Source organism: Ruegeria sp. CE8 (assembly GCF_056537465.1).
The window spans coordinates 111384-165192 of record NZ_JBQFRP010000006.1; the positions used below are offsets into that span (position 1 = coordinate 111384).

The 53809-nt window shown below is 58.7% G+C and carries 61 protein-coding genes (2 of these 61 only partly in view); 36 read left to right on the forward strand and 25 right to left on the reverse strand.

The genetic code is table 11. The features are described from left to right. On the forward strand, positions 1–114 hold the end of the coding sequence (locus tag ACR0AA_RS11985) for an ion channel (RefSeq protein WP_480756132.1). 390 nt of this gene lie to the left of the window's left edge; 114 of the gene's 504 nt are visible here — the last part of the coding sequence; the start codon falls outside the window, past its left edge; the stop codon is at positions 112–114. Between the two features lie 4 nt (positions 115–118). On the opposite strand, the gene ACR0AA_RS11990 is transcribed toward ACR0AA_RS11985, so the two are convergent. Continuing rightward, positions 119–448 (reverse strand): hypothetical protein, encoded by a 330-nt coding sequence (locus ACR0AA_RS11990; protein ID WP_480756133.1) that lies wholly within the window; start codon positions 446–448, stop codon positions 119–121. 192 nt (positions 449–640) lie between these two features. Here ACR0AA_RS11990 and betB point away from each other — a divergent pair, with 192 nt between their 5' ends. The 3 genes from betB (at position 641) to ACR0AA_RS12005 (ending at position 6009) form a co-directional block, all read left to right on the forward strand. Next, on the forward strand, positions 641–2095 hold the full coding sequence (betB, locus tag ACR0AA_RS11995) for a betaine-aldehyde dehydrogenase (RefSeq protein WP_480756134.1): 1455 nt from the start codon (positions 641–643) through the stop codon (positions 2093–2095). Between the two features lie 129 nt (positions 2096–2224). Next, a complete protein-coding gene (locus ACR0AA_RS12000) occupies positions 2225–4669 on the forward strand; it encodes a GcvT family protein (RefSeq protein WP_480756135.1) in 2445 nt (814 codons plus the stop codon). After that, complete coding sequence (locus tag ACR0AA_RS12005) at positions 4666–6009, forward strand: MmgE/PrpD family protein (RefSeq protein WP_480756136.1); 1344 nt, start codon at positions 4666–4668, stop codon at positions 6007–6009. Before ACR0AA_RS12000 ends, ACR0AA_RS12005 begins: the two co-directional genes overlap by 4 nt. Positions 6010–6114: 105 nt before the next feature. Here the strand turns inward: ACR0AA_RS12005 and ACR0AA_RS12010 are convergent, their stop codons facing one another. From ACR0AA_RS12010 to ACR0AA_RS12030, 5 genes are read right to left on the reverse strand one after another with little or no spacing between them, the layout of a single operon-like run. Then, on the reverse strand, positions 6115–8250 hold the full coding sequence (locus ACR0AA_RS12010; RefSeq protein ID WP_480664954.1) for a hypothetical protein: 2136 nt from the start codon (positions 8248–8250) through the stop codon (positions 6115–6117). Continuing rightward, the gene (motA, locus tag ACR0AA_RS12015; RefSeq protein ID WP_480664955.1) at positions 8247–9116 is read right to left on the reverse strand and encodes a flagellar motor stator protein MotA; all 870 of its coding nucleotides are present in this window, start codon (positions 9114–9116) and stop codon (positions 8247–8249) included. Before motA ends, ACR0AA_RS12010 begins: the two co-directional genes overlap by 4 nt. Positions 9117–9162: 46 nt before the next feature. Beyond that, entirely contained in the window at positions 9163–9738 is a 576-nt protein-coding gene (locus ACR0AA_RS12020; RefSeq protein WP_480664956.1) for a MotE family protein, read from the reverse strand. Then, the gene (locus tag ACR0AA_RS12025) at positions 9735–10202 is read right to left on the reverse strand and encodes a hypothetical protein (protein WP_480664957.1); all 468 of its coding nucleotides are present in this window, start codon (positions 10200–10202) and stop codon (positions 9735–9737) included. The genes ACR0AA_RS12020 and ACR0AA_RS12025 overlap by 4 nt, the downstream gene beginning before the upstream one ends. A gap of 9 nt (positions 10203–10211) precedes the next feature. Further along, complete coding sequence (locus ACR0AA_RS12030; RefSeq protein WP_480756137.1) at positions 10212–10709, reverse strand: flagellar basal body-associated FliL family protein; 498 nt, start codon at positions 10707–10709, stop codon at positions 10212–10214. Between the two features lie 119 nt (positions 10710–10828). On the opposite strand from ACR0AA_RS12030, the gene fliF reads away from it, so the two are divergent. Genes fliF through fliP form a run of 4 tightly spaced genes read left to right on the forward strand, consistent with a single transcriptional unit; the run spans position 10829 to position 14025 of the window. Continuing rightward, positions 10829–12418, forward strand: coding sequence for a flagellar basal-body MS-ring/collar protein FliF (gene fliF, locus ACR0AA_RS12035; protein ID WP_480756138.1), 1590 nt, complete (start codon positions 10829–10831; stop codon positions 12416–12418). Next, a complete protein-coding gene (locus tag ACR0AA_RS12040; RefSeq protein ID WP_480756139.1) occupies positions 12418–13014 on the forward strand; it encodes a FliH/SctL family protein in 597 nt (198 codons plus the stop codon). The genes fliF and ACR0AA_RS12040 overlap by 1 nt, the downstream gene beginning before the upstream one ends. Further along, the gene (locus ACR0AA_RS12045; RefSeq protein ID WP_480756140.1) at positions 13007–13294 is read left to right on the forward strand and encodes a FliM/FliN family flagellar motor switch protein; all 288 of its coding nucleotides are present in this window, start codon (positions 13007–13009) and stop codon (positions 13292–13294) included. The genes ACR0AA_RS12040 and ACR0AA_RS12045 overlap by 8 nt, the downstream gene beginning before the upstream one ends. Beyond that, a complete protein-coding gene (gene fliP / locus ACR0AA_RS12050) occupies positions 13294–14025 on the forward strand; it encodes a flagellar type III secretion system pore protein FliP (protein WP_480756141.1) in 732 nt (243 codons plus the stop codon). Before ACR0AA_RS12045 ends, fliP begins: the two co-directional genes overlap by 1 nt. 4 nt (positions 14026–14029) lie before the next feature. Here fliP and ACR0AA_RS12055 read toward each other — a convergent pair whose 3' ends face one another. Both ACR0AA_RS12055 and ACR0AA_RS12060 read right to left on the reverse strand, forming a co-directional pair. After that, entirely contained in the window at positions 14030–15472 is a 1443-nt protein-coding gene (locus ACR0AA_RS12055) for a sensor histidine kinase (RefSeq protein WP_480664963.1), read from the reverse strand. After that, positions 15469–16200: a response regulator transcription factor gene (locus ACR0AA_RS12060; RefSeq protein WP_480664964.1), complete on the reverse strand. Its 732-nt coding sequence runs from the start codon at positions 16198–16200 to the stop codon at positions 15469–15471. The genes ACR0AA_RS12055 and ACR0AA_RS12060 overlap by 4 nt, the downstream gene beginning before the upstream one ends. A 217-nt stretch (positions 16201–16417) precedes the next feature. Here ACR0AA_RS12060 and ACR0AA_RS12065 point away from each other — a divergent pair, with 217 nt between their 5' ends. From ACR0AA_RS12065 to ACR0AA_RS12080, 4 genes are read left to right on the forward strand one after another with little or no spacing between them, the layout of a single operon-like run. Further along, positions 16418–17662 (forward strand): ABC transporter substrate-binding protein, encoded by a 1245-nt coding sequence (locus ACR0AA_RS12065; RefSeq protein ID WP_480664965.1) that lies wholly within the window; start codon positions 16418–16420, stop codon positions 17660–17662. A gap of 57 nt (positions 17663–17719) precedes the next feature. After that, positions 17720–18592 (forward strand): carbohydrate ABC transporter permease, encoded by an 873-nt coding sequence (locus tag ACR0AA_RS12070; RefSeq protein ID WP_170807033.1) that lies wholly within the window; start codon positions 17720–17722, stop codon positions 18590–18592. After that, positions 18585–19484, forward strand: a complete 900-nt coding sequence (locus ACR0AA_RS12075) for a carbohydrate ABC transporter permease (protein WP_480664966.1) — start codon at positions 18585–18587, stop codon at positions 19482–19484. The genes ACR0AA_RS12070 and ACR0AA_RS12075 overlap by 8 nt, the downstream gene beginning before the upstream one ends. A gap of 3 nt (positions 19485–19487) precedes the next feature. Beyond that, a complete protein-coding gene (locus tag ACR0AA_RS12080; protein WP_480664967.1) occupies positions 19488–20585 on the forward strand; it encodes an ABC transporter ATP-binding protein in 1098 nt (365 codons plus the stop codon). A gap of 57 nt (positions 20586–20642) precedes the next feature. Here ACR0AA_RS12080 and ACR0AA_RS12085 read toward each other — a convergent pair whose 3' ends face one another. After that, entirely contained in the window at positions 20643–21257 is a 615-nt protein-coding gene (locus tag ACR0AA_RS12085) for an MlaC/ttg2D family ABC transporter substrate-binding protein (protein ID WP_480756142.1), read from the reverse strand. Further along, positions 21247–22029 (reverse strand): MlaA family lipoprotein, encoded by a 783-nt coding sequence (locus tag ACR0AA_RS12090; RefSeq protein WP_480665056.1) that lies wholly within the window; start codon positions 22027–22029, stop codon positions 21247–21249. The genes ACR0AA_RS12085 and ACR0AA_RS12090 overlap by 11 nt, the downstream gene beginning before the upstream one ends. A 337-nt stretch (positions 22030–22366) precedes the next feature. Between ACR0AA_RS12090 and ACR0AA_RS12095 the strand changes: the two genes are divergently transcribed. Genes ACR0AA_RS12095 through ACR0AA_RS12110 form a run of 4 tightly spaced genes read left to right on the forward strand, consistent with a single transcriptional unit; the run spans position 22367 to position 25109 of the window. Beyond that, entirely contained in the window at positions 22367–22822 is a 456-nt protein-coding gene (locus ACR0AA_RS12095; protein ID WP_480664969.1) for a RidA family protein, read from the forward strand. Further along, entirely contained in the window at positions 22819–23586 is a 768-nt protein-coding gene (locus ACR0AA_RS12100; RefSeq protein WP_480664970.1) for a glycerophosphodiester phosphodiesterase family protein, read from the forward strand. Before ACR0AA_RS12095 ends, ACR0AA_RS12100 begins: the two co-directional genes overlap by 4 nt. A 45-nt stretch (positions 23587–23631) precedes the next feature. Then, on the forward strand, positions 23632–24819 hold the full coding sequence (locus ACR0AA_RS12105; protein WP_480664971.1) for a GNAT family N-acetyltransferase: 1188 nt from the start codon (positions 23632–23634) through the stop codon (positions 24817–24819). Continuing rightward, positions 24816–25109 carry a 4a-hydroxytetrahydrobiopterin dehydratase gene (locus ACR0AA_RS12110; RefSeq protein WP_239343345.1) on the forward strand — a complete coding sequence of 98 codons (294 nt, stop codon included), beginning with the start codon at positions 24816–24818 and terminating at the stop codon, positions 25107–25109. The genes ACR0AA_RS12105 and ACR0AA_RS12110 overlap by 4 nt, the downstream gene beginning before the upstream one ends. Here ACR0AA_RS12110 and ACR0AA_RS12115 read toward each other — a convergent pair. From ACR0AA_RS12115 to ACR0AA_RS12130, 4 genes are all read right to left on the reverse strand, one after another. Continuing rightward, positions 25106–25414, reverse strand: coding sequence for a hypothetical protein (locus tag ACR0AA_RS12115; protein WP_480664972.1), 309 nt, complete (start codon positions 25412–25414; stop codon positions 25106–25108). The two genes, ACR0AA_RS12110 and ACR0AA_RS12115, sit on opposite strands and share 4 nt — an antisense overlap. 34 nt (positions 25415–25448) lie before the next feature. Beyond that, positions 25449–25796 carry an EF-hand domain-containing protein gene (locus tag ACR0AA_RS12120; RefSeq protein WP_480664973.1) on the reverse strand — a complete coding sequence of 116 codons (348 nt, stop codon included), beginning with the start codon at positions 25794–25796 and terminating at the stop codon, positions 25449–25451. Positions 25797–25807: 11 nt separating this feature from the next. Beyond that, entirely contained in the window at positions 25808–26053 is a 246-nt protein-coding gene (locus ACR0AA_RS12125) for a glycine zipper 2TM domain-containing protein (RefSeq protein WP_239343339.1), read from the reverse strand. A gap of 102 nt (positions 26054–26155) precedes the next feature. After that, positions 26156–26641 (reverse strand): redoxin family protein, encoded by a 486-nt coding sequence (locus ACR0AA_RS12130; RefSeq protein WP_480756143.1) that lies wholly within the window; start codon positions 26639–26641, stop codon positions 26156–26158. A 99-nt stretch (positions 26642–26740) separates the two neighbouring features. Between ACR0AA_RS12130 and ACR0AA_RS12135 the strand changes: the two genes are divergently transcribed. The 4 genes from ACR0AA_RS12135 (at position 26741) to ACR0AA_RS12150 (ending at position 29434) form a co-directional block, all read left to right on the forward strand. After that, positions 26741–27952 (forward strand): NAD(P)/FAD-dependent oxidoreductase, encoded by a 1212-nt coding sequence (locus ACR0AA_RS12135; protein WP_480664975.1) that lies wholly within the window; start codon positions 26741–26743, stop codon positions 27950–27952. Then, positions 27949–28509, forward strand: a complete 561-nt coding sequence (gene rsmD / locus ACR0AA_RS12140) for a 16S rRNA (guanine(966)-N(2))-methyltransferase RsmD (RefSeq protein WP_480664976.1) — start codon at positions 27949–27951, stop codon at positions 28507–28509. Before ACR0AA_RS12135 ends, rsmD begins: the two co-directional genes overlap by 4 nt. 86 nt (positions 28510–28595) lie before the next feature. Continuing rightward, positions 28596–29231 carry an HAD family hydrolase gene (locus ACR0AA_RS12145; protein ID WP_480664977.1) on the forward strand — a complete coding sequence of 212 codons (636 nt, stop codon included), beginning with the start codon at positions 28596–28598 and terminating at the stop codon, positions 29229–29231. A 23-nt stretch (positions 29232–29254) separates the two neighbouring features. Next, on the forward strand, positions 29255–29434 hold the full coding sequence (locus ACR0AA_RS12150) for a hypothetical protein (RefSeq protein WP_480664978.1): 180 nt from the start codon (positions 29255–29257) through the stop codon (positions 29432–29434). Here the strand turns inward: ACR0AA_RS12150 and map are convergent. Then, complete coding sequence (gene map / locus ACR0AA_RS12155; protein WP_475200367.1) at positions 29422–30234, reverse strand: type I methionyl aminopeptidase; 813 nt, start codon at positions 30232–30234, stop codon at positions 29422–29424. The two genes, ACR0AA_RS12150 and map, sit on opposite strands and share 13 nt — an antisense overlap. A 191-nt stretch (positions 30235–30425) precedes the next feature. Between map and ACR0AA_RS12160 the strand changes: the two genes are divergently transcribed. Next, positions 30426–32081: a tetratricopeptide repeat-containing sulfotransferase family protein gene (locus ACR0AA_RS12160; RefSeq protein ID WP_480756144.1), complete on the forward strand. Its 1656-nt coding sequence runs from the start codon at positions 30426–30428 to the stop codon at positions 32079–32081. Positions 32082–32193: 112 nt separating this feature from the next. Here the strand turns inward: ACR0AA_RS12160 and sfsA are convergent, their stop codons facing one another. Both sfsA and ACR0AA_RS12170 read right to left on the reverse strand, forming a co-directional pair. Beyond that, entirely contained in the window at positions 32194–32889 is a 696-nt protein-coding gene (gene sfsA, locus ACR0AA_RS12165) for a DNA/RNA nuclease SfsA (RefSeq protein ID WP_480664981.1), read from the reverse strand. Between the two features lie 39 nt (positions 32890–32928). Further along, positions 32929–33684: an SDR family NAD(P)-dependent oxidoreductase gene (locus ACR0AA_RS12170; RefSeq protein ID WP_480664982.1), complete on the reverse strand. Its 756-nt coding sequence runs from the start codon at positions 33682–33684 to the stop codon at positions 32929–32931. 101 nt (positions 33685–33785) lie between these two features. On the opposite strand from ACR0AA_RS12170, the gene ACR0AA_RS12175 reads away from it, so the two are divergent. The 6 genes from ACR0AA_RS12175 (at position 33786) to ACR0AA_RS12200 (ending at position 38106) form a co-directional block, all read left to right on the forward strand. Further along, positions 33786–34349: a TetR/AcrR family transcriptional regulator gene (locus ACR0AA_RS12175; protein ID WP_480756145.1), complete on the forward strand. Its 564-nt coding sequence runs from the start codon at positions 33786–33788 to the stop codon at positions 34347–34349. A gap of 69 nt (positions 34350–34418) precedes the next feature. Beyond that, on the forward strand, positions 34419–35141 hold the full coding sequence (locus tag ACR0AA_RS12180; RefSeq protein ID WP_480756146.1) for a competence/damage-inducible protein A: 723 nt from the start codon (positions 34419–34421) through the stop codon (positions 35139–35141). Further along, on the forward strand, positions 35138–35866 hold the full coding sequence (locus tag ACR0AA_RS12185) for a GNAT family N-acetyltransferase (RefSeq protein ID WP_480664985.1): 729 nt from the start codon (positions 35138–35140) through the stop codon (positions 35864–35866). The genes ACR0AA_RS12180 and ACR0AA_RS12185 overlap by 4 nt, the downstream gene beginning before the upstream one ends. After that, positions 35863–36435: a peroxidase-related enzyme gene (locus ACR0AA_RS12190; RefSeq protein WP_480664986.1), complete on the forward strand. Its 573-nt coding sequence runs from the start codon at positions 35863–35865 to the stop codon at positions 36433–36435. The genes ACR0AA_RS12185 and ACR0AA_RS12190 overlap by 4 nt, the downstream gene beginning before the upstream one ends. Beyond that, a complete protein-coding gene (locus ACR0AA_RS12195) occupies positions 36432–37334 on the forward strand; it encodes an OmpA family protein (RefSeq protein ID WP_480664987.1) in 903 nt (300 codons plus the stop codon). The genes ACR0AA_RS12190 and ACR0AA_RS12195 overlap by 4 nt, the downstream gene beginning before the upstream one ends. Positions 37335–37386: 52 nt before the next feature. Beyond that, positions 37387–38106: an SDR family NAD(P)-dependent oxidoreductase gene (locus tag ACR0AA_RS12200; protein WP_480664988.1), complete on the forward strand. Its 720-nt coding sequence runs from the start codon at positions 37387–37389 to the stop codon at positions 38104–38106. Between the two features lie 75 nt (positions 38107–38181). Here ACR0AA_RS12200 and ACR0AA_RS12205 read toward each other — a convergent pair whose 3' ends face one another. Next, positions 38182–39087 carry a LysR family transcriptional regulator gene (locus tag ACR0AA_RS12205; RefSeq protein ID WP_480664989.1) on the reverse strand — a complete coding sequence of 302 codons (906 nt, stop codon included), beginning with the start codon at positions 39085–39087 and terminating at the stop codon, positions 38182–38184. A gap of 229 nt (positions 39088–39316) precedes the next feature. Between ACR0AA_RS12205 and ACR0AA_RS12210 the strand changes: the two genes are divergently transcribed. Continuing rightward, entirely contained in the window at positions 39317–39757 is a 441-nt protein-coding gene (locus ACR0AA_RS12210) for a DUF4399 domain-containing protein (RefSeq protein ID WP_480756147.1), read from the forward strand. A gap of 7 nt (positions 39758–39764) precedes the next feature. Here ACR0AA_RS12210 and ACR0AA_RS12215 read toward each other — a convergent pair whose 3' ends face one another. Further along, a complete protein-coding gene (locus ACR0AA_RS12215; protein ID WP_480664991.1) occupies positions 39765–41048 on the reverse strand; it encodes an MFS transporter in 1284 nt (427 codons plus the stop codon). 86 nt (positions 41049–41134) lie between these two features. Then, entirely contained in the window at positions 41135–43162 is a 2028-nt protein-coding gene (locus ACR0AA_RS12220; protein ID WP_480664992.1) for an FAD-dependent oxidoreductase, read from the reverse strand. A 138-nt stretch (positions 43163–43300) separates the two neighbouring features. Here ACR0AA_RS12220 and ACR0AA_RS12225 point away from each other — a divergent pair, with 138 nt between their 5' ends. The 5 genes from ACR0AA_RS12225 to ACR0AA_RS12245 all read left to right on the forward strand — a co-directional run bounded on the left by ACR0AA_RS12225 (position 43301) and on the right by ACR0AA_RS12245 (position 47389). Further along, positions 43301–43786: an RNA pyrophosphohydrolase gene (locus ACR0AA_RS12225; RefSeq protein ID WP_480664993.1), complete on the forward strand. Its 486-nt coding sequence runs from the start codon at positions 43301–43303 to the stop codon at positions 43784–43786. Positions 43787–43792: 6 nt separating this feature from the next. After that, positions 43793–44332: an RNA polymerase sigma factor SigZ gene (gene sigZ, locus ACR0AA_RS12230; RefSeq protein WP_480664994.1), complete on the forward strand. Its 540-nt coding sequence runs from the start codon at positions 43793–43795 to the stop codon at positions 44330–44332. A gap of 64 nt (positions 44333–44396) precedes the next feature. Then, on the forward strand, positions 44397–45107 hold the full coding sequence (locus tag ACR0AA_RS12235; protein WP_480664995.1) for a glutathione S-transferase family protein: 711 nt from the start codon (positions 44397–44399) through the stop codon (positions 45105–45107). 72 nt (positions 45108–45179) lie between these two features. Beyond that, a complete protein-coding gene (locus ACR0AA_RS12240; protein WP_480664996.1) occupies positions 45180–46553 on the forward strand; it encodes a radical SAM protein in 1374 nt (457 codons plus the stop codon). Then, positions 46550–47389: a DUF547 domain-containing protein gene (locus ACR0AA_RS12245; protein ID WP_480664997.1), complete on the forward strand. Its 840-nt coding sequence runs from the start codon at positions 46550–46552 to the stop codon at positions 47387–47389. Before ACR0AA_RS12240 ends, ACR0AA_RS12245 begins: the two co-directional genes overlap by 4 nt. Positions 47390–47396: 7 nt before the next feature. On the opposite strand, the gene ACR0AA_RS12250 is transcribed toward ACR0AA_RS12245, so the two are convergent. Together ACR0AA_RS12250 and nth are read right to left on the reverse strand one after the other, a co-directional pair. After that, entirely contained in the window at positions 47397–48386 is a 990-nt protein-coding gene (locus tag ACR0AA_RS12250) for an adenosine kinase (protein ID WP_480664998.1), read from the reverse strand. Continuing rightward, entirely contained in the window at positions 48383–49027 is a 645-nt protein-coding gene (gene nth, locus ACR0AA_RS12255; RefSeq protein ID WP_480664999.1) for an endonuclease III, read from the reverse strand. The genes ACR0AA_RS12250 and nth overlap by 4 nt, the downstream gene beginning before the upstream one ends. A gap of 118 nt (positions 49028–49145) precedes the next feature. On the opposite strand from nth, the gene ACR0AA_RS12260 reads away from it, so the two are divergent. Together ACR0AA_RS12260 and ACR0AA_RS12265 are read left to right on the forward strand one after the other, a co-directional pair. Next, the gene (locus ACR0AA_RS12260; RefSeq protein WP_480665000.1) at positions 49146–49997 is read left to right on the forward strand and encodes a methylated-DNA--[protein]-cysteine S-methyltransferase; all 852 of its coding nucleotides are present in this window, start codon (positions 49146–49148) and stop codon (positions 49995–49997) included. Between the two features lie 53 nt (positions 49998–50050). After that, positions 50051–50959 (forward strand): cation diffusion facilitator family transporter, encoded by a 909-nt coding sequence (locus ACR0AA_RS12265; protein WP_480665001.1) that lies wholly within the window; start codon positions 50051–50053, stop codon positions 50957–50959. 32 nt (positions 50960–50991) lie between these two features. On the opposite strand, the gene ACR0AA_RS12270 is transcribed toward ACR0AA_RS12265, so the two are convergent. Together ACR0AA_RS12270 and ACR0AA_RS12275 are read right to left on the reverse strand one after the other, a co-directional pair. Next, entirely contained in the window at positions 50992–51303 is a 312-nt protein-coding gene (locus ACR0AA_RS12270; protein WP_480665002.1) for a hypothetical protein, read from the reverse strand. Positions 51304–51315: 12 nt separating this feature from the next. Beyond that, entirely contained in the window at positions 51316–52755 is a 1440-nt protein-coding gene (locus ACR0AA_RS12275; RefSeq protein WP_480665003.1) for an aldehyde dehydrogenase family protein, read from the reverse strand. A gap of 205 nt (positions 52756–52960) precedes the next feature. Here ACR0AA_RS12275 and ACR0AA_RS12280 point away from each other — a divergent pair, with 205 nt between their 5' ends. After that, a complete protein-coding gene (locus ACR0AA_RS12280; protein ID WP_170408508.1) occupies positions 52961–53611 on the forward strand; it encodes a peroxiredoxin in 651 nt (216 codons plus the stop codon). Between the two features lie 56 nt (positions 53612–53667). On the opposite strand, the gene ACR0AA_RS12285 is transcribed toward ACR0AA_RS12280, so the two are convergent. Next, positions 53668–53809: the final stretch of a glycosyltransferase family 25 protein gene (locus ACR0AA_RS12285; RefSeq protein WP_480665004.1), read on the reverse strand. Its footprint extends 581 nt past the window's final position; the window shows 142 of its 723 coding nt (coding positions 582–723); its start codon lies off the right edge, out of view — the gene reads right to left on this strand; its stop codon occupies positions 53668–53670.

The window sequence follows — 53809 nt, forward strand, 5'->3', positions numbered from 1 at the left end:
GCGGGTCTGTGCCGGGGGCTGGCCGTGGCCGAGGCGATCACCGGATATATTCTGCTTGGGTTGTTCGTTGCGGCCGCAGTCGGAATCTATGCCCGCAGCCACACCCGAACGTGACAGGCTATTTGTTGTGGTCGATCCACAGGGACATCGCGTGCTTGTCCCGAAAACACTCTGACGGAATCGGTCGACGTTTGGTGCAGGAAATCCGCTCGGCAAAGGCAACCTGCTTACCGGTCGGGTAATTCGCAAAGGGGGACGTGTCGACGGATTTATGGGCGGAAATCCAGGCGGACATCGACCTGCGATCCCGTTGCGCTTCGACCGGGATTTCCAAAGCTGACTGCTGCGCGATGGCGCGGGCATAGCGCATTTGCCGGTCCGTAACAGGCAGCAGGTGGTAGTCGTTTGTCGGTCCGCCAAGGACGGATTCTCGGGTCGTATGGGCCATCGGGTGATCCTCTGACTATGTAGAACATAAATGGAACATTAACCTTTTGTTTCAAGAGGGGGCCGTTATGACTCGGCAGGAATTTGCCAGCTAATGGTTTTATTGACTGGTCAATCAATAAAAGATAAACGCGATTTGAACCGTATCAGCGCCCGGCTCAGACGGCGCTTTCGAAACAAAAAAGGACCCGTCATGAAATTCCAGCCCAAGGCGAGCCATTTCATCAACGGCGAGTATGTCGAAGATACCAGCGGCGCACCAATCGACGTGATTTACCCCGCCACGGGTGAAGTCATTGCGCGCCTGCACTCGGCAACGCCTGATATCGTGAATCAGGCTTTAAGCAGCGCAAAAAACGCGCAAGCAGAATGGGCCGCCATGTCCGGAACCGAACGCGGACGGGTTTTGCGTCGCGCTGCGGACATCATGCGCGACCGCAATTGCGAGCTTTCGATCCTTGAGACCCACGACACCGGCAAACCGTTGCAGGAAACTCTGGTGGCGGATGCAACCTCGGGCGCGGACGCGCTGGAGTATTTCGGTGGCCTGGCCGCGTCGCTGACAGGTGAGCATATCCCGCTGGGGGGTGGCGACTTTGTCTACACCATTCGTGAAGCGCTGGGCGTTTGTGTTGGTATCGGCGCATGGAACTATCCGACCCAGATCGCCTGCTGGAAAGGCGCCCCGGCGCTGGCCTGCGGTAATACGATGGTTTTCAAACCCTCCGAGACTACGCCTTTGTCGGCCCTGCAAGTGGCAGAGATTCTGATCGAGGCCGGTGCGCCCAAAGGTGTTTACAATGTCGTGCAGGGCTATGGCGACGTCGGTGCATCGCTTGTGACTGACCCGCGCGTGGCCAAGGTGTCGCTGACCGGCTCGGTGCCGACGGGCCGCAAGGTCTATGCTGCTGCCGCCGACGGCATGAAACATGTGACGATGGAGCTGGGTGGTAAATCCCCGATGATCGTGTTCGATGACGCAGATATCGAAAACGCTGTGTCGGGCGCGATTCTCGGCAACTTCTATTCTTCGGGACAGGTGTGTTCGAACGGTACCCGAGTCTTTGTACAAAAAGGTATCAAGGAAGCCTTCCTCAAGCGCCTCTCGGAACGTCTCGCAACGGCGAAAATTGGCGATCCGCTGGATGAGGACGTCAATTTTGGTCCAATGGTCAGCGAAAACCAGATGAACATCGCGCTGAGCTATGTCGAAAAGGGCAAGGCCGAGGGCGCGCGTCTGGTCTTTGGCGGCGAGCGAATTGATGGCGACGGTTTCTACATGCAGCCAACCGTGTTCGCGGATGTGGCGGACGACATGACCATCGCGCGGGAAGAAATCTTTGGCCCGGTCATGTCCGTGCTGGATTTCGAAACCGAAGAAGAGGTGATGGCCCGTGCGAATGACACCGAATTCGGTCTGGCCGCCGGTGTATTCACCAACGACCTGACCCGTGCGCACCGCATCGTGGCCGGGTTCGAGGCAGGCACCTGCTATATCAACACCTATAACCTTGCACCGGTGGAGGCTCCGTTCGGTGGTTCTAAAATGTCAGGTGTCGGGCGCGAGAACTCGAAACTGGCGATCAATCACTTCAGCGAAATGAAGACAGTCTACGTTTCGATGAACGACGTCGAAGCGCCGTACTGACCAAAACCGGCTATCAGGGTTCTGTTCCCGACATTTGACGTCGGGAACAGAGCATAAGCTGCTTTCGACCTGTGGCTGACTTCTGCCCAGGGGCGCTGATTTCGGCGCCGGCGGCAGGAGATCAAGTTCATGAAAACGCACGCACAGGCCGTAGTGATCGGTGGAGGCTTGGCTGGTTGTTCGATTCTGTACCATCTGGCCAAGCTCGGCTGGCGGGACGTTGTCCTGCTTGAGCGGGACGAACTGACGTCAGGTTCGACCTGGCACGCGGCGGCCAACATTCACGGGCTGCACGACAACAACAACATCACCCGGATCCAGCATTATACGATGAACCTGTATAAGGAGCTGGAGCAGGAAACCGGTCAAAGCTGCGGTGTGTTTCAGCCGGGCTCGCTGTATCTGGCGCAGACCGAAGATCGAGAGCACCAACTGCGCCTGCAAGAGGCGAAGGCTCGGTTCTACGGCCTGAATTTCTATGAGGTCAGCCGCGAACAGGCGATGGAGTTGCACCCTCTGGCGCAGTTCGACGATATCCGCTGCATCATGTACGAACCCGACGGCGGCAATGTGGATCCGTCGGGCGTGCCACATGCCTATGCGGCCGGTGCACGTGCCATGGGTGCCACGATCGAGCGTTTTTGCCCTGTGTTAGGCACTGAACAACAGCCCGACGGATCTTGGATCGTGCGCACCGAAAAAGGTGACATTCATACGCAGTGGGTGGTGAACGCCGCCGGTCTCTGGGGTCGCGAAGTGGCGGCCTTGGCCGGTTTGACCTTGCCGCTGCAGCCGACAGAACACCAGTATTTCGTGACCGAATCCATCGACGAGGTCGCCAATCTGGGTCGCCGTTTACCCTCGATCGCGGATCGGGATGGCGAGTACTATTTCCGACAGGAAGGCAACGGGCTGCTGATTGGCGCCTATGAGAAGGACATGAAGTTCTGGGCCGAAGATGGCACGCCGCTGGATTTTGCCCACGATCTGTTCCCCGACGATCTGGACCGGATCATGGAAAACGTGATCCGCGCTACCGAACGTGTGCCGGTTGCTGCCACCGCCGGGGTCAAACGGGTAATCAACGGTCCGATGATCTGGTCGCCCGATTCCAGCGCGCTTTGGGGTCCGGTACCCGAGCTGAAGAACTATTTCCTTTGCGGTGGCCTGATCCCCGGCTTCTCGCAATCGGGTGGTCTTGGTCTGCTGGCGGCGCAATGGATGATTGAGGGCGAGCCGCAATACGACATGTTCGCCTGGGATCTGGCCCGGTTTGGCGACTGGGCGGACAAGAAGTTCACCAAGGCGCGGGTCGAGGATCAGTATACCCACCGTTTCGCCATCCATTTCCCGAACGAAGAACGCAGCGCAGGCCGTCCGGCCCGCGTGCGCCCCGCGTACCAGATGCAAAAGGACATGGGCTGCGTCTTTGGTCTGAACTGCGGCTGGGAACATCCGCTGTGGTTTGCCGATCAGCCGGGTACGGAAGAGACAATCGGCTTTACCCGCCAAAACTGGTGGGACCCGGTGGGTCGCGAGGTAAAGATGCTGCGCGAGAGCGTCGGCGTGATCGACATCTCGAACTTTGCCAACTACGTGATCAAGGGACCGGGTGCGCATGAATGGCTGGACCAGTTGGTTGCCAACCGGGTTCCGACCGTGGTTGGACGTTCTTGCCTGACACCGCTGATCTCGGTGCGCGGTGGCGTAGCTGGCGACTTTACAATCACCAAGGTGGCAGAGGACGAGTACATGATGATCGGCTCCGGCATGGCCGAGCGTTATCATCAGCGGTTTTTCAACATGATCGACCTGCCCGAGGGCACCACGTTCGAGGTGGCAACGGATCGGATCGCGGGCTTCAACATCGCAGGACCCAGATCGCGCGACCTGCTCCAGCGGCTGACCAATGCGGATCTGTCGAACGAAACCTTCCGCTTCATGCGCTCGGCCACGATTGAGGTCGCGGGCGTGACCTGTCTGGCAATCCGCGTCAGCTTTACCGGCGACCTGGGGTGGGAGCTGCACTGCGCCGAAGAAGACCAGATCAGGCTCTATTTTGCGCTTCTTGAGGCGGCGAAGGCGTGCGACGGTGGTCCGGTTGGCGGTCGCGCGCTGGGATCGCTGCGGATCGAGAAGGGCTATGGCTCGTGGGGCCGCGAGTATTCTCAGGAATACTGGCCGCAGGAGGTCGGGCTGGCGGGGCTGATCAAGTTGGACAAGGATTTCCTTCACAAGGAAGCTTATCTGGCTATCAAGGACAACGCCGCGCGCGAGGTCCTGTCGATCTTCGAAGTCGACGTGACGGATGCTGATGCAACGGGGGGCGAGCCGGTCTTCACGCCAGGCGGCACTCCGGTGGGTCGCGTGACCTCGGGTGCCTACGGTTATTCGGTCGGCAAGTCCCTCGCCATCGGTTACGCCAATCCTGCTGTCGCCAAGCCGGGTGATACGGTGGAAATCTTCATCCTCGGTAGGCCTCATAAAGCCAAAATCCTCGCCGAACCGCCCTTTGATCCATTGGGACATCGGTTGCGCGACGTGGAACCCAAAGTCATGGAAACAGCCAAATGACCGGGACATTCGAGCGCGTCGCAGAGTTTGCCCTGAAAAGACCGGCGCATGAGATACCTGAAAGCGCCAAGGAATCCGCCGCCCTGATGATGCTGGACACAATGGGCATCCTGATTGCGTCCGGTCCGATGGAGGCTGGCGTAATCGCCCGGGATACGGCCGCGCTGCTCTATGGCAGCACCGAAGCGGCCTTTAGCACGCCGATGATGTTTGACGGCCGGTCAGTCAGCATGGCGGGCGCAGCTTATGCGGCGGCGACGCAGACCGACAATCTGGATGGGCATGACGGATACAACCCGACCAAAGGACATATCGGTGTTGTTGTGCTGCCCGCGTTGGTTTCACTTGGGGCGCATTGTCCTGAATTGTCCGGGCCCGAAGCTCTGGCTGCGGTTGTAACCGGATACGAAGTTGCGGGGCGCGCGGGTCTTTCGCTGCACGCTTCGGTCAGTGACTATCACACATCCGGCGCATGGAACGCGCTTGGGGTGGCGGCCATGGCGTCCCGGCTGCGCAAACACACAACCGAACAGTTTCGACAAGCTCTGGGGATTGCCGAATATCACGGCCCGCGCAGCCAGATGATGCGTGAAATCGCAAACCCAACGATGCTGCACGACGGATCGGGCTGGGGGGCAATGGTCGGCATCTCCTCTGCGATCCTGGCCGAGCGCGGTTTTACCGGCGCGCCAGCCATCACAATTGAGGCCGACGAGGTTGCGCCGCATTGGGCAGATCTGGGTCAGTTCTGGCAGGTCGAGCACCAGTATGTGAAACCCTATCCGATATGTCGTTGGGCCCATGCGGCTATTGACGGCGTTCGGGCGGTGATGATGGAGCATGACCTAACTCACGACCGGATCCAATCGATGCAGATCAACAGCTTTCACGAGGCTGCTTGCCTGTATGATGGGATGCCGGACACTACATCGCAGGCCCAGTATTCGCTGCCTTTTGCGGTGGCCGTTCAGGCGATCTATGGCCGGATCGGGGTCGAGCATATCTCGGGCGAAGGTCTAGCTGATCCGGTTGTGGCTGATTTGGTGCCGCGCATTAACGTCTCAGAGAGTGATCGGCACAGCATGAGATTTCCGAAAGGACGATGGGCGGATTCCAGTCTGAAATTGACCGATGGGCGTGTGTTAGAGTCTGGTGACATTCACGCGCGCGGTGGGCCCGAGGCGCCAATCAGCAGGGATGAGGTGATTGCCAAGTACACCGAGTTCGCGGCACCAGTCGTTGGCTCGGAACGTGCCGACGCGATCCGAACAGCAATTCTAGGTTGGACAGATCCCGCCTCCAGATTGTCAGACCTGATGCCCTTGGTCTTTGATCCATAGACCCCGAGGGCGACGGCTGTCAGGGTGTTTATATGACCAAGTTAACGCGCAACCAGCAGTTATGGGGCGGGAATCTGAGCGCTCCGGATTGGCGGGTCGGCTTTCCTATTGGCTTACCGCCGCCAGCAACTCAGAAATCCGTCGCCGCGTTTCTGAACTGTCCGCTAGCAAATTGTGCGCATCGGCCAAGGGTTTGTCCGGCACTCGGCCGGGTGCATCGGACAGGTACATCGTCGTTCGGTTTACCGCAGAATATTTTGTGCCCCGATCATCGTCGATCTCTTCGATGCGATCTGCCAGCCAGAAGAACCGATCGGCATCTTCGTCCTCTCCCGCAGCGCGCCAAAGCTCACCCGCGGACGCATAGTCGCCTATAGCCTGCATCGCCTGCCCTCTTAACAGTTGGGCGGTGTCCGACGGATCGTCGGCCAACTCCAGCATCGCTTGATGCGGCCTGGTTTGCAGCAAGGCAGCGCGGGCGCGCAACCGGGCCCTTTCGGCGCGCCGCGTTTTGTCTTGCGGCCGACCGGCAAGGTCCAGTGCAGCCTCTGCAAAGCCAAGCGTGACAAACCTCTCGGCCAATTTCACTGCGGTTTCGGTCGTCAGGTCCTGCCTTTGGCTGGTCGAAAAGGTCAAAGCCCGGCGCAGGAATGTCTCGTCGTCGGCACGTTCGGTCAGGATCTGAGCGACCCGGTTCAATGTTTCAATGCTCTCAACCTCTGACGGGTGGGGCACCAATAGATCCACCGCTTCGTCGAACTCATGGCTCAGGCTTAAGGCGACGATTTGCGTGCGCCACATGAGCGGCCCAAGGTCTGACCGGCGAAACTCCACTACGTACGCCGCCGCAAGATCAAGCTCCTGTGGGGATATCGACCCACGCTCTGACCATCGCTTGTCTACAAGACGCGCAAGAGCAAGTGGTGCCTCCATATCAGCATCAGAGGAGTTGATGACTTCGTTCAGCAGAGATTCGACCCTGGGACCATCGCCTTCAGCCGCCGCGACCTTGGCCTTGGCCTGCGACGTGTCGGTACTGACCACAGATTCGATCCGGTCGACTGCGCGCAAAACGCGTCGCGCGGCTTCCAGTTTGCCTGCATCCGTCAGAATTTCGGCCAGTGTTGGTCCGACGTGACGCCGTAGATGGTCTGGCAAACGTGCGAAGGACTGCTCGATCGACCGCAACTGAGCATTTTTTTGCAAAACCCCTTCGATCAAAAGTGCCCATAGCGCCGCGTCACTTTCGCAACGTTGAAGGCTGGTGAAGGGGTTTGACACCGTGAGCTTACGGCCATCCAGAAAGCGTGCGATTGCTGCAACCCGATCTGCCTCCGGTGGTTTCTGCCCAAGTAGGTCCAGCGCCTGAAGGGCTTCGGCACCGAATCCGGAATGGGCATAAAGACGAGCCAGTTCCAGCGCCTTTTCTTTGTCTATGCGGTCGAACTCTTGAAACAAATCGCCCCGAAGTGAGGCCACTTGTTCCGGAAAAGAGCCACCTCCGGACCATCGGTCAAATCCAAGCTCAGCGTTGGAAATGCAAGGAGGGCGTTTTTCAAGTTGCGGCAGCGACGGCCCGAGAAGGTCGTTCAACCCGTCCAGCACTGATGTTACATGGATGTTTGTGTTCAAGCCTGGCGGGATGGATGGCCCGTCTTCCGGAACCGACATTCTTGGCCCTACGGGTGCGAGGTTCAGATCAACAAGTTCCCGGTCGGCCCCGCGCAGCAGCAGAGTCGAAAGTTGATCTTCGAAGCGCTGCGCGGTGAGGCTCAGCAACGGCAACTCCAGCCCCTGCAGCTCCTGCACCTCTGCCAGCGGGCTTTTCTCTTTAGGCGCTTTAGGCAAAACAGGCGGAGCGATTTCGGCGCGGATTGGGGGGAGTGCTTTTCCCGGTGCAATATCCACGACGATCATCGTGTTCTTAAACAGAAAAGCCGACGCAACACAGTCGCAGCCGAACTGCATCTCAAGGGCGCCACCCGGCTCTGACTGCGAAACTGCGGCAAGGCGGTTTTGTGTGAGGCGACGAAAAACAGAACCCGTATTGAATGTCACTTTGTCCAGTTCGACATTCAAGTGCGCGCCGTTTTCGGACTGTACCAGAACCCAGCCGGTACCGGGCGGAACCTGAGCGACCAGGCGCGTGTAACCGTCATGTTCACCCGACCGCACTGGAATATCCTGGGCCTGTGCCGCGGCCGCGCTCAGCACGAACGCAATGAAAATGGTTCGGATCATGCCGCTGCCTGCTTGAGTTCCTTCAACGCGTCTTCAAGCTCGGAAAATCCCGGTCGGTTGTGTGTCGGTGTGTTCTGACGGCCGACTTCAATACACATGGCCGCGTTGTGATTGTGCAGGTTGGCAACCAGAACCTCTTTGATCAGCTGGTAAAAATGGTTGTCCTCTTCCACCACGGCTTTCAGCTTGCCAGCGAAGGGGCCAACCAGACCATAGGCCAGAAACACGCCCAGAAAGGTGCCGACCAGAGCGCCACCGATCAGTTTGCCCAAAACTTCGGGCGGTTGATCAATAGATCCCATCGTTTTGATAACACCCAGAACTGCGGCCACGATCCCCAGCGCGGGCAGACCATCGGCCACCGTTTGCAAAGCGTGGCTGGAATGCATGGCGTGATGAAAGTTCGCCTCCATCCGCTTTTCCAGCACCTCTTCTACCTGATGTGGATCGTCGTAGTTCATGGTTGCCGATCGCATCGTGTCGCAGATCAGGTCGACGGCTTCCTTATCCGCCTGAATTTTCGGATAAGCAGAGAACAGAGACGAATTTTCCGGGTCTTCGATATGCTGTTCCACCTCGACCGGGCTTGCCTTGGCAATGCGGATCAGCGAAAACAGAAGACATAGCAGATCGCGGTAATCCTCGGGCTTCCATTTGGGGCCCTTGAACACTTTGCCCATATCTTTGATCGTGTGTTTGACGGCGCTCATGTCGTTGCTGATCATAAATGCGCCGACGGCGGCGCCGCCAATCATCATCATTTCGAACGGGAGCGATTTCAAAATGATCGCCATCTTTCCGCCCGCAGCAAGATAGCCGCCGAACACCATTGCAAAAATCACGACGATTCCAATTATTCCGATCATGGGCGATCTCCGGCAAAGTCCGATGCGAGGGTGAAAATCATGAGCGTTATTCCTGTGGGGCTGCGGCGTTGCGGCCGGCCATGATCACGCTGATCGTATAGGCTGCTTCAGGGCTGAGACCGGCCAGAACGCCTGCGGCGGCATCAGGCGGCATTCGCGACAGAAATCCAGCTGCAAAACCGGGATCCATCGTTTCGAACAAGGCTGCTGCGTCTTTGGGTTTCATGCTTTGGTACACATCCGTCAGACGCGTCAGGTCGGTCTCGGCTGCCTTTTCTGCAAACGCCAGTGTTTCGCGTAGCGAGTCCTCGGCCTCCTGCAAGGCGGCCAGGCGGGTCCCGATCGCCTGATCCGCGATACTCAACGCTTTTTCCTTGTCCACCACGGCGGCTTCCCGCTGCTTCAGAGCCTCTTCTCGGCGCAGCAATTCTGTCAACAGCACTTGCGCGCCGGGTCGTTGCGGTTGGCTTTGTCCGGATTCCGGAGGGAGGGGGTCGCCGCTCTTGGCCAGTGCGGGCCCGGCCTCAAACCCCAATCTGATCGCGGCAGAACCGATCATCAGCATGGATATCACCGCAAGAACGCCGCCCTTGGGTCGCTTGTCTGCGCGCTTCCTGGTCATGTCGGGGCCTCGCTGCGATTGTGGCGCAGGAACATCAGACCACCGGGTCGTTTTGGCTGAGCCTTCACCGAGGGTTCTTCATCCGCCTTGGGCTCGGCGTGTGCTTCAACTTCATCTTCAGAAACCTCTTCGACGGATTCTGGTTCCGAAACAGAAGATTCGGCAGGTGCATCTTCGTCCGGCACAACGTCATGCATTGAGGCCATCATCAGTTCCAACCGCTGGGCAACCGTTTCGGCGCGTGCGGTCAGTTCTTTCAGGGCCACTCCTGATTGATCCGAGGCGTCCCGAGCGGAATCCAGCGATCTTTTCAGCTCATCGGCCTGCGATGACAAAACAGCCACTGCGCCACCGACGCCTTTTTCAAGGTCGGTAAAACGTTTCAACCGCCGGGACAGAACGAAACAATAAAGACCCGCACCCAGCGCGCCGGCTACCAGCAAAATATCTGCAATCAGCTCCAACTTCGCCTCCTAGTTCAGTACGAATTCCATGACCAGAACGTCGCGCACGCGACCTTCACCGACGACGATTTCAATGCGCCGCAAAAGGTGACCGCGGATGCGCATAAGCGCGAGCGAATCCTCAAGATCCGCCACCTCGATCGCGCGCAGATATCCATTCATCACGTCCATGATTCGCGGTTTCATCTTTTCCACGTCCGCGATGTACGGGGCGTTCACCTCGAGCTGGGCGTGAAATTTCAGATGCCGCGAATCGCTGGTGTTTACCGCGACAATGACCGGGGCAAGATCTACAAAACCCACCTTTGGCAACGCCTTGGCGGGCTTGTCTTCGCCCGTTTCCTGTGACTCTTGCGCCGCGGGTGTTCCGCCAATTGGCAACAGCCCTGACACTGTCAGGAAATACCCGCCCACGGCCCCGGCAGCCGCCAGAATCATCCCGATTATCAATCCCTTTTTCCCAGATTTTTCTGAGACTTCTGCCTGTTCTGCAGTCGCGTCGGTCATGACGTCCTCATTCATGCATTTCGCAGCCGTCATAACCCGGCAGGGACTAACCGATTGTTAAGGGCAATCGTTCAAACAGGGGCTGCGCCGGGCAGAATGTCGGCGAGTCGGAGGTGAGCGTGCAGCAGATCGGAACTGTCTGGGCAAGTTTGGACAGGCGTAAACAAATCATCGTCGCCGGTGCAGTTGTGCTGGTGTTTTTGGGAGTCCTTGCGATGTCGCGGCTGGTGACGGCGCCGTCGATGACCCTGCTCTATGCCGGGCTCGAGAGCGGTGCTGCAGGAGATATCGTCCGCTCATTGGACCAGCGCGGTGTGCAGTATGAGATTCGCGGCGGATCTATCTATGTTCCTGGTGCGCAGCGGGATGAGCTGCGCATGACGCTGGCCAGCGAAGGTCTGCCTGCGAACGGAAACCGAGGGTATGAGTTGCTGGATTCGCTCAGCGGATTTGGCACCACATCCCAGATGTTTGAAGCTGCTTATTGGCGCGCCAAAGAAGGTGAGTTGGCCCGAACCATTGTTGGCAGCCCGCATATCAGCCAGGCGCGCGTTCATATCGCCAACGGATCATCGAATCCATTTCAGCGCAGCGTCGCACCAACAGCTTCTGTTTACTTGGTCGCTTCGGGCGCTGACATCACCTCGGATCAGGCAAAGGCAATTCGGTTCCTGGTGTCTTCGGCAGTCAGTGGTCTGGCCCCTGAGAATGTCGCGGTCATCGATTCCAACGGTGCGGTGATCGGCAAGCAGGATAACCCTGTGGCAGCCGATACAGCAGATGATAAATCTCGTCAGTTGAGGGAGCGGGTTCTGCGCCTCGTCGAGGCCCGAGTCGGAGCCGGAAACGCAGTGGTCGAAGTCAGCGTCGACACTGTGACCAAGACCGAATCCATCCGCGAGCGGCGATTTGACCCCAATGGCCGTGTCGCCATCAGTACCGACGTCGAGGAGCGGTCAGACAGCGCCCGTAACCAGTCTGCGGACGTCACCGTGGCGTCAAACCTGCCGGACGGAGATGGTGCAGGCGGGGACGAATCCAATTCAAACGCCACCCAAACACGCGAGCGTATCAACTACGAGGTCTCGGAAACCGAGCTGGAGGTCCATAACGGCCCCGGCGCAATCAAGCGCTTGACCGTGGCAGTGCTGGTGAACGGAACCCGGTCTGTGACCACAGAGGGCGCTGAAACATTCACACCGATGCCGCAGGCGGAGCTTGATGCCTTGCAGGAGCTTGTGGCCTCGGCCGTGGGGTTCAATGCGGAACGCGGCGATGTGATAACGCTGAAGTCGCTGGACATGCCAGTTGTCGAACCGCAGGGCACATTGGCGACCGCTTCGCTGTGGCAAAAGATACATTTCGACGCGATGTCAATGATCCAGATGGCTGTACTGGCGCTTGTGTCCCTGGTGCTCGGCCTGTTTGTCATTCGCCCGATCCTAACCCAGCCCGCCACGGCACAGGCCTTGTTGCCCGCGGGTGGGTCGCCTGAGCCCGAATCTTACCTGACCGGGGAAATTGCAACCGAAGAAGGCGGGCAGTTCACGACACTACCGGGGCAAGTACCCTCCGGGAATGTTCCGGCGCTGGCTTCCCAAGCCGGTGCAGATCCAGTCGATCGGCTGAGGGCGATGATTGGCGACAAGCAGGAAGAAACGGTCGAAATCCTTCGCAGCTGGCTGGAAGAAGGTGAGGAGCGTGCGTGATGTCGATAGCCCATCTTCTTGAGGATTTCACCTTGCAGGCTGGCGGCACCAAACTGCACGTTCTGGACGAAGACGCGCTGGAGGAACAGAGGTTGGCCGCCTTTGAACAAGGCTATAGCGCAGGTTGGGAGGATGCCGTGCAGGCGCAGGCGCAAAGCCGGAGTCAGATAGCGGCGGAACTGGCCAAATCTCTTGAAGACATGTCTTTCACATATCATGAGGCGGTCAGCAGTATGGCCCAGTCGCTGGAGCCTATGTTTCAGAGCCTAACAAAGGCAGTTTTGCCCGAAACGTTGGATCGAGGGTTTGCGGTTCGTCTGGTCGAACAGCTCACCGACATGGCTCGCACGCAGATCGGTCAGCCCATGCAGATTTTTGTGCCCATCGGTCGCGTGGATGAGGTGGAAAACCTGATCCCGAATGAATTGTCATCCCCTGCGCAAGTGATTGAAGATTCGACGCTGGAGCCGGGGCAGGCGCGGTTGAAAGTCGGAATTTCCCAGCGAGAGGTCGATTGCGAAGCTTTGCTTGCTGCGATCGACGGTGCCTTTCAGGCGTATGTTTTTCAGGCAAAAGAGGCAGTGAACAATGAATGACCCGCGGACACCAAAACCGGAAAAACCCAACCCGTTCGAGTCCGTTCCAATCGAAGTCACCGTATCGGTCGGTCGGGCGCGCCCTCTGATCCGGGATTTGCTGAACATGGGCGAAAACGCGGTGTTGACCCTGGACAAACGCATCGAGGATCCGGTCGACCTGTATGTCGGAGACCAACTGGTCGCCCGGGGTCTGCTGGAAGAGATGGAAGGAGATCAGGCCGGGCAGTTGGCCGTGCGACTGACGGAAATCGCGGATTTGCAAAACGGAATCGGTTGATGCTCCGACTTCTATTGTTGGCTGTCGCGCTGGCTACCCTGACTCCGTCTCTGGCAGCGGCACAGGAGCTGTCCGTATCGCTTGGCGAGGGTGAGTCTATTTCGGCCCGGACGATCCAGCTGATCCTGTTGATCACGGTGCTCAGCCTCGCGCCCGGTTTGGCGATCATGATCACCTGTTTCCCGTTCCTGATTACCGTTCTGGCGATTTTACGGCAGGGTATCGGGTTGCAGCAATCTCCACCCAACATGCTGATTGTCAGCCTGGCCCTGTTCCTGACGTACTTCATCATGGAGCCGGTTTTCATCGAGGCCTGGACGACCGGTATCCGGCCGATGGTTGACGAAACGATGGATGTTGAACCGGCGCTGGAACGCGCTGTGCATCCGTTCCGCGCCTTCATGGCCGCGCGGCTGGACCCCGATACCTTTCATGCCATGGCCGCCCTGCGACCCGGCGGCGACGCTATCGCGTTGTCCTCCGAGGCACCGCTGTCTGTTCTGATGCCGTCCTTCATGCTGTCTGAAATAGCGCGTGCTTTTCAGATCGGGTTTCTGGTCTTTCTACCGTTCCTGATCATCGACCTTGTGGTGGCGGCCGTGCTGATGTCGATGGGAATGATGATGGTGCCGCCTGCCACGGTGTCGTTACCGTTCAAGTTGGCATTTTTTGTCATTGCTGACGGTTGGTCCCTGATCGCCAGCGCCTTGGTGCGAAGCTATGCGACATAGGCCGTTATTGACGGGCGATTTGCAGGCGGGCGCGCAGTCCGCGATCCCCGGCCTCGAAGCTCATGGCGCCGCCATGTTGTTCAGCGACCGTGGCGGCAATTGTCAAACCCAAACCATACCCGTCGGATGAACCGGTATTTGATCCGCGCCGAAACGGAGCCATCAGGTTTTCGATATCCGATACGGACAGATCGGTGCCCTTGTCCTCGACCGTGATCGTGGCGGTCGTCGCATCGGTTTCCAACTGTACGTCAGCGTGTCGTCCGTATTTCAACGCGTTGTCAATCAGGTTGGTCAACGCGCGTTTCAGTGAGATCGGCCGCGCCATGACCAGAATGCGCCGCGTTTCCGGCAACTGACCGTGGCCGCGCCGTGACATGAAAACGGATGTTGCCCCCTCAACTGCAACCGGCTCGATCTTTTTCAGCGTCACTGGCAGGTCCATGTCCTGATAATCGGCCACCAGAGCTTCTACCAATGACGTCAGGGAAATCTGGCGAGGCTCCTCAACATCAAGTTCGGACCGCGTATAGGTCAGCACGCTTTCGATCATGCCTGTCATTTGATCCACATCAGCTTCAAGCTTTTCGCGAAGCTCATCGTCGGCGATCAGGGCGGCACGCAGGCGTACTCGGGTGGCGGGAGTGCCCAAATCGTGGCTGACGCCGGACAGAACTGTCGCACGCTTTTCCAGCTGAGCGCGTTCGGCCTCAAGATGCGCATTCACTGCGGATACGATGTCGCGTAGCTCATCCGGGCCGTCTGCTTCGTAGCTTTCCGGCCCGCCGAGGCGCTGGCGTTCGCGCAGGGCGTGGGCAAAGCGGGTAAACGTATCCGACACATTGCTAACCGAAGACAGGATGATCGCAAGCGCGACGATCCCAAATAGAATGCCGGGCAGGCGCAAATCCATGGGGGCCGCTTGGCAGCCCCAGATTTGGGTTCCGTCAACCTGATACCAGGACTCGCGCCCAAACTTCGCAATCAGGATCGGTTCGCTGCAGTATGTTGCCAGCAACCGGGTCAGGTTGCCCATCTTCTCGGGCCCGGTCTGATCGATACCCGATACGATGTCCGACACCGGGTAAACCAGCCGGTCAGACAGGATTGCAACGGTCAGTTCACGCCCGCTGAGCGGCGCGGAACTGTCCGTCAGGATCGAAAGGTTGGTGACAAATCGACGGCCCGAGAATCCGGGCAATCGCTGGAACTCGCCATTTTCGGCCAGCGCAGCATCTAGCGGCGACAAGGGAGTGATCGACAGCCCTTCGGAGGGGGCCATGCCTGTCCGCAACTCTTCATAGACCGTGAAACCGGAAACAAAGGACTGCAGCAGATACTCGTTCCAGGCGCGGGCAGACGCAAACCACAACCCGGCGGACGTGAGGCCTGTGGCAAAAGCCGAGAGGGTCCACAGCCACCCCAGATTGCGCAGGCGCAGCGTCATTCTTCGACCGAGATATCGGCGGCAAAAATGTAGCCGACCCCGCGTTCCGTGCGCAGCATCTGCGGATCTTTAGGGTTGGTTTCGATTTTGGAGCGCAGGCGGCCCACCAGCATATCGATGGCACGGCCCTGGGCCTCGGGTTTGTCGCTGTCTCCTGTGACATCCAGTGCCGCAACGATTTCATCGCGTGTCAGGGGGATATGCGGGTTGGCCAGCAGAACCTTGAGCAGCGCGGTTTCCCTTTGCGACAGGGACACCAGATACCCTTCGGGCGAATGCAGATCATCCCGTTTGCCATCAAAAACCCAGCCGTTGAACCGGAAGGTGCGTGTGCGGCGCCGATAGGCCAGCGAGGACGACCGACGGGCGCGTTGCATTACCGCGCGGATGCGGGCCAGCATTAGTTGGGGGTTGAATGGCTTGGCAATGTAGTCGTCCGCGCCTACCTCATAGCCTGCCATGCGCTGATGGTCGGCAGACAGGGCCGAGACCAGAATGATCGGCACATCCTGTTCGCGCCGCAGCCGGGCACAGATATCGATGCCGTTTTCATCCCCAAGCATGACATCCAGCAGGATCAGGTCGATCCGGCCATTGGACAGATGTGCGCGGATTTCCTTTTCAGAACTGGCGGGCAGAGCGATAAAGCCGTTCTTTTGTAATAACTGTGTCATCATCGACCGCATGTCCGGGTCGTCATCCACCACCAGAAGCCGCGGAATGCTCACTCTGTCTGTCCTCCCAATTCTCTCGTCCCGTTACTGTCCATTGTAACGAACGGAAACAGATTCAATGTCAACGTAACACGCTGTAACAGAAGTGGTGAAAATTTGGGCGGTATCCGCGTCTTAACGCGATTTCTACGTTGTCAGAAGGGCATTTGATCTCGGTAATAGCGCCATCGCTGCTTTGGCAGTCACTGAGTTCTCAGGGAGGAGACAAGAAATGAAGCGTTTTGCATTTGCCACCGTTTCGACTCTGGCCGTTGTGGCCGGGTCGTCCGTTGTGGCGGAACCGCAGGCTGAGGTTCTGCATTGGTGGACATCGGGCGGTGAGGCCAAGTCGGTCGCCGTTCTGCAGGAAGAGTTCGCCTCGAATGGCGGTACCTGGACCGACATGCCCGTTGCGGGTGGCGGCGGTGATGCGGCTATGACCGCACTGCGTGCCCGCGTTCTGGCCGGTAACGCGCCGACCGCCGTTCAGCTGAAAGGCCCCGCCATTCAGGAATGGTACGAAGAAGGCGTTCTGGCCGATATCTCGAATGTGGCCGAGGCCGAAGGCTGGGCGGATGTCCTGCCCGCATCGATCGCCGGTCACATGATGTGCGAAGGCACGTGGTGTGCCGCACCTGTAAACGTGCACCGCATCGACTGGATCTGGGCGAATGCCGATGTTCTGGCAGCAAACGGTATCGAAATGCCCGCCACTTGGGAAGAATTCAATGCAGCAGCTGAAAAACTGCAAGCTGCTGGTGTGATCCCTCTGGCCCACGGTGGTCAGGCCTGGCAGGACGCAACGGTGTTCGAAGCGGTTGTCATGGGCATTGGCGGGCCAGAGTTTTACCAGAAAGCACTGGTCGATCTGGACCCCGAGGCGCTGACATCGGATACAATGGTACAGGTCTTTGACCAGATGCGTACCATGCGCGGATATGTCGATGAGAACTTCTCGGGCCGCGACTGGAACCTGGCCACTGCCATGGTGATGAACGGCGAAGCGGCATTCCAGATCATGGGCGACTGGGCCAAAGGTGAATTCCTGGCAGCTGGCAAAAAGCCCGGCGAAGATTTCCTGTGCGCCTCGACCCCCGGCGACGGATATCTGTACAACGTTGACAGTTTTGCAATGTTCGAAGTCGAAGGTGACGACAACCGCGCCGGTCAGGAATTGCTGGCCAAGCTGATCGTCGCACCGAACTTCCAGGAAGTGTTCAACCTGAACAAGGGCTCGATCCCTGCGCGGACTGACGTCGCACTGGATGCTTTTGACATCTGCGCCAAAATCTCGGCCGAAGACATGGGCACGACCTCGGCTGGCGGTTCGCTGCTGCCGTCGTACGCTCATGGTATGGCGCTGCGCGGGTCGCAGGCCGGTGCGATCACCGACGTTGTGACCGCGCATTTCAACTCGGATATGTCCTCGGCTGACGCGGTTCAGCAACTGGCGGACGCAGTGGCAAACAGCTACTGATCCAATACGCTCTGCCCCCAATAGTGAGGGGCAGAGCATCTTTCCCCGGAGGCTAAAATGTCCGAATGGCTGGAAAACCACCTGCCCAAGGTGGTGCTGGCACCGTCGTTCATCGCCGTATTGATCTTTGTCTACGGCTTTATCGGATGGACCGCATGGGTGTCGCTGACCCGATCGAAACTACTGCCGAAATACGAGATCAAGGGCTTCATCCAGTATGAACGTCTGTTTGATTCTCCCCGCTGGGACACGGCAATCAATAACCTGTATATTTTTGGCGCGCTGTTCATCGTGATCGCGATGGTGCTGGGCCTGCTGCTGGCTATCCTGCTGGATCAGAAGATCCGTGTCGAAGGCGCGATCCGCACCATTTACCTGTACCCGATGGCGCTGTCGATGATCGTGACCGGTACTGCGTGGAAGTGGATTCTAAACCCGGGTCTGGGAATTGAGGCCATGGTGCAGGGCTGGGGCTTTCCGAATTTCGAATTCGACTGGCTGGTGAACCCGGATTACGCGATCTACACCATCGTGATTGCCGCAATCTGGCAGAGCTCGGGCTTTGTCATGGCGTTGTTCCTGGCCGGCCTGCGGTCAGTCGATGGAGAGATCATCAAGGCCGCTCAGGTCGATGGTATTCCGACATGGCGCATCTACACGGCAATCATCATCCCTTCGATGGCCCCGATCTTCCTGTCCGCCTTTATCGTGCTGGCCCACCTTGCGATCAAGAGCTTTGACCTTGTCATCGCCCTAACGGGTGGTGGTCCGGGCTACGCGACTGACCTTCCGGCCACATATATGTACGCCATGGCGTTTTCGCGCGGCGATATCGGTCAGGCGGCTTCGTCTGCGATGATCATGATGCTTGTCGTCTTTGCGATCGTGGTTCCCTATCTTTACTCAGAGCTGAGGGCGAAAAATGACTGATCTGTCGATGCCCCAAACCCAAACCCGCACGCAAAGCGCCTCTGGCAAGATTGCCCTACGTTGGCTGCTCTATGTCCTGCTGGGCCTGTTTGCGCTGTATTACCTGATGCCGCTTTTCGTGATGTTGACCACATCGCTGAAAAGCCTTGAGGAAATTCGCACCGGGTCCCTGATCTCGCTACCACGCGAAGTCAGCTTCGATGCCTGGAAAACTGCCTGGTCCGGCGCTTGTACTGGCATCCAGTGTGAAGGCCTGCGGCCCTACTTCTGGAACTCGGTCCTGATCGCGGTGCCTGCGGTGGCCATCTCGACGCTGTTGGGCGCGCTGAATGGCTATGTCGTGGCGCAGTGGCGGTTCAAAGGTGCCAACATCATCTTCTCACTGATGCTGTTCGGCTGCTTCATCCCGTTTCAGGTTGTCCTGCTGCCGATGGCGCGTCTGCTGGGTATGATGGGGATTGCCGGAACCATTCCGGGCCTGATCTTTGTCCACGTGATCTACGGACTGGGTTTCACCACGCTGTTTTTCCGCAACTACTATGTCACCATTCCGTCCGAGCTGACCAAGGCTGCCCGCGTCGATGGGGCCGGGTTCCTGCGGATTTTCTGGTCGATCTTCCTGCCGCTGTCGCTGCCCATCATTGTGGTGACTGTAATCTGGCAATTCACACAGATCTGGAATGACTTCCTGTTCGGTGTGTCCTTCAGTCAGGCGGGAACGCAGCCTGTGACCGTTGCGCTCAACAACATCGTAAACTCCACCACCGGCGTCAAAGAGTACAACGTCGACATGGCTGCCGCGATCATCGCGGGGCTGCCGACGCTGCTCGTCTATGTCGTTGCCGGTAAGTATTTCATCCGCGGTCTGACCGCTGGTTCCGTGAAGGGATAACCCATGGCTCCCATCCTCGATATCAACAATCTCTACAAGAATTACGGCGCGACCGAGATTCTGAAGGACATCAACATCTCGATCGAACCGGGCGATTTCCTGGTGCTGGTCGGCCCCTCGGGTTGCGGTAAATCCACCCTGCTGAACTGCATCGCCGGGCTTGAGCCTATCACCGGTGGGACACTGGCCATTGGCGGCAAGGACATGACCCATGTCAGCCCCAAGGATCGTGACATCGCGATGGTGTTCCAGTCATACGCTTTGTACCCCACCATGTCGGTCGCCAAGAACATCACCTTCGGCATGAAGGTGCGCGGGGTCGATCAGGCGACGCAGGACGCCAAGCTGAAAGATGTGGCCTCGCTGCTGCAGATTGAGCAACTTTTGAACCGCCGCCCCAGCCAGCTTTCGGGTGGTCAGCGGCAGCGGGTGGCGATGGGCCGGGCGTTGGTGCGCGATCCCAAGCTGTTCCTGTTTGACGAGCCGCTGTCGAACCTCGACGCCAAGCTGCGGGTCGAGATGCGGACCGAGATCAAGAAGCTGCACCAGACGCTGGATGCCTCGATTGTCTACGTCACCCATGACCAGATCGAGGCGATGACGCTGGCCACCAAGATTGTGGTGCTAAAAGGCGGCATCGTGCAGCAGATCGGCAGCCCGGCCGAGATCTACAACAACCCGGCCAACCTGTTCGTGGCCGACTTCATGGGCTCGCCTGCGATGAACCTGATACCTGCCAAAGCCACAAAGAACGGTGCAGGCACAAATATTACCATCTCGCGCCCCTCGGGTGAGACGCTGGTTCTGACCGACGCGCGCGATCTGTCGTTGCCACAGGATGTCATCCTGGGCCTGCGCCCCGAAGATATCGCCGAGGCGGGTTTCCGCGCTGGCGCAGGCGTGCAGGAGGCCGAGTGCCTTGTCGATATGGTAGAACCCGCAGGGGCCGATACCTACGTCGTGTCGGAACTGGGCGGCAAGCAGGTCACTGCGCGTCTGCACGCGGAAACCAGCGCACAGGCGGGCAAGATGCTGAACCTGGCCTTCGACATGAGCAAGGTGTCGTACTTTGCCAAGGAAACCGGTGAGCGCTTAAACTAACAAAAAAAGCGCCGCGCGAACCCGATCGCGCGGCGCTTTTTCAAACTGAAAACCAGGTTAGCCGACCTTGTTCTGGTTCATGTCCTTAATCAGACGGTTCAGGTCTCCGCCCCTTGCATCCAGCATCGCCCCGATTTCGGTCCGTTCGGTCAGCAGCATATTCACACCTTCGATGAACATATTGAAGAACTTGTCACGGCCCGATTTGTCCGACACAAGGAAGGTCACCTCGAACGGTGACGAGCCCTGTAGCTTGACCGAGGTGCGCACCTCATAGCCTGCCTTGATCTTGCGGGCATTGCGCACGGTCACCTGACCGCCTATGAATTCGCGGAAACGACGGCCGTATTTGGTCGAGATATAGCCCTGAAACGCTTTGGTGAATTGTTTCAGCTGCGATGGGCTGGCCGAGCGGGCATCCGCCCCCAGCACATAGCGCGCCATGATCGGAACATCTGCATATTGCACGAAGATTTTTTCGAAATCGCGGATCATGGCTTTTTCGGATTTGCCCGAGGCAATGACACGGTTGATGTCGTCCACGACGCTGACAACCAGTGCCTTGGCGCTGGCTTCGGTTTGGGCAAAGGCGGAAAGGGGCAGGGCGGTCAGTGCCAAACCGGCAAGGCCGGAGGCTACAAAGCCGCGACGGTTCAAATGATTACTCGGCATATGGGTCCTCATATGGGTCCTCGTAGGGGTCAAGGTAGGGGTCCCTGACAGGGTCGGTCCCGGTGTCTGCATAAGGGTCATCATACAGACCCAGATAGGCTTCTTCATCGTCCCTCGCCAGTTCAAAGCGGCGATTTTGTAGGTAGATGGTGCGTGCCTGCGCGTAACTGTCTGCGCTTTCATACAAGATCGAGTCGACCGTGTCCGAGAAACGCCCCCGATCGCCCATCCGGCGCACGACCTCGGCATAAACGCCGATGTTGTCGACAGGCCGGACAGGAGAGAAGTTGATCGGATTCGAGAAGAGGTTGACGATAACGCCAATTGAATCGCGCTGGGTGGACGGGCCATAGAGGGGCAGCTCGACATAAGCGCCCTCACCCACGCCCCAGACGTGAAGGGTTTCCCCGAAATCGGTGTCCACGGGCGGAAGATTCAGTTCGCTGGCTGGATCGGACAGACCCGCGCCGCCCACAGTGGTGTTGATCACAAACCGCAGCAGCGCGTTGCCCGATTGCTTGATATTGCCCTGCAACAGGTAGTCCAAAGCCTGGCCGGGCATTGTCAGGTTCTCTGCAAAGTGGTTGAAGCTGGTCACCATCGGGTCGGGGACGATTTTCACGTACCCTTTCGACGCCGGACGGAACAGAAACCGGTCGACACCAAGGTTGAACTTGTGGATGCCCCGGTTGTTTCTTTCGTACGGATCAAACACTTCGCTCTGCGGCGCCCCTTCAGGAGGTCGCGTCGTGCAAGCGCTGAGGACTGCCATCAGGGACAGGACGACCAGGGACTTTCGGCTGATTCTGCTCAACACGGTCTTTGCCACTCCAAACCGTTCGGAAGCACATTGCCCGAACTCTCAATCAATACTGCCTGTGGCCGTTTCGACCGGCCCAATCCGATGTCACATAGGCGTTTCGCAACCAATATGAAACAGATAGCGTTTAACCCGCCCGATGGGCCGAGGTAAAGTGACACAAGTTCAACAGTTCGGAATAAGAAAAGTTACGCCCACGTTTCGTGCGGGTCACATCGCTGTTTTCTCACTTTCCGATCCCGGCCTTCCCGGTTAGCTTCGCCCCGACTCAAATTTGGGAGGAAACTTCATGAGCATCGCGGCGAAACTGGAAAGCCTGGGCGTCACCCTGCCGGACGCACCTGCGCCGGCTGCAAACTATGTGCCGTTCGTGCGCGTCGGAAACATCGTCTATGTTTCGGGCCAGATCTCGAAGGATGATGACCTGATCACCGGTAAACTGGGCGACGACATGGAGGTCGAGGCAGGCGCCGCAGCGGCCAAAGTTTGCGCCATCAACCTGCTGGCGCAGGTCAAAGCAGCCTGCGGTGGTGACATCGAAAAGCTGGTGCGCGTGATCAAGCTGACCGGTTTTGTGAACTCGACCGCCGATTTCACCGCGCAACCGCAAGTGATTAACGGGGCTTCGGACTTTCTGGTCGAAGCGCTGGGCGATGCGGGGCGCCACTCGCGGTCGGCTGTCAGTGCGGCGGCGTTGCCTTTGGGGGTTGCAGTCGAGATCGAAGGCATTTTCGAAGTTCAATGACGCCTTCGCTGCCTGAAGTCTTCCTTCAAGTCCCGCTGGCGCATCGCGCGCTGCACGACAAAGAGGACAACCGCCCGGAAAACAGCCGGGCGGCCATTCGTGCCGCTGTTGAGGCGGGATATGGGATCGAGATTGATCTGCAACGGACCTCGGACAACCGGGCGATGGTGTTTCATGACTATGACATGAAACGCCTGACCGGGCAGCCTGGACCGATCCAGCAGATTACGTCTGCTCAGGCTTCGGACACGGCACTGCTGCATGCGGATGACGGCATCCCAACGCTGGATGAGGTGCTGGACATCGTGTCGGGCAAAGCCCCGCTGTTGATCGAATTCAAGGATCAGGACGGTGCCATGGGCACATCAGTCGGCCCGCTGGAGCAGGATGCGGTGCGCGCGTTGCGGGGTTACGACGGGCCGGTGGCTTTGATGTCGTTCAATCCCAATTCGGTGGCCGAACTGGCGCGGCTGGCCCCGCATTTGCCACGTGGCATCGTAACGGGATCTTACCAGCCCAAGGTCGAGCTGCTGCCTCAGAGCGTCTGTGACCACCTGCGTGACATCCCGGATTTCGATCGCGTTGGAGCCAGCTTCATCAGCCATGAGGTGGAAGACCTGGACCGCTCCCGCGTCGCCGAGCTGAAGGCGCGTGGCGTACCGATCCTGTGCTGGACGGTGCGGTCGCCCGAACAAGAGGCAAAGGCCCGCGAGGTTGCCGATAATGTGACCTTCGAAGGGTATCTCGCCGCGCATCCGGGTTGATCCCACCCCACGTCGTCACAGATAAAGATCAGACGCGGAGGGCACATGGATCAGGCGCAGATCGAGGTTCGGGTACTGGGCTCTTTGTCGCAGATACCTGCGGCAGAGTGGGATAGTTGCGCCTGCCCGGAGGTTGCCGATGGTGGCCGTCCGTTGGACCCCTTCACGACCCATCGGTTTCTGTTCGCGCTGGAAAACAGCGGTTCCGTCGGGCGCGGCACCGGTTGGCAGCCGCAATACCTGACGGCCTACCTGGACGGTATGCTGATCGCGGCAGCCCCGATGTACGCAAAGTCCCACAGTCAGGGCGAGTACATCTTTGACCACAACTGGGCGCATGCTTACGAGAACGCGGGTGGGCGCTATTATCCTAAGCTGCAAATCGCGGTGCCGTTCACGCCCGCGACAGGTCGCCGGTTTCTGGTGCGGCCCGGCTATGACGCGATCGGACTATCGGCGCTGGTGCAAGGTGCCGTACAACTGGCTGCCGATAATCAGGTGTCATCGATCCACGCGACTTTCTGCACCGAAGAAGAGGCGCTGGCCGGGGAACAAATGGGTCTGATGCTGCGCCATTCGCAGCAGTTTCACTGGCTGAACGATGATTACGCTGATTTTGACCGGTTTCTCGCGGCACTATCTTCGCGCAAGCGCAAGAACATCCGCAAGGAACGCGCGCAGGCCAACGGATTTGGTGGCGAAATCCGAACGCTGACGGGGGCAGACCTGCGCCCGGAACATTGGGACGCCTTCTGGCAGTTCTATCAGGATACTGGGTCCCGTAAGTGGGGGATGCCTTATCTGACCCGCCAATTCTTTAATATTGCCCATGAAACCATGGCCGACGACATGGCGTTGGTGCTGGCGGAAGGGGACGGATACCCCATTGCCGGTGCGCTTAACTTCATTGGGCGTGAAACGCTCTACGGCCGATACTGGGGCTGTATCGAACATCATGCCTGCCTGCATTTCGAACTGTGTTATTATAGGGCGATCGACTTTGCCATTGCGGAAGGTTTGGCACGGGTCGAGGCTGGTGCGCAGGGCGAACACAAGCTTGCGCGCGGTTATCTGCCCACGCGCACGCATAGCTTGCATTGGGTCAGCGACCCGGGCTTTGCTGATGCGATCAAGAAATATCTGGACGCCGAGGCTCACGCAGTGGGAGAAGAGATCGAGATTCTGACGGATTACGGTCCGTTCAGAAAATCGAACCCGGAGGAACAGCAATGACGGAATTACTGTCGACCGAGACTCGCGGCCCCCTTCTGGACCCGCTGTTCAAGAACGGCTGGACCATGGTCAAGGACCGGGACGCGTTGACCAAAACCTTTATTTTCGAGGATTTTGTCCACGCATTTGGCTGGATGACTCAAGTGGCGATCTTTGCCGAGAAATGGAACCACCACCCAGAATGGTCAAACGTTTACCGCACGGTTGAGGTGGTTCTGTCGACCCATGATGTCGGAGGCCTGTCGGCACAGGACGCCAAGCTTGCGCGCAAGATGGACAGTCTCGTTTAACGGTCCCCTCTGGACCCCATTCCCCCTGCCAGGGCGGCGATTTCCCCAAGACGGCGGAATTCGGCGGGTGTGAGCGTGCCGCTACTGACGTCGATGTTGCCTGGGATGCGGGTCGTTCGATTGCCTATGGATCGAACACTGCGCGCTGATGGATTGATGTCCAGACAGCGGGTGTCATAGCAGGTCAGGCCCGACGTGTTGATTTGAATCCGGGCCTGTCCGTCCGGCCCGGTCACCACAGGCGCCTGGGGTGCGTCACAGGCGGCAAGAAAACCAAGAATGCCGAGGGTAAACCACTTTTTCATTCTACGCTCCTGTCTGTACCGCCTGGCGCTGAGTTCAATCCAGCTGGCCGTTTCCGTCCTGATCGGCTGATGAGAAGTCAGCATTCATTTGCGCGTCATACTCTGGCCGAGAAATAACGTCATCGTTGTTGCGGTCAATGTTTTGGAACTGCTTTATGTCCAGAAACGGCTTGGCCTCTTCCAGCCCGAGTGTGCCGTTCTTGTCTTCGTCCATTTCCTGAAAGGCATAGTCCGAAAACGCGTTGAACTCATCCTTGGACAGGAAACCGTCATTGTTCGCATCAATGGCGTTAAGTTGCTTTTCGTGCAGTTCCGCAGCGGTTTCCGCGGAAACTGCGCTGGCCAACACAACGACTGTTGCGGTCAAAACACCTAATTTCATCGCAAATCTCCTTAGCACGCGTAACGCTGGCCCGAGGCGCCGCCCGCCACGGCACCTGCTGCGGTCAGGATATCCCGGCCCGAACCGCCGCCGAACTGATTGCCAATGACGCCGCCGACAAGCGCACCACCTAACGTGCCGCTGAGGCAGGCAATTTCATGCTGACGTGCCTGTTGTTGCTGGGGCGTTGGGGCCGGACCGCAAGCGGCCAATGCGCCCGCTGAACCCAGAACAAGTGTGATTACTTTCAGTTTCATCAACGAACTCCCTGATTTAATGGGGCAAGTATCGGCCCATCAGGGGGTTGCATCAAGTTAAATAGGTTTCAAAAGGCCCCGGCCGCTCCGGGGCCAATTGCCTCAGATAGCCTCCAGCAGACCTTCGCCCGCCGATGTCTCGCAGGCACCGGGGTTTTCTTCCAGGTTCAGAGCTGTGACCTTGCCGTCTTCTACCAGCATCGCATAGCGTTTCGACCGGGCGATCAAGCCCACGGGTGGGGCGTCGAAATCCATGCCAATGGCCTTGGTGAATTCGGATGCGGCATCGGCCAGCATGGTCAGGCCTGCACCGGTCGCGCCCGTTGCTTCGCCCCACGCGCCCATCACAAAGGGGTCGTTGACTGAGACGCAGATGATCTCATCCACGCCCTTGGCGTCGAACTGTTCCTTGGTGCGCATGAAGCTGGGTACATGGGCCGAATGGCACGTGGGCGTGAACGCACCGGGCACGGCGAAGATCACGACTTTGCGGCCTTTGGTCTTGTCTGAAATCCGAACCTCTTCGGGGCCTTCCGCTCCCATTTGAGTCAACGTTGCGTCGGGAAGCATATCACCTGTTGAAATCATCTTGTTCCTCCTGTCGATTGGATTTGCAGAGTCGGGCTCAGCCGCAATATAGGTGAGCGGGTGAATGAAACCACGGGTATTTGACAGGGCAGGAAGAAGATGAGCCAAATTGTTGTGATCGGAGCCGGGCAGGCGGGATCTTCGCTTGTTGCGCGGCTGCGCAAGGACGGGTTTGAAGGCGACATCACATTGATCGGGGCCGAGCCGCATCTGCCTTATCAGCGCCCGCCGCTGTCCAAGGCCTATCTGCTGGGTGAGATGGAGCTTGAGCGTCTGTTCCTGCGTCCCGAGAGCTTTTATACCGACAACAACATCACTCTGCGCCTGGGCCAGCGCGTGACCGCGATTGATCCAACAGCAAAGACTGTGACCGTGGGCGATGAAGTCATTTCCTACGATGAGCTTGCCCTGACCACCGGGTCCGACCCGCGGTATCTGCCAGCGGCCATCGGTGGTGATCTCGAAGGTGTCCATGTCGTGCGCGATCTGACCCACATTGACGAGATGGAGCCACGCGTGAAAGAGGGCGCCCGTGCCCTGATCGTCGGCGGTGGTTACATTGGTCTTGAGGCGGCTGCCGTTTGCGCCAAGCGTGGCGTCAAGGTCACTTTGGTCGAGATGGCCGATCGCATCCTGCAGCGGGTCGCAGCGCCGGAAACCAGCGATTACTTCCGCGCTTTGCACACCGAATACGGTGCAGATATCCGCGAAGGGGTCGGGCTGGATCGTCTGGTGGGCAAAGACGGCATAGTCACCGGTGCCGTCCTGACCGACGGCACCGAGCTTGAGGTCGATTTTGTCGTGGTTGGCGTAGGCATTGCCCCATCGACTCAGCTGGCCGAGATGGCCGGGCTGGAGCTGGACAATGGGATCAAGACAGACGCCCATGGCCGCACCTCGGACCCGTCGATCTGGGCCGCAGGCGATTGTGCCTCGTTCCCGCATAACGGTGGCCGTATCCGTTTGGAGAGCGTGCCAAATGCCATCGACCAGGCCGAGATCGTTGCGCAGAACATGCTGGGTGCGGCTAAGGACTATGTCGCGACGCCGTGGTTCTGGTCGGATCAATATGACGTCAAACTTCAAATTGCGGGTCTAAACACCGGGTATGACCGCGTTGTTACCCGCAAGGGTGAGGGGCAAACGGTGTCCTACTGGTACTATAAGGGTGACCAGTTGATCGCCGTTGATGCGATGAACGATCCGCGCGCCTACATGATCGGCAAGCGCCTGATCGAGGCAGGTAAGACCGCTGATCCCGCGATGGTGGCGGACCCAGGAGCGGACCTGAAACCGTTGCTCAAAGCGTGAGGATCATCGCCGGAGAGTTCCGGGGCCGTGCTCTGGCCTCGGTCGGCAAAGGCGATGCCGGGGCGCATCTGCGCCCCACAACGGACCGGGTCCGCGAGAGCCTGTTCAACGTTTTGTCTCACCAGATCGACTTTGACGGACTGCGCGTGCTGGACCTGTTCGCAGGAACCGGAGCGCTGGGGCTTGAGGCCCTGTCGCGCGGTGCGGCGCATGTCACCTTTGTCGACGACGGCCGTGTCGCGCAGGGGTTGATCCGCAAGAACATTGATCTGACGCGCAGCGCTGACCGCACGGACCTAATCCGTCGGGACGCAACGCGCTTGGGCGACAACACAAACGCGGCCTATGATCTGATTTTTCTGGATCCACCCTACGGAAAGTCTCTGGGTCAAAAGGCCCTGACCAAAGCAGTCGAAGGCGGATGGATAGCTGACGACGCGTTGGTCGTGTGGGAAGAGAATGCACCTATGGTCGCGCCCAACGGCTTTACGATGCAAGATACCCGAAAGTTTGGCGACACACATATCTCATTGATGTGGAACAGTGTTTCAGACTGAAACAGGGTGCGCGAATTGACGCTTGCCGGAAATTTGTCAATGCGTTCCCCCTCGGATACGCAAAGCAAAAACAGGCTGAGGTGCCTATGCACGATCTGGTGATTTTCGATTGCGACGGCGTTCTGGTCGACAGTGAGCCGTTGTCTAATCAGGTGATGATTGAAAGCCTTGCGGGCTACGGCCTGCCTCTGACGATGGATGAGTGTATGGTGCTTTTCGTCGGAACGACCATGGCCAAGGCTCAGGAAATTGCCCGAGAGATGGGTGCAAATTTGCCCGATGCATGGATCGACGAGGTGTACCTGGAAACCTACGCCCGTTTGCGCGCTGGTGTACCTCTTGTTCCGGGTGTGCGTGAATTGCTGATCTATTTGGAGGCAAAAGGTACTCCGTACTGCGTGGCTTCGAACGGGCACATTGAGAAAATGCAGATCACGCTGGGCCAGAACGATTTGTGGGACCGGTTCCGGGGCGCGATGTTCTCTGCCTATACCGTGGGTGTTGGCAAGCCCGATCCAACCATGTTCCAGACCGCGGCGCGCCACTTCGGGGCCAAATCGCCGGTCGTGATCGAAGACAGCGCCAGCGGTGTTACCGCAGCAATCCGCGCCAAAATGCGCTGTCTGGCCTATGTGCCTCTTGGAGACGGTAAAAAACTGGCGGATCTCGGGGCCGAGGTCTTTTCCGATATGGCCGAGGTTCCGGCCCTTTTGGGAATTTGACCCGACCATGGTAAGCTCGGCCCATGGACCGCGCTTTGACCTCACCTCTCTGGACACCTTCGAACGACGCCGAAGCCCGCACGGGCCCTGAACCTAAGCCAATGCGCGCGCCGGTTTTCATCCACGATGCAATCACACCGTGGGGGTCAGAGACACTTCTGCTGAAACTCCTGCGCGAACAGGTCGCCGATCAGGACGAATAGGTCGGGTGGAACTTGTCGCCCGGCGACAGAGTGAAGATCTCAACACCATCTGCAGTCACACCGACCGAGTGTTCAAACTGTGCCGACAGCGACTTGTCGCGGGTCACGGCAGTCCAGTCATCGGCGAGTGTCTTGGTCTCGGGACGGCCCAGATTCACCATCGGTTCGATGGTGAAGAACATGCCCTCTTCCAGCACCGCGCCGGTACCGGGGCGGCCGTAATGCAGTACGTTCGGCGGCGCGTGGAAGACCCGGCCAAGGCCGTGTCCACAGAAGTCGCGCACAACGCTCATCCGGTGCGCTTCGACATAGGCCTGAATTGCGTGGCCGATATCGCCGAAGGTGTTGCCCGGCTTGACCGCTTCGATTCCCTTGAACAGCGCATCATGGGTCACCTGGATCAGGCGCTCGGCCTTGCGGGGCAGTTTGCCCGCCACATACATGCGCGAAGTATCGCCGAACCAGCCGTCGACGATGACCGTGACGTCGATATTCAGGATATCGCCGTCCTTCAGGCGCTTGTCGCCGGGAATGCCGTGGCAGACCACGTGATTCACACTGATGCAACTGGCGTGCTGATAGCCCTTGTAGCCAATCGTCGCTGATGTCGCGCCTGCATCTTCGACCATCTGCGTGATGAGGCCGTCAATCGCGCCGGTGGTCTGGCCGGGAAAGACATGCTCTGCAATATCGTCGAGTATCCGCGCGGCCAAGGCCCCTGCCGCGTGCATGCCGGCAAAGTCACCCTGTTCATAGATGCGGATGCCGTCCTTGGTCAGGCGGCCACGATGTTCTTTCATCGACGCTAAGCTCCAAATGTTTCGCGCAGCACTCCTTTTACGCTGCTTGCGCAGAAAGTACCAGAGGGTGTTGGGTCGCGGTTGCCATATCTGTATTTGCAGGCCGCATATCTCAGGTGGACCCGCAAGGTAGAATGAACTAGCACAAGACAGATTTTATTCGGTTGATTAAGAAAAAAGGGAGGCAGGCAATGCAAAAAGCTGACCAGTTGAAAGCCGAAATTTCCGGCATTGCGGAACTGCTTCAGTCCGGCAAGTACGAGCGGGCATTCAAAAGGGCAACCAAGGCCGCGAAAAAGTGGCCGAAGGCTGCGGCCTTGCCCCGGCTGGCGGGCCTTTGCGCCGTGCAGCAACAGAAGTTCAAGCTCGCTCAGACGTTTTTCGAACGCGCCTGGCGCCTCGAACCGGGCAACCCGGATCTGATCCAGAACTACGGCCTGAGTCTTGTTCAGGGTGGCGAGTCTGAGGCCGCCTTGCGGTTTATCGACATAATCGAGGCAAAGGGTCCCTTGGCCCCAGGCCAGCATCTGATCCGGGCGCTGGCCGCGCTGCGCGGGCATCGTGCTGCTGAGGCGCTGGCCGCCATCGAGCAAGTCTTGGAGCATCAGCCCGAAAATCTGCAAGCCTATTGTCTAAAGGCGGATATTCTGGACGAAATGCAGCACTGGGACCACGCGCTTGACGTTTTGACCGCGCTATCCAATCAGAATCCAAAGTTCCAATATGGGCAGTTGCGTTTGGCCAAGGCGCATGTCGGGTTGGGGCAGCTGGATCATGCGCTGACCCACGGTCGCGCCGCGATGGAGCTGGATCCGGATAATGCCGAAACCCTGCAATTCATGGCGTCGCTTCCCAACCTGTCGGATCAGGAAAAAAAGGCGCTGAAAGCGCGTACAGCGAAGCTGATCGCGGCTGAACCGGCAAATCGCGAAGCAGCAGCCATGCTTCATTTTGCGGCGGCAAGTCTTGCGAAATCTGAAAAGGATATCCCGCAAGAGATGCAGCATTTGAACCAGGCGCATAAACTCACGCGCAAGGGGTTCGACGGGTGGGAAGATCGCAACGCACAGCAGTGCCGCGCCATATTGTCGGCACCTCTGCCGGTTAAGGCCGCCCTGCGCTCAGACCTGCCGCGCCCCATATTTGTCATTGGTCTGCCCCGGTCAGGCACAACATTGGTCGAGCGCATATTGTCGTCACACACAGATGTGCAGGGTCTGGGTGAGCTGCCGACTGTCCATCACTGGGCCAGGAAAACAGTGCCATCAAACTGGAGCGATGCTCAGGCGCTGTCGGATTTCTACTTTCAGAGCCTGCCTGAGCTTGGCGAAGGCATCACGGCATTTGTCGACAAGGCACCGGGTAACTATGCCTATGTCGGTTTGATGGCGCAGGCTTTCCCCAATGCCGTCATCCTGAATGTCGAGCGCGATCCCAGAGACATCGCCCTTTCGATGTGGCGCGCGCAATTCGGTGCAGGAGGGCTGTATTTCACTCATGACTTGAAATGGATGGCGGCCGAGGCGAACCGGTATCAACGCTACATGCACCACTGGCGTGATGTTCTGCCCAACCGCGTTCACGACATTCGCTATGAAACTCTGGTCAACAATTTGCGGTTCACCGCTGAGGAGCTGGCGCAGGTCTGCGATCTGCCCTTCGAAGACGCTATAGTGTCCCCGGAAAAGTCCGGAAACGCGATTAAAACGGCCAGTAACTTGCAGGCGCGACAGGCGGTGAACACATCTTCAATTGGTGGGTGGCAGGCCGTAGCGGATCAGTTGGAGCCATTTGTGAAAGGATTGGATTTGAATTTGTGGCCAGAGGTTTCTGGGGGCCAGCCTTAAGCTCACTTGAGGCAAATCGCGGCACGGGTGAGACCCAAGTCAGCGGGTGTTCTACTCCGTGTGTTTGATTGCGATCTGTAAAGGGCGCATCCAAATGCCTGGCGACTCGCCCTTACTGCAATCGCGTTCCGACCCAGACCCCCTCCGGTGAAATTCGAGTGTCATAGACCAACCGTTCGACACCCTTGGCCTGCGCATCCTCAAATGCCGCCGCGTAGGTCGGGTCGATATCCACGGCCAGCGCCAGCCGGTCGCAGTCGGTGCGCTGCACCAGATACAGCATGATTGCCCGGTGGCTCTGCGCCGCCATCGCGGCCAACTCGCCCAGATGCTTGGTGCCTCGCGCTGTGACGCTGTCGGGGAACTCTGCCAGTCCGGGTTCGCGGGACAAGGTGACGCTTTTGACCTCGACATAGGCGTCCGGCAGGCCGGGTTGGGTCAGCAGAAAGTCGATACGGCTGTTCTCGCCGTACTTCACCTCGGGGCGGACGGTTTCATAGGCGGCAAGCTCGGGAATTTCTCGTGCCTCCAGCGATGCACGCAGGGCTTTGTTTGGGACCGAGGTGTCGACACCGGTGAAATGTCCATTTTCATGATCGACCAGCCGCCAGCCGTATTTCAGCTTTTTCTTCGGATCGTCATTGGGTTCAAGCCAGATTTTCTCGCCGGGTTCGGCCAGGCCCATCATTGAGCCCGGATTGGCACAATGGGCGGTCACCTCGCGTCCGTCTTCCAGCTGGCAATCAGCCAGAAAGCGTTTGTAGCGTCGGATCAGGCGGGCGGGGATTAGTGGGGTGGCAAATTTCATGCCACCCGGATTATCGCGCGCGCGTCCGCAAGGGAAGTGTCAGACGAGGCCTGCCATCACGCCACCGTCCACGTCCCAGATCGCGCCGGTGACCCACGCGGTTTCGTCAGACAGAAGATGCGTAACCGTATGCGCAACATCCTCGGGACGGCCAACGCGGCCGATCGGATGGAACGCGTCGAATGCTTCGGTCAGGGTTTCTTCGATCTTGCCCGGATCGATGAAAGCGCCATAGATGGGAGTCACCACCACGGCCGGAGAAACCGCATTCACGCGGATGCCGTACTCTGCCAGCTCCATCGCAAGGTGCTGGGTCAACGAATGAAGCCCCGCTTTGGCCATGGAATATGCCGAAGAGGGCGTGGCTCGAACCGCCTGTTTCGCCCACATAGAGCCTATGTTCACGATGCTGCCGCCACCATTGGCCTTCATGTTTTCGGCTGCCGCTTGCGTTATGAAAAAGGTCGCGCGGTTCAGGTCCATGTAGCGGTCATAGTCCTTTCCGGTATGTTCCAAAAACGGTTTTGGCGCAAATGTCCCGGCCGCATTGACCAGTCCATGGATGTGGTCTTTGGTCGATTTGATCTGGGCAATCAACGCGTCGACGTCCGCCATGTCACGCAGGTTTGCGCGGTGCGTGCCTGCGGCTGCCCCCAGTTCCGCCTTTGCGGCTTCCAGCTTGTCGGTGGACGAGCCGACCAGCGTCACGTGCCCTCCGCCTGCTACGATCTGGCGTGCCGTAGCCAGACCCATTCCGCTGGATCCACCGATGATAAGTGTTGTTGGCTGTGTCATGATCAGATTCCCTATCTACTGATAGGTAGATATATTGGGCTGGCAAATGCCAGTTCAACCCCCTATCTAATGATAGGTAGAAAAATGGACCCTGAGCGTTTATGGCCAAAACAGAAAAACCACTGTCGGAAACCGCAAACCGAATTTTGGACGTGGCCGAGCGTATGGCGCGGCAGGGTGGATATTATGCCTTTAGTTTCCGCGATATCGCCGCGGAAATCGGCATAAAGTCCGCCAGCATTCACTATCACTTTCCAACCAAAGAAGCGTTGGGCGAAGCGCTGGTGACCCGGTACACGGATCAGTTTCTGGGTGCGTTGGGTAGGTTGGATGAAGCGACACCATTGGAATCACTAGAGCAATATGTAGCGGCTTACAGACGGGCATTGATTGAACAGGATCTGATGTGCCTGTGTGGAATGTTCGGTGCTGAAATCGCTAGGCTGCCAGACCCTGTGGCCAGGCGTACGCGTGAGTTCTTTGAACGCAATCTGGTGTGGCTGGAAACGGTGTTCCGGGCGGCTGGTGCCGCCAACCCTCAGGCGCGGGCAGGTGAAACCATTGCCCGGCTGGAAGGCGCGATGATCCTGGCGCGATCGATGAACGATATGGACCTGTTCCATCGCGTGACGGAAGATTTGCCCACCGAAGCCCTGCGCGATTGACAAACGGCCTTGCGAGGCCCGGCAGGAACGATATCTTGCGGCCTGTGCCATAGCAGGAAAGGACAGGTCATGCCGAACCCAACCGCAGCGATGCTTGTGATCGGGGATGAAATCCTGTCGGGCCGCACCCGGGATGCAAATATGCATTACCTGGCGCAGGAACTGACCAAGCACGGGATCGACCTGAAAGAAGTCCGGATGGTCAGCGACGATGCCACTGCAATTGAACAAGCCGTTCGGGCGCTTTCGGGCTGTTGCGATCACGTCTTCACCAGTGGAGGTATTGGCCCGACTCATGACGACATAACGGCGGATTGCATTGCCCGGGCTTTCGGTGCGTCAATCGACGTCAGGGCCGATGCGCGGGCGCTGCTGGAGCGGCACTATGAGAACTCGGGGCTGGAACTTAATGCTGCGCGTCTGCGTATGGCACGGATTCCGGATGGTGCGGACCTGATCGACAATCCGGTCTCGACCGCGCCGGGATTCACGCTGGGAAATGTGCATGTGATGGCGGGGATCCCGATGATCTTTCAGGCAATGGTCGCGAGCGTTCTGCCGGGCCTAACCGGCGGCGATCCTCTGTTGTCGCAAACGCTGCGGGTCAACAGGGGTGAGGGGGATATTGCATCGATCCTCTCCGCTCTCGCGGATGATTTCCCCGAACTTGCCATCGGCAGCTACCCGTTCCAGGTGAACGGCGTTTTTGGCTCAAACGTTGTGGTTCGGGGGACGGACGGTTCAAAGGTCGACGCGGCCACAACCCGGTTGGCGAAAGAGCTGAAGCTTTGAGTCCGAACTGGCCCGACATCGTCGACGGGACCTGGCCAGCGGCCCGATATGACACGCTGGGTCCGTTCCGCCTGCGGCAGGGGTTGGGTGGCGGCTCGCGCGTTTCTGCGGCCAGCGCCCTAGGACCAGCAACCAACGGCGAGGTCAAGGCTGCAGAAGAGGCGATGCGCGGCTTGGGCCAGCGGGCCATATTCTGCCTTCGTCCCGACGACGAAACGCTGGACCAACAGCTTGCAGATCGTGGCTATGACATTCTGGACCCGGTCAACATTTACGAATGTCCGGTGCAACACCTGACCGATAAACCGATCCCCCGGGTCACGGCCTTCACGATTTGGAGCCCGCTGGCCATCATGAACGAGATTTGGGCGCAGGGCGGTATTGGGCCGGAACGGCTGGCCGTGATGGAGCGTGCTCAAGGGCCGAAAACGGGGATCTTGCTGCGCCGATCCGATCAGCCAGCCGGAGCAGGGTTCGTCGCAATTCATGACAAGGTTGCGATGGTGCACGCGCTGGAGATTCTACCGGCACATCGCCGTCAGGGGCTTGGCCAATGGGCCATGCGGGCGGCGGCGTTCTGGGCACGGGATAACGGCGCGGAAACGCTGAGCGTGATCTGTACCAAAGCCAATGACGGGGCAAATGGTCTCTACAGCGCGCTCGGGATGGCGATCACCGGGGAATACCATTATCGTCAGCTTGTCCAAGGAGATAGCTCGCTGTGACCGACCAAACCCTGCCCACCGCACTGGACCTGCCGATGGTGGACCCGCTGCCGCCCGAGACGCAGAAGTACTTTGATATCTGTGTCGAGAAACTGGGTTTTGTACCCAATGTTCTGAAGGCGTATGCCTTCAACATCGACAAACTGAACGCATTCACGGCCACGTATAATGACCTGATGCTTGGTGACAGCGGGTTGTCCAAGCTGGAGCGCGAAATGATTGCAGTGGTCGTCTCGGCGATCAACAAGTGCTTTTACTGCCTGGTGGCCCACGGGGCGGCTGTCCGGCAATTGTCGGGTAACCCGCAACTGGGCGAGATGCTGGTGATGAATTACCGCGTGGCCCCATTGGGCGACCGTCAGCGCGCCATGCTGGACTTTGCCGCGAAGATGACCACGGCCAGTACCGAGATCGAAGAGCCCGACCGCCAGCGCCTGCGGGATGTGGGTTTCAGCGACCGGGATATTTGGGACATCGCCAATGTCACCGGCTTTTTCAACATGTCGAACCGGGTGGCCAGCGCGACGGCGATGGCGCCGAACGACGAATACCACGCACAGGCCCGATGATCCGAACCGCTGCCCTTTGTCTTTTGTTGCTGGCCGGTCAGGGTGCCGCGCAGAACCTGACCATGCCTTCCGGGGCGCGGCTTGTCAGCGACCGCACAAGCGCATTGGACAGTTACGAACTGCCGATCGGTCCCTTTGCCGACGGTGCCGTTCCCGCGCGCGAGGTTGAGGGGAAGGTGGAGCGGTTCACGTGGCGCCTTCAATCCGGGTCCAGCACGACGCTGCAGATACTGGCCCCGTTGCGCGATCAGATTGCCGCTCAGGGGTATGAAATCCTGCTCGATTGCCAGGCCAGTGTTTGCGGTGGTTTCGACTTCCGCTTTGGCACCGAGGTGGTGCCCACACCGGATATGTACGTTGCCATTCAGGATTATCGTTTTTTGTCCGCCGCCAAGGGGGACGCCGTGGTCAGCCTGTTGGTCAGCCGAAATCCACCCGACGGATATGTGCAGATGATCCGGGTGACTCCGGTCGGGGTAACGGCCCCGCCGCCACTGGTGATCGAAGAAACGGTCAATCCGTCGGGTGGCTTGCTCGCCGGTCTTGAACAGAACGGCCATGTGATTCTGGATGACCTGCATTTCCGCACCGGAGAGATCACTTTGGGCGAGGGGCCATTCTCTTCGCTGGAATTGATTGCGGACTTCCTGGCCAAAAACCCCGATACCCGTTTGGCGCTTGTGGGTCACACGGATGACACCGGCGCGCTGGAGGCCAATATCTCGGTCAGCACAGGCCGGGCACAGGCTGTGCGCGTTCGGTTGATCGAAAAACATGGGGTCGCGGCGGATCGGGTCGAGGCCCGGGGGATCGGGTATCTTGCCCCTCTGACCTCGAATGCTACACCAGAGGGTCGCGACCTGAACCGCCGTGTCGAGGCTGTTTTGTTGGTAAACTGACTTCTGCACCTTAGATCAGCTTAAGATCTGACTACAAACACAGGAGTCCCCCATGCCGGATCAGACCCACGCCCCTCAGGCATTGATCATTGGAGCGGGGGCCGGGTTGTCGGCCTCATTTGCGCGGGTATTGGCAAAGGATGGGTTCAGCCTGCATTTGGCCGCGCGCAATATTTCGGATCTGGGCCAATTGGCGGCCGAGACCGGGGCAGAGCTGCATCAGGTGGACGGCACTAACGCCGAAGCCGTGGCCGCACTGGTTGCCGGGCTGCCGGGTGAGTTGCGCGTCGCCTGCTACAACCCTTCCGCACGACAGCGGGGGCCGATTACCGAACTTGATCCGGAAACCGTGCGTAAGGCGGTCGAAGTGACCGCCCACGGAGCATTCCTGTTGGGGCAGGCCGCTGCCCGCCGGATGTTGGCGCAAGAGATGCGGGATAACCGCCGCGGCACCATCCTGTTCACCGGTGCGTCGGCAGGGGTCAAAGGGTTTCCGATGTCGGCCCCCTTTGCCATGGGCAAATTCGCCCAGCGTGGTTTGGCGCAATCCATGGCGCGCGAGCTTCATCCCAAGGGCGTTCATGTCGCATGGATCAATATCGATGGCGGAATTCGCAACGCATCGCGTCCCGAACGGATCGAGGCCGAAGACAACCCCGACAGTATGCTGGACCCCGACGCCATCGCACGGGAATATATGCATCTGATCCATCAGAACCGCTCGACCTGGAGCGATGAGCTGACCCTGCGCCCATGGGTCGAACGGTTCTGAACGTGTCCGGCATATCGGTCACAAAAAAAGACCCGCGCAGTTTGGCGCGGGCCGTTCTAGGTCACCGAGGTAAATTCACCAGTCCATCGGACCTTTCTCGTGAAAGGCATCGACAAGAAAATCTATGAAAGCCCGAACCTTGGGCTGCGTAAAGCGCCCGGGTGGGTAAACGGCGTAGACGCCCTGAACCTCATCGGGCAGCGATGGCATCGCGTCCAAAACCGCGCCGGATTTCAGTGCGTCGGCATACAGATAGCTGGGAAGATATGCGATCCCCAACCCGGAAATGGCTGCGTTCAACAGCGACTGGCCGTCATTGACGCTCAGCCAGCCGGCGGTGCGCACCTGCCGTTTCTCGCCGGACGGCGCGGTCAGTTTCCACACGTTACCGGACGACTGGCTGGAGTAATGCAGCAGCTTGTGTTCGTTCAGATCGTCGATTTTCTGCGGGCGTCCGAATTTCTCGATATAGCTGGGTGCCGCAACCATCCGCTTGACGGTTTCCGTTAGCTTGCGCGCGCGCAGGGTGCTGTCTTCCAGTTCACCAATCCGCACGGCCACGTCGAAGCCTTCGGAAATCAGTTCCACATAGCGGTTGTTCAGAACCATGTTCACGGTGATATCCGGATAGGCCGCAAGAAACTCGGACAAGACCGGCGACAGGTGATTCACGCCGAAATCCGTGGCCACGCTGATCCGAAGCAGACCCGAGGGGGCGGACTGCATCGAAGTGACAAGCGCATCGGCCTCACCTGCGTCATTCAGCACGCGGCGCGCGCGGTCATAATAGGCCAGACCAATCTCGGTCGGTGAGACACGCCGGGTCGTTCGGTTCAGCAGCCGTGCGCCCAATCGGGCCTCAAGGCTGGAAACATGCTTTGACACGGCCGATTTGGAGATGCCCATTTTTTTTGCCGCGTCGGTAAAGCCACCCTGGTCCACCACATTGGCAAAGGCTTCCATTTCGGTCAGTCGATCCATTCTAGTACCCCAGGAATTCTGTTCTTTGGCTAACTGTGGCCTCCAATCTGGGCGGAAACTAGGCAGACATTGGATAATATCAGGGATTTAAATCGGATCGTTTGCAGATGGGAAACGCGGAAACGATGGTTTCCGAGATGGCCACAAAGCCTGTAACTCAAGGATTTTAGGCGAAGTTGGCGGAATATGTTAACATGAGAATGGCAAATTTGTGTCCACGGAGGAGAACATGAAAGCCATTTTCACCATCGCAGCCCTCTGCCTGTCCGCATCCCTTGCAATGGCCGGGGGGGAAACGCCCTCGAACCCGGATGCGAGGGTCTATTTTGCAAATCTGTCGGACGGTGACACCGTGTCGTCACCGGTAACCGTGGTCTTTGGGCTTAGCGGTATGGGCGTGGCACCTGCCGGAACCGAGGCCGAGAATACCGGTCACCACCACCTTCTGGTTGACCGCCCGCCACTGGGTGAGGGTGAGGACGGAGTGGATGAGCTGGCCTATGGTCTCCCCGCCGACGACAACCATCTGCATTTCGGTGGCGGTCAGACTGAGGTGACGTTGGAACTGGCACCGGGCGATCATACGCTGCAACTGGTGCTGGGCGATGCAGGCCATGTCCCGCACTCGCCGCCTATCGTGTCGCAGGTGATCACGATCACGGTGGAATAAGGTGCTTTCAGGCTGATGTTGTGTTCTGCGCTGCGTCACCTTTGGGCGGCGCACCCACAAAGGACAGAATCGCAACGATTGCCAGCAGACTTCCGATTGAGATCGCTGCAATCGCCCACAAGACCGCGCCATGATGCGCAATGGCGGCCAACAGCATCGATATCGCGATAATCGCCAGCCTCCCGAGTGTTTTTGAAACCGCTTGCGCGGCAATCCTTTGCTCTTTCGGGGCGATGTCCATGAAATACAGCGTCCGTGCGCTGCCCAGCCCTGTGACCGCGACGGTTGCCACGAACAGGGATACCGCGTGCAGGTGCACCGTATGATCCAGCCCCTGGCTGTGCAGTGCGATCAGGCAAATGCCGGATACCGCGATCATCGCCGCTCCGGCGATCATGACCGAACGGTTGGAATAGCCTGACAGAGCACGCCAAAGCGGCGCAGCCACCATCAGGGCGGCCGCTGATGACACCACCAGCGCCGTCAGCCCCTGCTCCGAACTGTGATGTGCCTCAGCGGCGATCAGGGCGAAGAACGGCACCGATAATCCTGCCAAGACAAAGGAAAGCCGGACAAACATGTACTTTTGAAACCATGGCTCGACAAATAAACGCGCCGCATCTCGCCAGAAGGCGCGCATCGACTCAATGCGCGTCTCTTTGGTTGCCTGCTGCGCTTCACCAGGGCGCTCTTGCAACGCCATCACCAGTGCCGCCGACACGGCAAAGCACAGCGCACCGAACCCGATCACCATACTGTGGCGCGTCAGGGCCGGAGCGTCCTGAAAGATCTGATGCAGCACCAGAACAGCCGCTATCGTGGCCGCCCCGCCGATGGCCTTTTGCGAATAGCTCACACGCATCCGGTCGCGGGACGGAAGATTGCCACCCACAAACTCGATGATCAGCAGGCTTTTGACCTCTTCCAGAAACCCGATCAGGAAAATCCCAACGACGAACGCCCCGATCACGAAGGTCCGGTCGCTATGGGTCACGGCCAGTATAACGGCAGCGAAACACAGTCCGACCACGATATCGATCCGGGCAATGGCGGCTTTCTTCTGCGCCAGACGCCCGATGGGTCCGGCAGCGCAGATATCGGCCAAGGTTCCGGCTGTATGGCGGATCGCCACCAGCGCAGCGGCCAAAAAGACTGGTAAATTCATCGACACTGCCAGAAACGTCAGCACGACCGAGGGGCTGGCCATCGACCACGCCATGACAGAAAAAGCCCCCTGTCCCGCCAATAGCGGAACATTTCGGGACGGGGGCTGGAGCGTCTCGTGGGTCATTCTCTCGCGCGGTTTCTCCGGAACGGAAGGCTATCGCGCGAGTTCACGATATGTCGGCGCGCAACGCAAGGCGCAGGGCGGTGCGCCTAGAATGTTGCAGCCAGCCGCGTGCCCTGATTGATAGCGCGCTTAGCATCCAGTTCGGCGGCCACATCTGCACCGCCGATCACGTGCGGGGTGATGCCTCGCTCGATCAGAGCATCGGCAAGGCTGCGTTCGGACACCTGACCGGAACACAGAACGATTGAGTCCGCCGCAATCACGGTCGGGTCGGCACGTTCCTCGCCAAAGCTGATATGCAGGCCGTCCTCGTCTATGCGCTCGTAGTTCACGCCGCCAACAAAGTTGACGTCTTTCATCTTGAGAGTGGCGCGGTGAATCCAGCCGGTTGTTTTGCCCAGTCCTTTGCCATGAGCCTGCTTCTTCCGCTGTAGCAGTGTAACGTCACGCGCAGGTGCCGCCGGTTGCGGACCTTCTGGCGCAAGGCCCGAGCGGTGTTCAGCCGGATCGGTCACGCCCCATTCCTTCATCCATGCGGGCAGGTCGGTCGTGATGCTATGGCCGTTCTCCAGTAGGAACTCGGACACGTCGAAACCGATACCGCCTGCGCCGATGACGGCGACGGATTTGCCAATCTCGGCCTTGTCGCGCAGCACGTCGATATAGTTGACGACGTTGTCACGATCCTGCCCCGGTATCTGCGGGTCGCGTGGCGTGACGCCGGTGGCGATAACCACTTCGTCAAAGCCGTTCAGGTCGTCCGCGCCGACCTCTCGGTTCAACTCCACCTTCACACCCAGATCGGTCATCATGGTGCGGTACCAGTCGACCAGTCCCCAGAACTCTTCCTTGCCCGGCACCTGCTTGGCCATGTTCAACTGGCCCCCAATCTCGGCGGCGCGGTCGAACAAGGTCACGTTGTGTCCGCGCTGGGCTGCGGTCATCGCAGTGGACAAACCCGCAGGACCTGCGCCGACGATCGCAACCGTCTTTGGCGTTTCTGCTGCGGTAATTTCCAGTTCGGTCTCATGGCAGGCACGCGGGTTCACAAGGCACGACGTCAGCTTGCCGCTGAACGTGTGGTCCAGACAGGCCTGGTTGCAGGCGATGCAGGGCGCAATCTTGGCCCCTTCACCTGCAATTGCCTTGTTGACGAATTCCGCATCGGCCAGCATTGGCCGGGCCAGAGACACCATGTCGGCGCAGCCGGTCGACAGGACCTCTTCAGCGACCTCGGGGGTGTTGATCCGGTTCGACGTGATGACCGGAATCGACACCTTACCCATCAGCTTTTTCGTCACCCAGGCGAAGGCCGCACGGGGAACACTGGTGGCAATGGTTGGAATCCGAGCTTCATGCCAGCCGATACCGGTGTTGATGATCGTGGCACCGGCCTCTTCGATGCGCTGGGCCAGTTCAACGACCTCTTCATGGGTCGAGCCGTTGGGGATCAGGTCAATCATCGACAGGCGGTAGATGATGATGAAATCGGTACCCACAGCCTCGCGCGTTCGACGCACGACCTCGATTGGCAGGCGCATGCGGTTCTCATAGGACCCGCCCCATCGGTCGGTGCGCTTGTTGGTGTGAGTCACAAGGAACTGGTTGAGGAAATACCCCTCGGACCCCATGATCTCGACCCCGTCATAACCCGCCTTCTGGGCCAGTACCGCAGCGTTGACGATATCGGCGATCTGCTTCTCGATACCCTCTTCATCCAGCTCATTCGGAGGGAAGGGCGAGATCGGGGATTTCACCGGGCTGGGGGCCACGCATTTCGGACCATAAGCATACCGCCCTGCATGCAGGATCTGCATCGCGATCTTGCCGCCGGCCTCATGCACGCGCTGGGTCACGATGGAATGGTTCGCCACCTCTTTGTCATTGGTCATCATCGACGCGCCGGGCAGGACCGAGCCTTCAAGGTTCGGACCAATCCCACCTGTCACCATCAGAGCCACGCCTCCGCGCGCGCGGTCGGCATAGAATTCGGCCACACGGTTCCAGTCACCGGTTTCTTCGAGCCCCGTGTGCATCGACCCCATCAGGACGCGGTTCTTCAAAGTGGTAAAGCCCAGGTCCAGCGGGGCCAGCATGTTTGGGTACGCAGTCATGGCGAACTCTCCCTCCCGATTTCTCGACGCTAGATTGACGTTCGCGTCAATGTTGTCACGCGAAACCTAACGTCAAACTCTTTGCGAGGGCCTTGGGGCTTGATACAGACGTCTCAAAGCACATTAGTGAGGCCGCGCATGACCCCCGAAGAAATCGCCAAACTGCCCTATCGACCCTGCGTGGGACTTATGCTGATGAATGCCGAGGGCAAGGTTTTTGTCGGCCAGCGCAATGACCGCCACAAGGACGCTTGGCAGATGCCTCAGGGTGGAGTGGACAAAGGCGAGGACCCACGGGATGCGGCGCTGCGTGAGCTTTGGGAGGAAACCGGCGTAACTTCGGACCTCGTTGAGGTCGTTGCCGAAACAAACGGCTGGCTGCCCTATGATCTGCCGCATGACATCGTGCCCAAAATCTGGAAGGGTCGCTTTCGCGGGCAGGAACAGAAATGGTATCTGCTGCGGTTTACCGGTAGTGACGACCAGATCGACATCCAGACAGAGCATCCGGAATTCACTCAATGGAAATGGCAGGACCCCGGTAAGCTGATCGAAGAGATCGTGCCGTTCAAACGTGAGGTTTACCAGCAGGTGGTTGCCGCCTTTGCCGATCACCTGTCATAAGACGGCATGCAAATAGAAGATATCTGGCCCAAGTACCGCGCACGCCTGAAAGCGTTTCTGCATTCGCGTGTGTCCAACGCGGCAGATGTAGATGACCTGCTGCAGGAAATCTTGGTCAAAGTTTTCACCGGTCTGCCAAACCTGAAGGACCCGGCGAAACTGCAGCCGTGGTTGTTTCAAACCGCCGATCGCACGATCATCGACTATTACCGGAAATCAGGCCGTGCCGAGGCGCACCCGGATGACCTTTGGTATCACCGCGACGATCCGGAAACACGTCAAGACTTGGAGGGCTGTGTCGAACCTTTCATTCGTGGATTGTCGCAGGAAACCGCGGACATGCTGATGGCGATCGACATCAATGGCATACCCCAACAGGATTACGCACAGGCGCAGGGGCTGGCGTATTCAACTCTGAAATCCCGCGTTCAGAAGGGGCGGGCAGAATTGCGAAAAGCGTTCGAAGATTGCTGCAATATCTCGATGGATGTGCGGGGTAATATCTCGGACGTTCAGGAAAAACCGAAATCCTGCAAAAAATGTTGATCTGATCGTCGTCTTTTTGGCGCGGGCTTCGTCTGACAGATGAAACCAGCAAAAGGAAAGACCAATGATCCGTATCATAAGTTTCAAAATCTGCCCTTTCGTTCAGCGCGTCACCGCGCTGTTGGAAGCCAAGCAGGTGCCTTATCAGATCGACTATATCAGCCTCAGCGACAAGCCGGACTGGTTTCTGGAATTGTCGCCGACAGGTCAGGTGCCGGTTCTGGTGACCGAGGGCGGCACCGCGCTGTTCGAGTCGGACGCAATTGCCGAATTCCTCGACGAAGTGACCGCGTCGCTGCAGCCCGACCTGACGCCCGAACAGCGCGCCCTGAACCGCGCGTGGAGCTATCAGGCAAGCAAACACTATCTGGTTCAGTGCAGCGCGATGCAAAGCGCGGATCAGGCGATCTTCTCTGATCGGATGACCAAGCTAAACGCCTCTTTCGCAAAGGCTGAAAAGCAGCTGGGCGATGGGCCTTATTTTGCGGGCGAGGCGCTGGGCAATGTCGATATGGCGTGGTTGCCGTTGCTCCATCGCGCTGCAATCGTGGCCGAACACAGCGGGCACGATATGTTGGTGGACTACCCCAAGGTGAAGGCTTGGCAACAGGCCTTGCTGGCGACAGGCATCCCGCAGAAAACCGTGTCCGAGGATTTTGTCGCGCGATTTGCCGAATTCTATCTGGCCGAACGGACGTGGCTTGGGCGGGGTGCGAACCTGAACGAAGCGCCGGCAACCGCTCCGTTGAAACAATCCGGCGGGTGCTGCGGGTGATTTACTCACCAAGCCGCACGTTGGCGTGAGGGGGCGTGGTCGCATCTGGTCGACCTGTCTAGCTTGACGGGTATGAAGGACACACCCCCATCTCCCTCTTTCGTACAACCCGCCGGACGCAAGTTCACGGGTGCAGACCGCCGCGCGCCGTTGCGCGGCGGTCTGCAAGGCTGCGCGGAATATAGCGCCGGTCAGACCGCAGGCCGGTTCTATCCCATTGCCTGTGTTGCGCTTGAAGTCACCCAGCGTTGCAATCTGGATTGCACGCTGTGTTATCTCTCGGACCGGGCCGAGATGACCTATGATCCGCCGCTTTCGGTTCTGTTCGCGCGGATTGCCACGATCCATAGCCACTATGGCCCCGGTGTCTCGGTCCAGTTGACGGGCGGAGATCCGACGCTGCGCAAGGTCGAAGATCTTGAATCGCTGTGCCGCGAGATCCGGCGATTGGGCATGCGGTCCTGCCTGATGACCAACGGTATCCGCGCCAGCCGGGCGTTTCTGACGCGGCTTGCGGCAGCGGGGTTGGATGACGTGGCCTTTCATGTCGACATGACTCAGGAGCGCAAAGGGTTTGCCAGCGAGGCCGAGCTAAATACCGTGCGTTGTGCCTACATCCGTCGTACGCGCGGGTTGGGCTTGCGGGTCTTGTTCAACACAACGGTCTTTGGCGGTAATTTCGACGAGCTTCCTACGCTGGCGCGGTTCCTGCGTGACCGCCTGGAGGTCGCCTTTGTTTCGTTCCAGATGCAGGCCGATACTGGCCGAGGGGTGCTGCGGGAACGACCCGACGCGATCACGCAAGACAGTGTAATGCGTGCGGTTGAGGCCGGGTATGAAACACCCCTGCATTTCGACACTGCAGCCGTAGGGCATTCGAAATGCAACCGCTATGCCAGCGTCGTCACCGCCGGAGGGCGCGCGGTATCGCTTCTGTCGGCCCGGCGATTGACGCATCGGGTGATTGCCGCGCTGGAACGGGCGGATCGGTCGACAGACGGCCATATCGACATCCGCGATGGTGTGCGGCGCATGGCGTTGCGCAACCCCCTTTTGGCTGCGCGGGCCGGTCTGCATCTTCTGGGGTGCGTTCTAAGTCTGGGGCGCGGTCTTTTGCGCGGACCGGTCCGCAGGCAATCCGTGTTCATCCATAACTTCATGGCCGCGGATGCGCTGGAAGAAGGTCGTTGTGCGTCCTGCGTGTTCATGGTCGCAACGGCAAACGGCCCGCTGTCCATGTGCGCCCACAACGCGCAACGCGACCTGCATCTGGCGGCGCCTGACCAGATTGACGGCCCGTTTGGTCCAAGCTGGTGGAACGCCGCAGCGCCACGCCTGTCAGGAACCCCCGATCTGCCGGACCTGAGCGATCCCGCTTTGGCTCCTCTCAAGCGGCTCAAGGGTCAGATGCGTGCATTGCGCCGGAACCGAAAGGACGCGTCATGAGAAACCTTCTGTTACTTCTGCTATTTCCGATACTGGCGGCCTGCGCCAGCGTGGAGCGATTGGCCCTGCCTGCGCCCGAAGCCCTGCCGGGGCAGACCCTGACCCGTTTCGCGGCACCTCCGGGAGAGAAGGTAGATCATCGGGATTGGGACAGCTTTCTGAACCGCTATGTCGCAATGGATACGCACGGTGTGAACCGGGTGGCTTATGGGCAAGTGACACAAACAGATCGAACGCGTCTGAAAGGATATCTGGCTGATCTGCAGGCTGTTGATCCGGTGCAGCTGACCAGCGACCAACAACTGGCTTACTGGATCAATCTGTACAACGCGCTGACGGTGGATGTCGTTCTCGACAACTACCCTGTAGCCTCGATCCGGGACATCAAGGACGGACCGCTTTCGATTGGGCCGTGGAACCGTCCTTTGGCACGGGTTGGCGGGGAAACCCTGACTCTGAATGACATCGAACATCGCGTCATCCGACCCACATTCAACGAGCCGCGCATCCATTACGCGCTGAACTGTGCCGCTGTGGGCTGCCCCAACCTGATGGACCGCGCCTGGCGGGCTGAGACGCTAGAGCGCGATCTCGCGACCGCCGAACATGCCTATGTCAACGACCCGCGCGGCGTGCGGTTCGACAACCGCGGCGGGCTTATCCTCTCGAAAATATATATCTGGTTCCGCGAGGATTTCGGTCCGAATGAAAAGGCTGTTCTTGCTTACATCGAAACGGTGGCGAAACCCGAGCTGCGCGCCCGCCTGCAGCATACGCCGCGTGTCAAAGCATATCAGTACGACTGGGCGCTGAACGACGCGGCGGCCGGATCGTAGCTGGCGGTTACAGCAACCCTTCGGCGCGCAGCAGTTCCTGCATGTTTGCCTCGGGGCGGGGGCCGATATGGCTGATGACCTCGCGGGCGCAGACATTGCCGATCCGTGCGCAGGTCTCATGATCGCGACCTGTGGCCATGCCGAACAGGAAACCAGCCGCGAATTGATCGCCTGCACCGGTCGCATCCACTGGCACCACTTTTTCAACCGGCACGTCGATGCGCTTGCCTTCGTTCAGAACCGTCACCCCGTCGCCCGAACGTGTGCATACGACCAGAGGGCAGATCGCGGCGGTTTTGGCCAGCGCCTCTTCCAGATCGTCAGTTTCGAACAGCGACTTGATCTCTGCCTCGTTGCCGATGACGAAATCCAGTTCGTTTTCGATCAGCAACAGGAAGTCGACACGGTGGCGTTCCACGCAGAACGGGTCGGAAATGGCGATACCAGCCTTGCCGCCGCCCTTGTGACACGCGCGTGCGGCCTCAAGGAAGGCAGCCTTGCCCTTTTCCTTGTCGAACAAATAGCCCTCAAGGAACATGATCTGGCTGTTGCCTGCGACCTCATCCGATACGTCCTGCGACGACAGTTCAGACGAAATCCCCAGATAGGTATTCATCGATCGTTCGCCATCGGGTGAGACAAAGATCATCGATCGCGACGTCGGCAGCTCTCCACCCGGAACCGGCGGGTTCACGAAGTCCACGCCATCTTCGTTCATCGCGTCCGCATAGAACCGGCCCAGTGCGTCATCGTGTACGCGTCCGATAAACGCCGAATCCAGCCCCAGCGCGCCTGCACCCGCGATCGTGTTGGCAACCGAACCGCCCGGCGTCTGAACCCGACCTTCCATCGAGGCATAAAGCACTTCGCCACGCTCCTGCTCGATCAGTTGCATGATGCCCTTTTCGATGCCCATCAGCTCCAGAAAGCTGTCATCGGCCTGAGAGATTACGTCCACCACGGCATTTCCGATGCCGACAAGCTGGTAGGTTTTCATAGGTTCTTGTCCTCAAATTCGCAGAGATCGCGGATGATACAGGTCGGGCACATGGGTTTGCGTGCCTTGCAGTGGTACCGGCCATGCAGGATCAGCCAGTGATGCGCATGCAGCTGAAAATCAACTGGGATATTGTCCTCGATGGCGCGTTCGACAGCGTCGACGTTTTTGCCGGGGCAGATACCAGAGCGGTTGCCGACGCGAAAGATATGGGTATCCACGGCCTGCGCCGGATATCGCCACCACATGTTCAGCACCACATTGGCCGTCTTGCGACCCACCCCCGGCAGCGATTGCAGGGCTGCGCGGGAATTGGGCACCTCGCCGCTATAGTCTTCGACCAGAATTCGGCTGAGCTTGATGACGTTCTTGGCTTTTTGCCGGAACAGGCCGATGGTCTTGATATGCTCGATCAGCCCCTCTTCACCCAGATCCAGCATCTTTTGCGGCGTGTCAGCGATCTTGAACAGCTCGCGCGTGGCTTTGTTTACCCCGGCGTCGGTGGCCTGCGCAGACAGCGCCACGGCCACGACCAGGGTATAGACGTTCACGTGATCCAGCTCGCCCTTGGGTTCGGGGTCGGCGTCCTGAAAACGTGTGAAGATCTCGCGGATCGTGTGATAATCAAGTTGTTTTGCCATCCGCGCCTTAATGCCGGTCGGGGCGCGTTGATACAAGTCCAAAGCCAATGCGCAAGTTCCGGGTCGCGAGGCCGTGACCTGCGCGCTATGGTTTGGACAAGACAATGAGGTGAGAACCATGAACGTCCAGACCCCGGAAAGCGGATACCATTACAACGTCATGCGTCGTGCCATTGATTTGATCGATCAGGGTGGCGAGAACCTGAGCCTCGACGAACTGGCGTGCCAGATGGACATGAGCCCCGCGCATTTCCAGCGCCTGTTCTCGCGTTGGACCGGGGTGTCGCCGAAACGGTATCAACAGTATCTGACATTGGGCCACGCCAAGGCGCTGCTGCGGGAACGGTTCACCACGTTGGAAACCGCGCATAACGTTGGCCTGTCCGGCAGTGGCCGCCTGCACGATCTGTTCCTGAAATGGGAATCCATGAGCCCCGGCGAATACGCCCGCAAGGGTGACGGGCTTACGATCTATTGGGGTTGGTTCGAATGCCCCTTTGGCCCGGCGCTTGTGATGGGAACGGACAAAGGCATCTGCGGCATGGCATTTGGCGCGGAGACCGGTGAGGAGGCTGCAATGGAGGACATGATCTCGCGCTGGCCTAAGGCGGAATTCGTCGAAGACCCGATGCGCCTGCGACCCTGGGTCCTCAGCGCGTTTGGCGCGGCCAGTGACCGGTTGGAGCCGACGCCGCTCTATCTGATCGGGTCACCTCTGCAGATCAAGGTTTGGGAAGCCCTGATGCATATTCCGTCGGGGCAGGTGACGACCTATTCGGAAATCGCACAGCGGGTCGGGTCGCCTCAGGCTGTTCGAGCCGTCGGGACAGCGGTGGGTCGCAATCCTGTCAGTTGGTTGATCCCCTGCCATCGCGCGTTGCGCAAATCCGGAGGATTGGGCGGCTATCATTGGGGACTGCCGGTGAAACGCGCGATGCTTGCTTATGAGGCCGCTCAGGCGGATGCGTAACCGCAGTCAAAAAGTAAGATCGTAAACCTGCTTCATGTGCTAGGTGAGTCTCTATGAGGCAGGACACCGGACAGACAACCCAGACATTCGCTGCATGGGCCATCCCCGTTTCGCTTGCAGTTTTATTGCTGAAACTGCTGGCGTGGTGGGTGACCGGCTCGGTCGCGTTGCTGTCGGATGCTTTGGAATCGGTTGTGAATGTGTTGGCGGCCTTGCTCGCATACTTTGCGGTCCGAATTTCAGGTATGCCGCCGGACAAAAAGCACCCGTTCGGACACAAAAAGGCCGAGTATCTGTCGGCCGTGGCCGAAGGAACCCTGATTGTTCTGGCCGCGCTTCTGATCATTCGCGAGGCCGTTTTTGCATTGCCCAATCCAGAATTGGCAGGCGCACCCTTTCTCGGCATCGCTATTAACGTGGGCGCGACCTGTCTGAACGGTATCTGGGCCTTTCTGCTGTTGCGGATCGGTCGACGCGAAAGTTCTCCTGCACTGGTAGCGAGCGCAAAGCATATTTTCACCGACCTGATAACGTCGGTTGGTGTCGTCGTCGGGCTGCTGATTGCGATGGCTACCGGTTGGCTGATCTTGGACCCTCTCATCGCGATCCTCGTAGCCCTCAACATTCTGTGGGAGGGTTGGAAAGTCATCCGCAGCTCGGTCGATGGGCTGATGGATGCCTCTTTGTCCGACAGGGATTTGAAGTCTGTGCGGGAAATGATCGAGGCCAATCTGGGCTCGGCGCTGGAATACCACGACCTACGGGGTCGCCGGTCAGCCAACATGATTTTCGTCGAATTCCACCTTGTCGTCGATGGCAGTATGTCGGTCGCCGATGCGCATGACATCTGCGATGATATCGAAGGGGCGTTGGTTGAAAAGTTCCCCGGATCTGTCTTTGTGATTCATCTGGAGCCGGACACCGAACTTAAAGAACCCGCCCGTGTCGTCGCTGTGGAGTAAAGTGTGTCCATGCCCTCAAAAGCGGCAGGGCTTTACCGCTTTTGTTTGGCTTGTTGATTGAGATGCCTTAACTCCTTACCGCCCCGAGGCACATGCTCACGAGTGGATAGTTCGGCCTTCAGCTCTAACCAGGCACGTTGCCAGTTCTCTCTGTCCTTGAATGCGATAAGCCCCTTTGCGACGACGGCTTCCCTCTCTTCATCGCTCCAATCGCTTTGGGAATAGAACTCCTGCAGACCTCTGAGAGCCATTAGGCGCGTCAGAAGTGAACCCGTGTGCATCTCAGCCAGCTGTTCAGTGCTCACGGGCTCAACAGTGTTCAAAAGGTCAAAATCGACCGTCATTGGGAAACTTGGTTACTCCGCCGCCCATCCCCCAACGGCTTTGACCTCAAGGAAATCTTCCAGCCCCCAAAGACCACCTTCGCGCCCGTTGCCCGACTGTTTCATCCCTCCAAACGGGGAGCCCGCAGAACGGGACTGGCCGTTCATTTCAACCATACCGGACCGAAGGACCCGCGCCATGCGGTTGGCACGTGCGCCATCCTGCGTCTGGACATAGTTGGTCAGGCCGTAGGGCGTGTCGTTGGCGATCTCGACCGCCTCTTCTTCGGTGTCGAAGGGGATCATGGTCAGGACCGGGCCAAAGATCTCTTCGCGCGCGATGGTCATCTGGTTGTTGGCATCGGCAAAGACGGTGGGGCGTACGTAGTAACCCTTGTTCAGACCCTCGGGGCGGCCAGTACCACCCGCAACCAGACGCGCGCCTTCGTCGATGCCCTTCTGGATCAGATCCTGAATTTTGGTCCACTGCGCCTCGTTCACGACGGGGCCGATGTGACGCCCTTCTTCCTGAGCACTTCCGACTGAGACCATGTTGGCCACTTCCGCTGCGGTCTCGACGGCCTGATCGTAGATCGGGCGCTGCACCAGCATGCGGCTGGGGGCGTTACAGCTTTGGCCGGTGTTGTTCATCATGTGCAAGACACCGCGTTTGACTGCCTTTTCATCAGCATCCGCAAAGACCACGTTTGCGCCCTTGCCGCCCAACTCCAGATGCACCTTTTTCAAGGTATCGGCTGCGCTTTTCGAAATCGCTGTGCCGGCACGGGTCGATCCGGTAAAGCTGACCATATCCACATCCGGATGCGCCGACAGTTGCGAACCGACCCCGACCCCGTCGCCATTCACCAGATTGAAGACACCGGCTGGGAAGCCCGCCTCATTCATCATCTCGGCAAAGATCATCGCGTTCAGCGGGCTTTGCTCGGACGGTTTCAGTACCATCGTGCATCCGGCGATCGCCGCGGCACCAACCTTGAGCGTGATCTGGTTCATCGGCCAGTTCCACGGCGTGATCAGGGCGGCCACGCCGACGGCTTCGTAGATGATCCGATCATTAGGCGCATGCTCGCCAAGCGGGCGTTCGAACTGGAACGCTTTGGCTGCGCGTACAAAGTTCGCAAGGTGATACATACCCGCACCGGATTGCTGAGTGCGCGCCATGTCGATGGGGGCCCCCATTTCAAGCGACATGGCTTGCGCCAGATCTTCGGAGCGGCTCTGGTAAATCTCGATCAGCTTTTCGACCAACGCGATGCGCTCTGCGACGGGGGTCGCCATCCAGCCGGGCAAGGCGGCCTTTGCTGCGGCAACGGCGTCGTCGGTATCGGCCTGCGCGCCGAGCGAGATCACTGCGCAGGGTTCTTCGGTCGAAGGGTTGATCACCTCGAAATCATTGGGTGCGGATGGGGCGACCCATGTTCCGTTGATGTAGAAATTGCGCTTCTCGATCATCGCGTATCCTCCTGATCCTTCAGCCCGGATGCCGGGAATTTGCGCCACTCTGGCACCGGCAAATTGGTGTGGCAAGGGATAATTTGATCAAATTATTTTCCTCAAAAATGAATACCCTTTAAGCCGGTGGATGGTTTAACAATGGCGCAGAGTAATTAGGTTTCTCCCAACCGACTCGGATATTTCAAAGAAAAGGAGATGTACCATGGGTTTGCGCATCAACGACACCGTTCCGAATTTCACCGCAGAAACGGATCAGGGCACCGTTCAGTTCCATGACTGGATTGGTGACAGCTGGGCGATCCTGTTCTCGCACCCCAAGGATTTCACTCCGGTCTGCACCACCGAGTTCTCGGCCGTTGCACAGCTGAACGATGAATGGGCGGCACGCAACACCAAGGTGATTGGTGTGTCGGTCGATGGTGTCGAAGACCACAAGAAGTGGAAGAAAGACATCGAGGCATACGGCAATGCCAACCCCGGTTTCCCGATCATCGCCGATGACGGGCTGGCCGTGTCCAAGGCGTTCGACATGCTGCCGGCCGAGGCCTACCTGCCCGATGGCCGCACCCCCGCCGACAGTGCTACCGTACGTTCCGTCTTTATCATCGGCCCGGACAAACAGCTGAAACTGTCGATGACCTACCCGATGACCGTGGGCCGCAACTTTGCGGAAATCCTGCGCGCACTGGATGGCCTGCAGATGAGCGCCAAAGGCGTTGCCACCCCTGCGAACTGGGTGCCGGGCGAAGACGTGATAATTCCGCCCGCCGTCTCGAATGATGAAGCAAAAGAGAAGTTTGGCGAGTTCGAAACGATCTTCCCGTATCTGCGAAAAACCAAAGCGCCCAGTTAAAACAATGCGGGCGGGGCACAAAGCCCCGCCCGTTTTCAATTTGGCCGAGTTTTCTGTCAGGCCGCAGATCGTTGCGGAAACTGGTACAGTTTCCTGCGATACGAAGCTCGCTTAAACTCACGCGTCAGTTTGTCGGCCAGAGGCGGGCTTGTCTGAATGGTCGAGCCCCCGATTTCGCCAGCCACTTCCTTGTTACCG

Coding starts and splice junctions, on each gene's coding strand:
- ACR0AA_RS11990 (WP_480756133.1), bottom strand. CDS start 448: ATGGCCCATACGACCCGAGAATCCGTCCTTGGCGGACCGACAAACGAC.
- betB (WP_480756134.1), top strand. CDS start 641: ATGAAATTCCAGCCCAAGGCGAGCCATTTCATCAACGGCGAGTATGTC.
- ACR0AA_RS12000 (WP_480756135.1), top strand. CDS start 2,225: ATGAAAACGCACGCACAGGCCGTAGTGATCGGTGGAGGCTTGGCTGGT.
- ACR0AA_RS12005 (WP_480756136.1), top strand. CDS start 4,666: ATGACCGGGACATTCGAGCGCGTCGCAGAGTTTGCCCTGAAAAGACCG.
- ACR0AA_RS12010 (WP_480664954.1), bottom strand. CDS start 8,250: ATGATCCGAACCATTTTCATTGCGTTCGTGCTGAGCGCGGCCGCGGCA.
- motA (WP_480664955.1), bottom strand. CDS start 9,116: ATGATCGGAATAATTGGAATCGTCGTGATTTTTGCAATGGTGTTCGGC.
- ACR0AA_RS12020 (WP_480664956.1), bottom strand. CDS start 9,738: ATGACCAGGAAGCGCGCAGACAAGCGACCCAAGGGCGGCGTTCTTGCG.
- ACR0AA_RS12030 (WP_480756137.1), bottom strand. CDS start 10,709: ATGACCGACGCGACTGCAGAACAGGCAGAAGTCTCAGAAAAATCTGGG.
- ACR0AA_RS12040 (WP_480756139.1), top strand. CDS start 12,418: ATGTCGATAGCCCATCTTCTTGAGGATTTCACCTTGCAGGCTGGCGGC.
- ACR0AA_RS12045 (WP_480756140.1), top strand. CDS start 13,007: ATGAATGACCCGCGGACACCAAAACCGGAAAAACCCAACCCGTTCGAG.
- fliP (WP_480756141.1), top strand. CDS start 13,294: ATGCTCCGACTTCTATTGTTGGCTGTCGCGCTGGCTACCCTGACTCCG.
- ACR0AA_RS12055 (WP_480664963.1), bottom strand. CDS start 15,472: ATGACGCTGCGCCTGCGCAATCTGGGGTGGCTGTGGACCCTCTCGGCT.
- ACR0AA_RS12065 (WP_480664965.1), top strand. CDS start 16,418: ATGAAGCGTTTTGCATTTGCCACCGTTTCGACTCTGGCCGTTGTGGCC.
- ACR0AA_RS12070 (WP_170807033.1), top strand. CDS start 17,720: ATGTCCGAATGGCTGGAAAACCACCTGCCCAAGGTGGTGCTGGCACCG.
- ACR0AA_RS12075 (WP_480664966.1), top strand. CDS start 18,585: ATGACTGATCTGTCGATGCCCCAAACCCAAACCCGCACGCAAAGCGCC.
- ACR0AA_RS12080 (WP_480664967.1), top strand. CDS start 19,488: ATGGCTCCCATCCTCGATATCAACAATCTCTACAAGAATTACGGCGCG.
- ACR0AA_RS12085 (WP_480756142.1), bottom strand. CDS start 21,257: ATGCCGAGTAATCATTTGAACCGTCGCGGCTTTGTAGCCTCCGGCCTT.
- ACR0AA_RS12090 (WP_480665056.1), bottom strand. CDS start 22,029: ATGGCAGTCCTCAGCGCTTGCACGACGCGACCTCCTGAAGGGGCGCCG.
- ACR0AA_RS12095 (WP_480664969.1), top strand. CDS start 22,367: ATGAGCATCGCGGCGAAACTGGAAAGCCTGGGCGTCACCCTGCCGGAC.
- ACR0AA_RS12100 (WP_480664970.1), top strand. CDS start 22,819: ATGACGCCTTCGCTGCCTGAAGTCTTCCTTCAAGTCCCGCTGGCGCAT.
- ACR0AA_RS12105 (WP_480664971.1), top strand. CDS start 23,632: ATGGATCAGGCGCAGATCGAGGTTCGGGTACTGGGCTCTTTGTCGCAG.
- ACR0AA_RS12110 (WP_239343345.1), top strand. CDS start 24,816: ATGACGGAATTACTGTCGACCGAGACTCGCGGCCCCCTTCTGGACCCG.
- ACR0AA_RS12115 (WP_480664972.1), bottom strand. CDS start 25,414: ATGAAAAAGTGGTTTACCCTCGGCATTCTTGGTTTTCTTGCCGCCTGT.
- ACR0AA_RS12120 (WP_480664973.1), bottom strand. CDS start 25,796: ATGAAATTAGGTGTTTTGACCGCAACAGTCGTTGTGTTGGCCAGCGCA.
- ACR0AA_RS12125 (WP_239343339.1), bottom strand. CDS start 26,053: ATGAAACTGAAAGTAATCACACTTGTTCTGGGTTCAGCGGGCGCATTG.
- ACR0AA_RS12130 (WP_480756143.1), bottom strand. CDS start 26,641: ATGATTTCAACAGGTGATATGCTTCCCGACGCAACGTTGACTCAAATG.
- ACR0AA_RS12135 (WP_480664975.1), top strand. CDS start 26,741: ATGAGCCAAATTGTTGTGATCGGAGCCGGGCAGGCGGGATCTTCGCTT.
- ACR0AA_RS12145 (WP_480664977.1), top strand. CDS start 28,596: ATGCACGATCTGGTGATTTTCGATTGCGACGGCGTTCTGGTCGACAGT.
- ACR0AA_RS12150 (WP_480664978.1), top strand. CDS start 29,255: ATGGACCGCGCTTTGACCTCACCTCTCTGGACACCTTCGAACGACGCC.
- map (WP_475200367.1), bottom strand. CDS start 30,234: ATGAAAGAACATCGTGGCCGCCTGACCAAGGACGGCATCCGCATCTAT.
- ACR0AA_RS12160 (WP_480756144.1), top strand. CDS start 30,426: ATGCAAAAAGCTGACCAGTTGAAAGCCGAAATTTCCGGCATTGCGGAA.
- sfsA (WP_480664981.1), bottom strand. CDS start 32,889: ATGAAATTTGCCACCCCACTAATCCCCGCCCGCCTGATCCGACGCTAC.
- ACR0AA_RS12170 (WP_480664982.1), bottom strand. CDS start 33,684: ATGACACAGCCAACAACACTTATCATCGGTGGATCCAGCGGAATGGGT.
- ACR0AA_RS12175 (WP_480756145.1), top strand. CDS start 33,786: ATGGCCAAAACAGAAAAACCACTGTCGGAAACCGCAAACCGAATTTTG.
- ACR0AA_RS12180 (WP_480756146.1), top strand. CDS start 34,419: ATGCCGAACCCAACCGCAGCGATGCTTGTGATCGGGGATGAAATCCTG.
- ACR0AA_RS12195 (WP_480664987.1), top strand. CDS start 36,432: ATGATCCGAACCGCTGCCCTTTGTCTTTTGTTGCTGGCCGGTCAGGGT.
- ACR0AA_RS12200 (WP_480664988.1), top strand. CDS start 37,387: ATGCCGGATCAGACCCACGCCCCTCAGGCATTGATCATTGGAGCGGGG.
- ACR0AA_RS12205 (WP_480664989.1), bottom strand. CDS start 39,087: ATGGATCGACTGACCGAAATGGAAGCCTTTGCCAATGTGGTGGACCAG.
- ACR0AA_RS12210 (WP_480756147.1), top strand. CDS start 39,317: ATGAAAGCCATTTTCACCATCGCAGCCCTCTGCCTGTCCGCATCCCTT.
- ACR0AA_RS12215 (WP_480664991.1), bottom strand. CDS start 41,048: ATGACCCACGAGACGCTCCAGCCCCCGTCCCGAAATGTTCCGCTATTG.
- ACR0AA_RS12220 (WP_480664992.1), bottom strand. CDS start 43,162: ATGACTGCGTACCCAAACATGCTGGCCCCGCTGGACCTGGGCTTTACC.
- ACR0AA_RS12225 (WP_480664993.1), top strand. CDS start 43,301: ATGACCCCCGAAGAAATCGCCAAACTGCCCTATCGACCCTGCGTGGGA.
- sigZ (WP_480664994.1), top strand. CDS start 43,793: ATGCAAATAGAAGATATCTGGCCCAAGTACCGCGCACGCCTGAAAGCG.
- ACR0AA_RS12235 (WP_480664995.1), top strand. CDS start 44,397: ATGATCCGTATCATAAGTTTCAAAATCTGCCCTTTCGTTCAGCGCGTC.
- ACR0AA_RS12240 (WP_480664996.1), top strand. CDS start 45,180: ATGAAGGACACACCCCCATCTCCCTCTTTCGTACAACCCGCCGGACGC.
- ACR0AA_RS12245 (WP_480664997.1), top strand. CDS start 46,550: ATGAGAAACCTTCTGTTACTTCTGCTATTTCCGATACTGGCGGCCTGC.
- ACR0AA_RS12250 (WP_480664998.1), bottom strand. CDS start 48,386: ATGAAAACCTACCAGCTTGTCGGCATCGGAAATGCCGTGGTGGACGTA.
- nth (WP_480664999.1), bottom strand. CDS start 49,027: ATGGCAAAACAACTTGATTATCACACGATCCGCGAGATCTTCACACGT.
- ACR0AA_RS12260 (WP_480665000.1), top strand. CDS start 49,146: ATGAACGTCCAGACCCCGGAAAGCGGATACCATTACAACGTCATGCGT.
- ACR0AA_RS12265 (WP_480665001.1), top strand. CDS start 50,051: ATGAGGCAGGACACCGGACAGACAACCCAGACATTCGCTGCATGGGCC.
- ACR0AA_RS12270 (WP_480665002.1), bottom strand. CDS start 51,303: ATGACGGTCGATTTTGACCTTTTGAACACTGTTGAGCCCGTGAGCACT.
- ACR0AA_RS12275 (WP_480665003.1), bottom strand. CDS start 52,755: ATGATCGAGAAGCGCAATTTCTACATCAACGGAACATGGGTCGCCCCA.
- ACR0AA_RS12280 (WP_170408508.1), top strand. CDS start 52,961: ATGGGTTTGCGCATCAACGACACCGTTCCGAATTTCACCGCAGAAACG.